The sequence below is a fragment of the Phocaeicola acetigenes genome, assembly GCF_027529745.1.
In the GTDB taxonomy this organism is placed as follows: Bacteria; Bacteroidota; Bacteroidia; order Bacteroidales; family Bacteroidaceae; genus Phocaeicola; species Phocaeicola acetigenes.
Window position 1 is genome coordinate 1 of the sequence record NZ_JAPZVM010000004.1, and the last position, 57671, is coordinate 57671.

Genomic DNA, 57671 nt, shown 5'->3' on the forward strand with positions numbered 1-57671 from the left:
TACTCCCCGCTTCATTACGGCAGAATATTCTGCAACATTATCTTCGACTGCAACCTTTCCAATTATAAAGTTCAAGGGCTTTTGCGATTCATCCAAATCAATAGTAGCATCCTGCCAAACTTCCTCTGTCATTCCGCTACCCACGAATGAGGAGGTTTTATTCCCCTCATTCGCTATCACATAAAGAGTACCGGTTCCTTCCAAAGGGAGTTTCAGGTCTGTTCCTGTCGGCTGTACCGAACCAGAAGAGCCCAATTCTCCATTCTCAAAATAAAAGTACTTTATATTATCTACATTGTAAGATGCCGGAAAATCCATGGAAACTCTCGACAGCTTACCTCCGGATTTAGTTATTACTGTATCTTCATTGCTGCATGCAGCCAAAACTAACAACAATGTCGAAACGACATACCACAATTTATATCTCATCATTCGTCAATTCATTTATAAATATATTCTACAGGTGACTTCTTACATCTGATAGTTCTGGATTTCACATTGTTCTGAGTCGAAGTTTTAAACCAGTTACCTCTCATGTCCACAAACCAGCCTTCCATCATCCATGCTGTTGAAGTTCCATTATTAACAGCAAAAATGAAATCATCCGAACTGATTTTTCCGGTACCAGCCTCCCATTGGTGTCCCCAACCGAAGAGCACCACATGCTTGCTGTTATCGCTTGCAAAAGCTTCTTCGCAGAAATCATAGAACCCCACTTTTCCGTATACTACATCATCAATGCTGACAGAACGGTTACCGTGATTATAATTCAGTCTGAAACTGTCAACACCACTCATATTATTATTATAAACAGCCGGTTCGTATCCAAGCTTAGCATCATCCGAATTAACCAGTCTTCTGAAATCATTATCCGAGGGCATCTCATATCCTGAAGGAACCATTTGCTTGCCCTGTGTATTGATATTTACCGATACACTCGACTTGAATCCTGAATATTCAAATTTTCCGTCAGACAATGTAAGAGGCAATCCTTCCAAGTTTCCTCCCTGATACTGGTCACCCATCACAGCTTTAAGTTCTTCCAATGAACAATCTTTCAGATAATCAAGCAGGCTGCCCTCCTTTACCGGATCTGCATTAACCAATATCTGGTCATTAAAGTCGTTAGCAGTACCTTTAAGGTTATACTTACACCACCAGTTTCCTGCAACTTCCACTACCGGAAGTCCATAATTTAAACGACTTATCGTATAAGTTTCCATATCAGAACCATCCTCGTTACTAAGTTTCAGTGTAACGACCTGCTTTCTTCCGTCCGCTTTTGGATCGTTGGGTTTCCATCCTCCCAACAGTCTCAAAGTATCACTTCCTGCTTCCGTTTCTTTTAATATGGCCCACTGGTCTTCACCTGCTCCAAACTCCAGTTCCGCTTTCATACCTTTCGGCAAGATAAGACGTGCATACTCACCATCAATATAGCGGTCAAAATCATAAGATGTATCCTCCAAAAATGAAAGAGCACCAGTCATCTGCACAGGATTGGGTTCGAAAACCAATACAATACGTCCCTTCATCACTCCGTTACTATCCAATGATTCCAAGTAAGAATATTGCAAAGGCATTCCGATTCTTTTCAGCCTGCTTGTCACATTCACCATAGTCAACTTATCTAACGCCACATTACCGCGCGTTGCATTCTGTGCCACAGACACTTCAACCAAATCAAGACTTCCCTCTGCTCTTACAGTCATTCCTTCTTCAGTATTTATTGCCAAAGAAAGAGTCTTATCGCTATATGGAATAAATACAGTATCGCCTTTTTCATTTACTCTTGCACCATCCAAATGTGAACTTTCCACATTTACTTTTGCCAATGTAATCACAGACGATTCATTATTCTGACCGCTCTCCCAGTCATTTTCTGCAACCTGTATGTTCAGTTTTGCCCCACTTCCATACACTTTCAGTGTATACAAGCTGTTTCTTTTTATCTTTTCAGGCAACTTTTCTTTCAGTTCCATCATACGGCCATCTACTGTCACTTCCATCACCACTTCCGGAGTTCCAGTCTGCTGTTCATGCAGATACATTAACCGGTTCTTACTATCAGTCAGAGCAGCATCAGCAAAATCCATCACAAAATCTGTCAATTGCAGGTCTTCCGGAGTTTCAGTTTCATGAGGGAAGAGAAAACTTCTGTCAGCAGCACCTTTTACAGTAATACGTTTTACCGAAACTCCGGAAACCTGCATCTTCAGATCCAACCGGGCTACACAGCGTTGCATTACAATCGGCTCCCAATGATACGAGTCCATATCAATGCCTCCCAACATAACCGGATCTAAAGTACTATCCAACTGACCAGTCATCACCATATTTTTGAACTCTGTTTCAGTTACTCCCAAATTAGGAATCACTTCTTTGGGAGCATTGGCTATAAAATAACATTTCTTAGCCTTTGTTCCGATTACTACACTAAACTTACCATTCTGGTCTACCTGAATGTTCTCACGAACCATTACAATTACTCCATCAGCATCAAATGCTACCGCAGTCACTTTTCCGGCAAAATAAGAAGTTTCACCTCCTTCTTCAGAAGCTCTGCTTTCCAACAGTTGACCGGATACCACTCCATTGTTTGCTTTCTCGGAAAATAATTCATTATTATTGCAAGACTGCATAATTCCCAAAAGAAATATTGCAGCTATTACATTCTTTATATAAACCAATCTTATCACTTTCTAAACAATTTAAACATTAATACTTGTTTGGATTACTTGAACTATTCAAATAGCTTTTTGAGTCAATAGGCATCTGATACAAATTATTGACATAAAAATTATTCATCAAGCTTTCTGCCCAAGGGCCATAAGTAAACGAACTGCTGTGCCCGTATCCCATCACATGTCCTAATTCATGAAACATGATACTGCATGCATAAGTACTGGAGTAATGATCGAACCAGGCAGACTGATAAGCTCCAAATGTGGTTCCTCCTCCTAATCCTCCCACACCATTACCTGGATAAACCAATCCAACCTGCAAAGTGCGCTGTTGTCTCATCTGCTGCAAGACTCTCTCTACTTCGATAGGATTCTTATTATCGTCATAGAGTTTATCTTTATTTTCCTCCAAAATCTGTTCGTGCTCAGGCATGTCTATCATATAAGTAAAATTGAGGAACAAGGCAATTGACTCCCTAATATGTACCGGACGTATCCCCATCCAGTTACCTACAGGTCCACCGTCGGGTCTGTCAGGATCACCTCCGTAAAGTCCCCAATATATTGTCCAACCATGCTGGATTTTTTCTATTTTTTTCCAAAATTCCTCAGGAGACTCTATTTTAAACTGTGCCTTTTTCAACTGTGCGACAGAAAGTTTCTGTACATTTATCAAACGTCCGCTTTCTCCTTTACATACAGTCGGCTTTTTCAACATAGGAACATCCACATATGCATCTCCAAAAGCAGGGATAGTATCCAAATAAGCAAAATCCATCCATTCATTACTTACTTCCGGAATCAGGGCCTTCACAGTTACATGTCCCAAATCACGCGGAGAATAAAAACGCATATGAAACTGTCCTTCATCTGTCACAGACAATTGTAAAGGATTGGATGTATTAAACGAACGCTGAGACTTATCTGTATACACACCTTTCTTTTCATCGTCCTGAAGAATCTTTTTATGATTGCCATGCTTGTATGCAACTGAAGATATAAACATGGTCCCTCTATTATCTTCCGGATGATTTACGTCCGTATTAACAGTTGTAATCTGATTAGGAAGCACCTTTATTCCACTAAATCCATATGTCTGCGAGACGGTTCCTCCTGTATACGTCCGGCTCTCCATTCCTATTTCTCCATTCAGTGCACTTCCTTCAACAGTTGGCATAAACAGATACTCTTTTCCATCCAGCAGGTTCAGATCATTCAGTACCCGATTGCTCTCTCCAGAAAACTGCTTGTTGGCCGTCATCGAAGTATAAAATCTCGGAGTTTCTACATCTGCCACATTTTTAGTCACAGAATATTCTATATACATATTCTCGAAGTCAAAATCAAACTTCACCTTACCAACAATTCGATGTTGCGTAACAGTTTCCTCACTCAATATGGTTTCCTGTTTACCGCCTTCCGATTCAACTATAGTAACATCAAAAGGAGTGTCCGAATAGAAATACTCACAGTCCAATGGTTTGCTTAGGTCTTCCGGAAAGCTCAGCCACACATCATTCACATCTGTGACCTTATTTACTGTTGCTCCATCACTTTCTTTATCACCTTTTACTCCCAACACCAACAATCGGTAGCTTCCTTCATGCAATCCTTCCGCAACGATCTCAGATGTTTCCGGCTTATATTTAGATTTGATATCAGTCACTACTTTACCATTTTCATCTACTATATAATAGTCCAGAAAATCATAAACGGCCTTGGTTGCGGTTTCGCCACTCCGTGTGGCTGCATTACCAAAACCAGCAGAATAAAGCCTGAAAACAGCTTCATTCCCTCTACTATTACCAATATCCCCGTTATTCTCGAACTGTTCCGTACATGAAATACTTGCAAACATTATGCAAGCCAAGAATAGCCCTTTTTTAATCATAAAAATTCAAATAAAAATCTTTTGTGTTTATACCAATTAAAAATACCTATTGCAGTGTCTGCTTCAATCAAGACACTATTCCTAGAACAACTAAAAAATCAAAATGTTCATGCCTCATTTCATAAGTCTCATCAAATATGCTGCCAGCTGACACAAATATTTTTGAAATCCCATTGATAATCAAAGTTTCAGCAACTCTTCACTTACTTTTAAATAAATCTATTTTAACTAATGCAACAAATAATAACTAAAATCAGAAATAATCTTATAAACGCACACAGAATTCCTCTCAATTCCTTACAATCGCGCAAATACAAAATTAATAAAACAGCAGTATAATAACAGACTTAAAAAGCCAGAAAATACAATTTTCCACCTTATTTATAATAAATAGAGCCTTATTATTTCAAAAGTATTACGTATTTCATCTCTCCAAGAATATGCCTCTCAAAAGTCTGTTATCTGCAAAACGGTCACTTTACCATATGAGCACTTTTTCTGTGTATCATTTTTTATTCATATTTTTGCCTTCGATATAAAAATAACCAAAACATAAAGCACAAATATGAAAGTACTGATTCTTTGCACAGGAAACAGTTGCCGCAGCCAGATGGCACATGGATTCCTACAATCTTTCGATAAAAACATTGAAGTTTATTCCGGTGGAACAGAACCTGCTACACAAGTCAATGCAAAAGCCATAGAAGTTATGAAAGAGGCAGGAATAGATATCAGCTCACACAAACCGACACATGTAAATACATACCTCAACCAAGAATGGGATTATGTGATTACAGTCTGTGGAGGTGCAAACGAAAACTGCCCTGCACTCATCGGCAAAGTAGGAAAACGACTTCATATTGGTTTCGACGATCCTTCGCACGCTACCGGAACAGCAGAACTCATTGATTCGGAATTTCACCGTGTCCGTGATGAAATAAAAGATGCTTTCTTCCGTTTTTATCTTACAGAAATCAAGAAAGAAAAATTATCAGAATAATCTTGGATCAGTAATTGCCAACAATAGAAAAAAACACGGAGACTATCTCAAATTGAAATAGTCTCCGTATCATTAAAAACACAATCTATATTTATCTCCGATATTTATTCTTTTACATTAATCACTTCCTGCAAACGGATATCCTTGCAAGAACGGCCAATCATCAAACGGAAATCACCCGGCTCTACCACCCGGTTCATCGATTTGTCCAACATAGAAAGATCGTGTTCATTTACAATAAACGATACCGTTTTTTCTTCTCCCGGATTCAATTCTATAGCTGCATAATGAATCAGACGGGTTATCGGTTGGGTAACCGAAGCAACTTTGTCTTTCAAATAAAGTTGAGGTACTTCATAACCTTTGTATTTTCCGACATTACGGATTGTAAATGAAACATTATAAGTATGTTTACCAGAAGGCTGTACTTTCAGATTATTGTATTCGAATTCAGTATAGCTCAATCCATAACCGAAGGGGAACAAAGGCTCACCTGTCAGATTCAGATAATCATCGCTTCTTCCGGTAGGTTTATGGCTATAGTTCAACGGCAATTGAGCCTCATCTATCGGATAAGTAATCGGCAGTTTTCCGGAAGGATTGGCATCCCCCATCAAGACATCAGCTACTGCAGCACCACCAGCTTCACCCGGATACCAGGCATTCAGCACTGCCGGTACTTTATCCAACCACTCGGACATCACTACAGCACTACCACCAACCAGCACTACCACAACCGGTTTTCCGGTAGCAGCCACACGCTTGATAAGTTCTTCCTGACGTCCCGGCAAAGTCAGATAGCCACGGTCGCGGAATTCACCTTCCTCGATACCAACCACAACAACAGCTACATCAGCCGAAGCTGCAGCACGCACTGCTTTTTCAATGGAAGCATCTTCATTCTGTACTCCTACATTCCATACCAAACGGATACGGGCGTTACGGGTATTTTCATAGAAACGGACTTTTACTGCATATTCTTTTCCTTTTTCCAAACGGAAAGGAACAACTTCGGTACGGAAAGACGCCTTTTCGGGACGGTCGATTACCTTTTTACCATCAATCCACAACTGATATCCATCATTTCCTTCCAGACCAATCTGATAATCTCCTGAAACCGGCGATTTCAGTTTTCCGTTCCATTCTACCGAGAACCAGTCTACTGCCAGACAAGAATCCGGAGCAAAGAGCGTCCACGAAAACTGCACAGCCTTATCATTCCGTTTCAAAGCAGGAGTTCCCTCCCAACGGATATTCTTGAAATAAGAAGCAGCCAATCCTGAAGTTCCGTCTTCTAGAGAAAGGCAGTTTTCCGGGATAGTCAGCCATTGCGGATTCATACGCTTACAGCCCTCTTCATAGATTACCTCCGTTTTACCGGCCAGTTCTTTTTTCAATCCTTCTACAATGCTGATTTTATTTACACCAGGACCGCTATATCCACCTAAACGAGCCTCTGCAGCATCCTGACCAATGACAGCAATACGCTTCAAGTCGCGCGACAAAGGCAACAGCTGGTTTTCATTTTTCAGCAATACCATCGAACGGGCAGCAGCCTCCTGAGCCAAGGCACGATGCTCTGCACAGGCATTCCAGCGGTCGGCTTCCGATTCATCCATATACGGATTTTCAAACAATCCCAAACGGAATTTAGCCTTCAAGACCTGACGTACCGCTCTATTCAAAGCCTCTTCCGTTATCAACCCTTTACGACATGCTTCCAAAAAAGGTTCATGCTCTTCATAAGTAGTCTGGAAAATAACATCAAGTCCATTGTTCACAGCCGTAGCTCCAGCTTCTTCCCAATTATTAATAGTATGGTGCAGTTTATGAATAATACCTACCGCATCGGCATCAGCAATAGTAAAACCGTCGAAGCCCCACTCTTTACGGAGCTTATCGATAGTAAGCCAGGAATTAGCCGTACAAGGTGTACCATCTATCATATTATATGCAGTCATTACCGACTGGGAACCACCCTGCTGGAAACAAGCCTTAAACGGTACCAGATGAGTTTCTTCCAGGAAACGTTCCGTATAATGAATCGGGTTACTGTCACGTCCACCGTCACCGGAATTGACTGCAAAATGTTTCGGAGTAGTAATCACACCCATTCGTTCGAAATTCTTCACGAAACTGACTCCCATATCAGCCGAGAGACAAGGATCTTCGCCATAAGTCTCTTCTACACGTCCCCAGCGTACATCTGTAGCCAGATTGACCACCGGAGAAAGAATCTGTCGGATTCCGCGGCTTTTTGTTTCACGGGCAATGGCGGTAGACACCCGGCTGACCAGCGTAGTATCGAATGTCGCAGCCAAGGCGATAGATTGCGGGAATGCAGTTGCTCCTCCACGCACCAGTCCATGTAAAGCTTCATCGAAAATAATGGCAGGAATACCCAAGCGAGTTTCTTCTACAAAATAGCGCTGAATACGGTTCACTTTTTTTACGGTTTCGGCCGCTGTCATCTTCGGATTGTATTGAAGCATCTGGCGCATTTGCGGATCGGACGATCCGACAGTAGCTACCTGGAACCCGAAAATACCATCTTTAAAACGTTCTTTTCCGGCATCCAAATCTCCGGGCATCATGTAAATTTGCCAGAACTTTTCTTCCACTGTCATTCGCTTCAGCAAATCCTCTACACGCTCTTCTACAGAGAGCTTTGGATTCTTATAAGGCAGGTCTTCTGCCTGCATGGTTATTGTACAACCCCACAATATCCCACATGCTAAAAATATAGCCTTTTTCATAGTAAATCTATATAAATTTGTTATAATTCCGAGCACAAATATAACAAAATATTTTGAATTACAAGGGTTTACAAAACAATACATCACGAGGCTCTTTATTTCTCTTTAAATCTTTTATTCCTAAAATAATAGAAAACTCATATCAAATATCAGAATTTATACACCCATTTCTTCCCTAAATTCAGACAATAGAAACCCATGTGCTTATTAAGCCTCTATCATTGCAGTCACTTCATCCACATCTGGAATTTCTCTATTATTGGTTAGGGCATAAAGATAAAACATCATTTCCGGTTGTATTTATAACCAATAAATTCGCTTTGTGTTTTAATTGATAATTATTGTCCATAACCGAGGAATTTGAAAAAAGTGTATATTGTCCTTTTTCAATACCATATGCATCATGTATGTGTCCAAACAAGTGAAATTTCGGTTTAATCTCCATCAATCGCTTTAACAGCAAGACAGACCCATAATGTACACCGTCTGAATAGTCAAGAATACCATAAGGAGGCTGGTGTGTAACGAGAATATCTATGTTGTTGGGAATAAGGTTTATATATTTGTCCTCTTCACCCGTTATAGCATATTCAGTAAATGTAGGAACTCCATATATTTTTACGCCCTCTATGTCTATTCCTTTATTGCAAAGAATAAAACAATTGTTATCCAACCCACTAATCTCCGCATCCATAAGACAATCATCGTGATTTCCGGGTACAAAGATTTTATAGCGGTAAGGCAAATCGAGAAACCAGTTTAAAAAGTCTATAACTTCTTCTTCGGTTCCTATCATACCCACATCACCACTATGTATTATTATATCGGCTACAGGCAAACCGGTCAATAATTTATGTTTGCCATGAGTATCTGAAATATGAAGTAGTTTCATTTGATAAAAATTTCAATATCTTTTATAGTTGTTGTCTCTTCAATTATAGGGCAGTTGGTTTTTAAGCCAAAGATACCATAGCACGAATATAACCGGAGTATGGCAAGCCACGATTTTAATACTCGCCAGTACTTACATGTAAAAACTGCACTCACTACCTGAAAGTAGTGTATTTTTTTCGGGCAATGAGTGCAGTTTTTACATGTAAGGAGTATCAGTCTTTCCAATTGACCCGATTTTCGTAACGGTCGAACTCCAAAGGTTCTTCTATTCCCAACTTTTTCAACGTTTGCAAAATGAATTCCTGCTCCTTAGGAGGAAGGGCACGTTTTCCTTTTTTGCGGTCGAAATAGGGATTATACCCAAAATACGCTGTCAGCACAGACATGAATTTACGATACTGGGCAGGATACATTTTTTCTTTCATACCTTTAAAACCGAATGCATAACGCACAGGCTCTGCATTGCGATAATAGACACACGACTGATTTTTGCTACAGCGAAGAGGACTGATAAGGTAGAAAACAGCTTCTTTTTCCATCAGTGGCTGATACACAAGTTGATGCAGACAAGATGCCGCACAAGGACAGTCCGCGTGCAGACAAGCCGCATAATGAGACGGCATGTCTTTGCAAAGTTCACTTTCTTTCATTGTTTTTTCGATTTAAGGTTTATTTTCTTCAAGGCTTCTGCTCCTGATTTCAGGTTTATTTACTCCCTTAACCGAAAGCAGTTACCCGTTTCTTTCAATATAAACGCAAGAGAGGAAGTCTATTGCCCCTATCTTACTTACAAAATACTGTCAGACCGGCAATATTTTATTGTTCCTCTTGTTTCCTTTTCTTCCAAAGCTGCCAGCTATTAATAAGATTCTGCCACAATACATAACTACCGGGAGCAATAGCTGATGCCGGGTTGAGATAAGTATAAGCCATCCAAATAGCCAATACTGTATTTTTCTGTCCCAATGCCTGTCCCCCGCTAATACGCTCCTGATAGCGGCCTCCTATCCACTTTCCGACAGCAAACTGCAATACACAAACCACTAAGATAAGGGTAGCTATCAATATTTCTTCCGAGACAGCCACATCTCCCTCTACCACCGAACGGGTGGTCTGTGCCATGACAATAGTAAGTGCTACCGCCCACAGATAAAATGCCATGTCTTTCAAGCCTACCAGAAAACGATGCACCGAAGGAAGAAAATGCCGCAGCAGCAAAGCGAGAAAGAAAGGGAAAAGCAACAAGGGAAATACTTTACCTAGCAAATAAAGAAATGCAGTCATAAACTCGACTGTCGACGGCTCCACCAAAGGAAAAACAAGTGGAACAAAAACAGCCGCCAGCAAATTGGAAGCTAACGTATACGTCGTCAGTGCGGCTGCATTTCCTCCTAACTTGCCGGTCACCACTGCAGCTGCTGTAGCCGTAGGGCAAATCAGACAAACCAACATTCCTTCTAACGCTACACGCCAGGCTTCATCCAATGTACAGGTATACAACACCCCGGCTACTACAGCAGCCGAAACCAACTGACACAAAAGCAACCATCCATGCCAGCCTCTAGGAGTCAGCTCTTTCACCTCTACTTTACAAAAGGTAAGCAACAACTGAGAAAATATCAGAAAAGGAGTCAGGAAACTCACTGCAACTTTTACTACAGGCTTCGTAGGAGCCAGAAAATCCAATTCGGAAAAACAGAAATATCCAATCACTCCGGCAAGCATCGCCAGCGGCAGTGTCCAGTTTTTTATAAATCTCAACATGACAAAATGTTCATTTTATCGGCAAAAATACGTAAAAGCCAACAAAGCCATAGTATTTTTATTGGTTTTTATAGACATTATCGCTTATAAAAAGTATTTCTTCCCTCTTTAACGCCCAAAGTCTGTAAAAATTCTATTAACTTTGTCCCCTAATATGAGGAATAACATAGTTTACACAGTATATATCATCTGCATTTTCCTATGGATTGTTATTCCGGAAAATGCGATGCATGCCGCGTCCCCTAAAAAATTTACCGTGGTAATCGATGCCGGACACGGAGGACATGACCCCGGGGCCATAGGAAAGCGGGGAAAAGAAAAGAACATCAACCTCAGTGTGGCACTTAAACTCGGGAAACTGATTCAGAACAATCATTCGGATACTAAAGTGGTATACACCAGAAGCTCTGATGTATTCGTACCGCTTCACCGCCGGGCTGAGATTGCAAACGAAGCAAAGGCCGATCTTTTCATTTCAATCCATACCAACTCGATTGCTTCCCGAAGCAGCAGAGTAAGTGGAACGGAAACCTATACATTGGGATTGCACCGTACACAGGAAAATCTGGAAGTGGCACAAAAGGAAAATGCCGTTATCCTTATCGAGGATGACTATCAGAAACAATATGCAGGATTCAACCCTAATTCTTCCGAGAGTTACATCATCTTCGAATTTCTGCAAGACAAAAATATGGCTCAAAGTGTCAACTTCGCACAGCTGATTCAGCAACAGTTCCGACACAAAGCACGCAGAATAGACAAAGGAGTGCATCAGGCCGGTTTTCTGGTTCTTCGGGAAACATCTATGCCCAGTGTGTTGATTGAATTAGGTTATATCACCAATCCAAACGAAGAGGCTTACCTGCTGTCAAGCAACGGATCGAGCATGCTGGCACAGAGTATTTATCAAGCTTTTGTCAACTACAAAGCAAACAAGAAGACTTCTTCTCCGGGAGTTCTCACTTCTTCTCAACCGGTAGAAGTAGAAGAGGATATCGTAATTGAAGAACCCACAGCTGCCGATACCCAACCGGTGCAAACTGCCCAAACGGCCCAGCCAAAAGAAATTTCTCAAAGTTCTAAGAGCAATACCTCCAGTAAGCCGGTATTCAAGATACAAATCTTGACATCAGACAAGGTGTTGCCTAAGAACAGCAGACAATTTAAAGGCTTATCTCCCGTAGACCGATATAAAGAAAAAGGTATCTACAAATATACGTACGGCGAAAGTACCGACTACAACAAGATACTACGTCTGAAACGCAGCAAAGTAGATGCAAAGTTTAAAGATGCATTTATCATCGCGTTCAAAGACGGAGAAAAAATGAATATAAATCAAGCTATTAGAGAATTTAAAAAGAACAAATAAAACTAGAACAATACAACAAGATGAAAAAAGAAGTAAAAATCGGCTTGGCAGGTATCGCTTCCCTGCTTATTCTTTTCTTTGGCTTCAACTATCTGAAAGGAATCAACACATTCAAGCCAGAAAGTTACTATTATGTAGAATTTTCCGACATTAATGGATTGGCAAAATCCAGTCCGGTATTTGCCAATGGATTTAAAATCGGTATTGTACGCGACATTGAATATAATTTCCAGAATCCCGGCCATGTGGTTGTAGGAGTAGAATTGGACGAAGCGATGAAAATCCCAACAGGTAGCCACGCAGAATTGGTCACCGAAATGCTGGGTACAGTCAAGATGAACTTGCATTTCAATCTTGACAGTCAAACCTATTATACAGAAAAAGATACTCTTCCCGGAGTAGCCAACACTGGAATTTTAGGAGAAGCAGAAAAGACACTGCTTCCACAGATGAAGCAGATGATGCCGAAACTCGACTCGATCTTAGTTTCTCTAAACAAATTGTTAGGCGATCCGGCTTTGGAGAACACTCTGCACAATGCAGAGCAGCTGACCGCTTCACTTAACGCAACCAGCCGCCAATTAAACACTCTGATGAAGACCGATGTACCAGAGTTGACAAATAACGTAACTGAAATTACCCAAAACCTGAAAGTTATTACCAATAACCTGAAGGACGTAAACTATGCATCTACTTTCATGAAAGTAGACTCTACACTGAACAATGTACGCTTGCTGACAGATAAATTAAACCGTAAAGACAACTCTTTAGGATTACTGATGAACGACTCAGCATTGTATTATAATTTAAATGCCAGCACAGCAAATGCAGCAGCGTTATTAGAAGATTTAAAGGCACATCCTAAACGTTACGTACACTTTTCATTGTTTGGAAAAAAAGATAAATAACAAAGCTTATATAGATTATATCTAAATAATCACCCACTTATACATCCTATTACACTATCTTAATAAATCACTAATTAACAATGTATTAAACAGTGGGTGATTATTTATCTGACATTTCCAATATTAAGTAAAATTCTAATTTACAAAGCATTGGAGATATGCAAGAGCTTTCATTTAAAAAACATCATCCATACTTTAATAACCCATTGAACTCCAATAGAATATAATTAAAAGCAAAAAAGCAAAGAAAAATGTATTTGTTTTTCTAAAATTTCATTCCGACATTTGCAGCTGTAGAAGATTTGCTTTATTAATAACGACGTAAATATGATTGAAAACAATCAGGCTATTGTATTGTGGCAACGTTGCTTAAACTTTATTAAGGACAACGTTAATCCGACAGCCTTTAAAACTTGGTTTGAGCCTATTGTCCCCTTGAAATACGAGGACAAAGCTTTGACAATCGGCGTTCCCAGCCCTTTCTTTTATGAATATCTGGAAGAAAAATATGTGGGGTTGCTCCGTACCGCTATCTATAAAGAAATAGGTGAAGGTACTGAGTTGATGTATTCTATACTTACAGATAAGACCAACCATATTACCATCAACATAGAAGGAACAAAACGTTCACAGGCTTTACCTGCACAGGCTCCTATCCATAACGGTAATAAAGCACCTAATCCTTTACAAGCTCCAGCTGTACAGGATTTAGATCCACATCTAAACCCGAACTACAACTTCGAGAACTTCATCAAAGGAAACAGTAATGAGTTTTCACGCACTGTAGCTGAAACAGTAGCACAGAACCCTGCACGTACATTCAACCCGTTGTTTTTGTACGGACCGTCAGGTGTGGGAAAAACCCATTTGATCAATGCCATTGGTACTCGTATCAAAGAACTGTATCCGGAAAAACGTGTACTGTACGTATCTGCACACTTGTTTCAGGTTCAGTATACAGACTCCGTACGTACCAACCACTTCAACGATTTCATCAGTTTCTATCAAACTATTGATGTACTGATTATTGATGATATTCAGGAGTTTGCAGGAGTTACCAAAACACAGAATACATTCTTCCACATTTTCAACCATCTGCACCAGAACGGCAAGCAGTTGATTCTTACTTCCGACCGTGCTCCTGTTATGTTGCAGGGTATGGAAGACCGTCTGCTTACCCGTTTTAAATGGGGACTTGTAGCCGAATTGGAAAAACCGGATGTAGAATTGCGTAAAAACATTTTGCGCAATAAGATTCGTCGTGACGGTTTGACTATTCCTGAATCTGTAATTTGCTATATCGCGGAAAACGTAAACGAAAGTGTACGTGAACTGGAAGGTATTGTAAACTCATTGCTGGCTCAGTCTATCCTGTTCAAGCGTGAAATCGACTTAGATTTGGCACAACGCATCGTACGGAAAGCAGTACGCTGTGCAGAAGTAAAACCGCTCAGTGTAGAAGACATCATCGAAAAGGTATGCAGTCATTACAACGTCGATGCATCTACTATCCATACCAAGACTCGCAAGCGTGAAGTAGTACAAGTACGTCAGGTAGCCATGTATTTAGCAAAGAAGCATACAGATACTTCTTCTTCTAAGATTGGAAAACTGATTGGAAATAAAGACCACGCAACAGTGCTCCATGCTTGTAAAATCGTAAAAGATCAGGTAGAAGTAGACAAGGCTTTCAAAGCTGAAATAGAAAAAATTGAAGCTGGTCTTAGACAGAAATAACAAATCCCTTGATAAGAAAACATCGGGAAGGTGAAGGAACTCATCGAGACATCGACAAAGGTTCCGATACCTTCTTTCTTATCCGTAACCTCCCCTTCTTCTTATTCTTCTAAAAAGAATCCCATCTGCAAATTCTCACAAAAAAGGCCCATACACCATGATGCATGAGCCTTGAAATATTGCTTATTTTTCGAATCCTTGTTCCTTGAGAGTTCTTCTCAGTGTTTCCGACATCAGTTCATTGTCTGATTTCTTATAGCGGATATCCGTAAATATCTGAGCCAAAGTTTCTGTATGATTAATCTCCACGAAATGCTTATTTTCAGGCAACGATTCTTTATATGCATAAATCTCATCTATCATCTCCGGAGTATAATCATGATAAGTTTCCTCGTGCACAATACCGGTAAGCGGTAAGCGGTCGGGCTGTTCAGGACACTCATCCGGATAGCCCACAGTAATAGTCGCAACCGGCATAACGAGCTCAGGCAATTCCAACACTTTCACAATCTGATCAGGATTATAAATGGTAGTTCCCAAATAACAAATTCCTAAACCATTTTCCTCTGCCAATGTACAAAAATTTTGAGTAACCAGCAACGCATCCGTAGCTGCATTCAGAAAAGAAATAGGATTGTCATAACCAGGTTCCGCCTTACGCTGACGACACCATTTGCTAAAACGGTTGAAGTCTGCACAGAAGGTCAGCACAACCGGAGCCGAAGTCACCATTGGCTGATTAAAATGAGCCGGAGCCAACTTCACTTTCATTTCCTGATCACGAGTCACCACCACACTATACAACTGCATATTCCCCATAGTAGAAGCCCGGAAAGATTCCTCCAGCAAGCTATTCAGCAGTTCGGCCGGAATATCCTTAGACTGATACTTACGTATTGTACGTCTGTTTTTTATCGATTCCATAATTATCATTCATTATATCATTTTCTACAAAGATAGTAATTTATCTGAGTTTTTCCATCAGCATTTTCAAAAGTTTAATAATAAGGATATTTTCTATATAGTGATTCAAAATGGAAAACTTTTCAAAATATTCATTTTTACATATAACTAATAATCAGAATATTAATATTTCATTTTGGAAAACCATGAGACCTGTTAATAACTTCTTCTCATTTTATTTTGCCAATTAGAAAAACATCTTTAGCTTTGCAGCGGTTTGTTATTAATAAGCAAAATCTCTACACTAACTTTAAACCTAAATTAAAAACATAAGTAATAACAGACTAAATTCATTATATAAAGTGGAAAAGCAAACTTACAGCTACGATGAAGCCTATGAAGCCTCATTGCAGTATTTCAAAGGAGACGAACTGGCAGCTCGCGTATGGGTAAACAAGTACGCAGTGAAAGACTCCTTTGGAAACATTTACGAAAAATCACCGGAGGATATGCATTGGCGTTTGGCCAATGAAATAGCTCGAATAGAAGCTAAATATCCTAATGCACTCAGCCCGAAAGAGCTCTTCGATCTATTTGATCAATTCAAGTACATCGTTCCTCAAGGCAGTCCGATGACTGGTATTGGAAACGATTTTCAGGTAGCATCTTTGTCAAATTGTTTTGTAATCGGATTAGATGGATCAGCCGATTCATACGGAGCAATTATTCGCATTGATGAGGAGCAAGTTCAGTTAATGAAACGCCGTGGCGGTGTAGGTCATGACCTTTCACACATCCGTCCGAAAGGTTCACCGGTAAAAAACTCTGCATTGACTTCTACCGGTCTTGTTCCGTTCATGGAACGCTACTCCAACTCTACCCGTGAAGTAGCACAAGACGGACGTCGAGGTGCCCTCATGTTAAGTGTATCCATTAAGCATCCCGATTCCGAATCATTCATCGATGCCAAGATGACAGAAGGAAAAGTTACCGGGGCTAACGTTTCTGTAAAATTGGATGATGAATTTATGCAAGCTGCGGTAGAAAACCGTATGTATACCCAGCAGTATCCTATCAATTCAGAGAATCCACAGGTTACAAAAGAAATCAATGCATCTGAATTGTGGAAAAAGATTGTACACAATGCCTGGAAGTCTGCAGAACCGGGTGTATTGTTCTGGGATACTATCATCCGTGAATCTGTACCCGACTGTTATGCCGACTTAGGATTCCGTACTGTTTCCACCAATCCATGTGGTGAAATTCCTTTGTGCCCATACGACTCTTGTCGTCTGCTGGCTATCAACTTATACTCTTACGTAGTCAATCCGTTTACTCCGGAGGCTTACTTTGATTTCGACTTGTTCAAGAAGCATGTTGCATTGGCACAGCGTATCATGGACGATATCATCGATCTGGAGCTGGAAAAGATTGAACGTATCATGGAAAAAATTGATTCAGACCCTGAAAGTGATGAAGTGAAAGGTTCTGAACGCCACTTGTGGGAAAAGATTTACCGTAAATCCGGATTGGGACGTCGTACAGGTGTAGGTATCACAGCCGAAGGAGATATGCTGGCTGCAATGGGCTTACGCTACGGAACGGAAGAAGCAACCGAATTCTCAGAAAATGTACATAAGATTGTAGCACTTGAAGCTTACCGCTCTTCTGTAAACATGGCAAAAGAACGTGGAGCCTTCGAAATCTATGACGCAAAACGAGAAGAAAACAACCCGTTCATCAATCGTCTGAAAGAAGCAGATCCGGCATTGTACGAAGAAATGAGACAGTATGGCCGACGCAATATTGCCTGTCTGACTATTGCCCCGACCGGAACTACCAGTCTGATGACTCAGACTACTTCCGGTATTGAGCCGGTATTTATGCCTGTCTACAAACGCCGCCGTAAGGTAAATCCGAACGATGAAAACGTACGTATCGATTTCGTAGACGAAACAGGAGACGCATTCGAAGAATACATCGTATTCCACCATAAATTCCTGACATGGATGAAGGTAAACGGATACGATCCAGACAAACGTTATACTCAAGAAGAAATCGACGACCTGGTTGCAAAATCACCTTATTATAAGGCTACTTCCAATGATGTAGACTGGCTGATGAAGGTGAAGATGCAGGGACGTATCCAGAAATGGGTTGACCACTCTATCAGTGTAACTATCAATCTTCCTAACAACGTAGACGAAGATCTGGTAAACCGTCTGTATGTAGAAGCTTGGCGTTCTGGCTGTAAAGGATGTACTGTATACCGCGACGGTTCGCGTGCCGGTGTGCTGATTTCAACCAAGAAAAAAGAAAATAAAGAAGAAGAGTGCCACTGCAAACCACCTCAGGTAGTAGAAACACGTCCGCGTGTACTTGAAGCGGATGTAGTACGCTTCCAGAATAACAAAGAGAAGTGGGTTGCTTTTGTAGGTTTGCTCGACGGACGTCCTTACGAAATCTTTACCGGTTTGCAGGATGATGAAGAAGGTATCTTGTTGCCTAAATCGGTGACTACCGGACGTATCATCAAGAACTACGACGAAGAAGGCAACAAGCGTTACGACTTCCAGTTCGAAAACAAACGCGGATATAAGATGACGATTGAAGGTTTGTCTGAAAAGTTCAACAAAGAATACTGGAACTATGCCAAACTGATTTCGGGAGTTCTCCGTTACCGTATGCCGATTGAACAGGTTATCAAACTGGTTGGTTCTCTACAATTGGACAGCGAAAATATCAACACATGGAAGAACGGTGTAGAACGTGCTTTGAAAAAATACGTTCAAGACGGAACCGAAGCACGTGGAGTAAAATGTCCGAACTGTGGAAATGAAACGCTGGTTTATCAGGAAGGATGTCTGATTTGCAAGACTTGCGGTTCATCACGTTGCGGATAATCCCAGAAGCCGAATCACTTTAATGATACAAAAAGGAGTTAAGTCAGAGTTTTACATACACAGAAGTTTATCTGCTGACTTAACTCCTTTATTTATTAGTCTCTTTTAGATAGAAAAGAATCCATCTCATCTATTTTTACTGATATGTACATTCACTTAAAAGGTCTCAAACTCTATGCCTTTCATGGTGTTCTCCCACAGGAAAACCGTGTAGGTGCCGAATACACTGTCAACCTCCGTTTAAAAACCGACTTCAGCCGGGCCGCACAAACCGACTGTCTGGAAGGAACAATAAATTATGCTGAAGTATTTGAAGCGGTAAAGCAGGAGATGCAAATCTCTTCACAGTTGCTGGAACATGTAGCCTATCGCATAGCCAACCGCCTGCTGCATGATTTTCCTGCCATAGAAGAAGTAGATGTCGAACTTTACAAGCAAAACCCACCTATGGGAGCGGACTGCGAACAAGTAGGAATCAGTCTTTCTCTGTCCGCCGACAATACACAAATCAGATAAGTTATAATTCCGGAAAAGTATGTTTCCTGATGTATTTCCAGTACTCACTTGAAAGTACTGGAGTTTTTTCCAAGAATGAGTACAGTACTCACTAATAAGGAGTGAACTTACTACCTGTAAGGAGTAATGAGTACTCGCATCAAGACAGTATACAATAAAAAATCAGCCAACCCATATTCATAAACAGGTTGGCTGATTTCATATATTCTCTTTGGATTCCCCAATGTTCCCGACTACGAATTCATCAGGATTCCGATTGTTCAGGTTTACTTATGTGTCTTCACAATCTGCGTAGGAGCCTGTTCAGCATTACGCTTTTCGGTCTGCTCTACCACATTACGAGCCAATTCAATGAATGCCTGTCCGGTTACGGAATTTTCATCCAAAGCTACCGGTGTTCCTTTATCCCCATTTTCACAGATACTCTGTACAATAGGAATCTGTCCCAACAAAGGTACATTCAGTTCCTCGGCCAATCGCTTGGTTCCTTCTTTTCCAAACAGATAATATTTATTTTCCGGCAATTCAGCAGGAGTAAACCAAGCCATGTTTTCTACCAGTCCCAGAATAGGCACATTAACCTTGTCGTTCATATACATATTGATACCCTTGCGCGCATCGGCCAAAGCCACCTGCTGAGGTGTGCTGACAATTACCGCTCCGGTAATAGCAAGCGTCTGAAGCAAAGTCAGATGAATATCACTGGTACCCGGAGGAGTATCAAGTATAAAATAATCCAACTCTCCCCATTTTGCATCACCTACCAACTGTTTCAAGGCATTGCTTGCCATACCGCCACGCCACAAAGTAGCCTGATCGGGATCGACAAAGAAACCAATAGAAAGCAATTCGATACTATATTTTTCTATCGGTACAATCAGGTCGCGACCATCTACAGTCTCTGCATACGGACGGGCATCTTCTACCTGGAACATTTTAGGAACGGAAGGACCAAAAATATCCGCATCGAGCAAACCCACTTTATATCCCAATTTGGCAAGAGCTACCGCCAGATTGGCTGCTATTGTCGACTTACCTACTCCTCCTTTACCGGAAGATACAGCAATCACATTCTTTACCTGCGGAAGCATTTTGCCCGGCTCCGGACGCGCCGCCTGCTTACTTTCCGTAGCAATAGTCACTTCTACTTCCTTCGATACATACGTGTGAATAGCAGTTTCGGCAGCACGGACTACCGATTTCATGAAAGGATCTGTCGGCTTTTCAAAAATCAGTGAAAAGCTGACTTTCATCCCGTCGATACGTAAGTTATCGGCTACCATTTCAGCCTCAACTATATTTTTACCGTTTCCCGGATAACGCACTGTAGCCAGTGCATCAAGAATCAATTTCGGATAAAGAGTCATAATATCGTTTATTTACTTGTTTTCAGTCCACTACGCTTACTACGGTTGTAGCTGCGATAATCATCCAGCTCTATTTCCACATCAGGCTCTCTCAACTCCCCTTCCTGCGGCAGGCGGAACTTGATGTACTTGATGTTCAGTCCGCGGTCCAACCACTGCTGTTCGTAATAAGTACGTATACTCAAGATATCATCGGCCAGTCCGGAATGATACAAGTCGTCCGTCATAAATTCTACCGGCAAATGATTCTCTTCAATCATATATTTGGTATAGGTAAACATGAAGTTACTGTCTGTTTTCAGATGTACCAGTCCGTCCGGTTGCAGGAACTTCCGGTAGCGGTTCATAAAATATGTAGAAGTCAGACGTTTGGTAGCTTTCTTCATTTGCGGATCCGAGAATGTCAACCAAATCTCGCTCACTTCACCCGGAGCAAAAAAACGATCGATAATCTCAATGTTTGTCCGTAAAAAAGCAGCATTCTTCAATCCTTCGTTCAAAGCCTCAGTAGCTCCTGTCCACATGCGTGCGCCTTTGATGTCTACCCCGATAAAGTTCTTATCAGTATAACGGCGAGCCAGCCCTACCGTATATTCTCCACGTCCACATCCCAGTTCCAGAACTATAGGATTGTCATTTTTGAAAAAATCACGGTTCCAGTTGCCTTTCATTTCAAACGGCACATTATCCACTACAGAATATGGATATTCAAACACGTGCGGATATTCCGCCATATCTGCAAACTTTGCTAATTTACCTTTTCCCATTCGTTTTCTTTATTCATTCTGCATACAAAGGTACGGCTTTTAGTCGGATTTACCGTAAATGAAGAAGAACAAAAATAATCTTCAAAAATTATCTTGAAAAAGAAAAGAAAGAAATAACTTTGCTACAGACACAAATCAACTATTCATTTTTATGGGAAGTAAAAAATATCAGACAGGATTCGCATTAAGCGGAGGATTTATCAAAGGGATTGCACACTTGGGAATACTTCAAGCTTTATTCGAGAACAAAATCCGCCCGGACATACTCTCCGGAACCAGTGCAGGAGCCATTGTCAGCGCCTTTATTGCAGACGGTAAACAGCCTTTTGAAATTCTCCAATTATTTTCGCAACGCACCTTTACGGATCTGGCTAAAATCAGACCCAGTAAAGACAGTCTGATGAAAATGGATTATTTTATTGATTTCCTGAAAAGTAACTTAAAAGCCAAACGGATAGAAGATTTGTCTATTCCAACCATTATTACAGCAACCGATTTCGACAATGGGAAAAGTGTACATTTTACCAAAGGAGAGATAACCAAGCGTATTGCAGCTTCCTGCTGCATTCCTGTTTTATTTCCTCCTATTCCCATTCAGGGTACACATTACGTAGATGGTGGAGTATTTATGAATATTCCTATCAGCCCCATACGCGACCTGTGCGATGAAGTGATTGCCTTAAACGTATACAAACTGATGGCCGATGAGTACAAAAACGATATCATCCACATTGCACTACGGGCATATCACTTTATGTTCCAGTCCAACAGTCTGACAGAACTGGAGCAGGCCGATTGGGTAATAGCCCCCGACGGACTGGAAAAATACGGCAATCACGAATTAGACAGAGCCGAAGAGATATTCAGTGCCGGTTATTTTGCCACATTAGATTTTTTAAAAGAGTACAAAAAATAAACATATAGAAATGGAAAAGATTATTATTTACCAAGTTTTTACCCGACTGTTCGGAAATTCCAAACCAACCTCCGTTTATAACGGCTCGTTACAAGAAAACGGCTGCGGAAAGATGGCGGGCTTCACTAATCAGGCCCTGCAGGAAATAAAAAAATTGGGAACCACACATATATGGTATACCGGCGTCATTGCACATGCTACACAAACTGACTACACAGCTTACGGTATCCCTCGCAATCACCCTTCTATCGTAAAAGGAAAAGCGGGTTCTCCCTATGCCATCAGAGATTATTATGACGTAGACCCCGATTTGGCTGTAAACGTCAATCAACGCATGAAGGAGTTTGAAACCCTGATTGAACGTACACATGCCAACCGTCTGAAAGTCATTATCGATTTTGTGCCGAATCATGTATCCCGTCAATACCAGTCGCTTGCCAAACCCAGAAGAGTGAAAGATCTGGGAGAAACCGATAATCCTAATATAGCTTTCTCTCCCGACAACAATTTCTATTACATCCCCGGACAAAAACTGGAAGGAGAAATAGACCTTCATAATGAAAGTATGGGAGATTACTATGAATCACCCGCCAAAGCTACGGGAAACAACCGTTTCGATGCCTACCCTAACCGGAACGACTGGTACGAAACAGTAAAACTTAACTACGGAACAGATTACATTCACAATACAGGAAATCATTTTTCACCCATTCCAGATACCTGGCATAAGATGAAAGATATTCTTCTGTTCTGGGCAGGAAAAGGAATTGACGGCTTCCGCTGCGACATGGCAGAAATGGTTCCGTGCGAGTTCTGGGGATGGGCAATTCCGGAAGTAAAAGCCCAATATCCGAACCTGATATTTATTGCCGAAGTCTACAATCCGAACGAATACCGCAACTATCTGTTCAACGGAAAATTCGATTATCTGTACGATAAGGTAGGATTGTACGACACACTGAGAGGCATCACTTGTGGGTACAGCTCTGCTACTGCTATTACCTCATGCTGGCAAAGTGTGAACGACATTCAAAGCCACATGCTCAACTTCCTTGAAAATCACGACGAACAGCGCATTGCTTCCGACTTCTTTGCCGGCAATCCGTTCAAGGCGCTTCCGGCTCTTATTGTATCGGCTTGCATGAATACGAATCCAATGATGATCTATTTCGGACAGGAACTGGGAGAACCGGGTATGGACGAGGAAGGATTTAGCGGAAGAGACGGACGAACTACCATCTTCGACTATTGGAGTGTAAACAGTTTGTACCGCTGGAGCAACAACGGACGCTACAATACCCATCTGCTTAGTCCAAAAGAGAAAGAACTGCGCAAGTTCTATAGCCGCCTGCTTAACCTCTGTAATCAGGAAGCAGCACTTCGCGAAGGTACTTTCTTCGATTTGATGTACGTAAATCAGGGAGGATGGCAGATGAACGAGCACAGACAGTATGCTTTTCTCCGTAAACAGGAGAATGAGGTATTGCTCATTGCAGTCAACTTCGACGAAACTCCGGCACAGGTTTCCATCAATCTTCCGGCACATGCATTTGAGTATCTGAACATGCCTGAATACGAAAGCATTACTGCTACCAATTTGCTCGACAGCCAGAAGGAAACCATTTCGTTTACAGCAAATAAACCGGTTGCCATTACACTGCCTGCATACGGTGGCAAAATTTTGAAAATAAAAATCGGCAAATAAGCCTCCACAGAGATTCTGATTCTTTTAGAAAAACTTTATAAAAAAGCCTGCAGTACAAAATACTGCAGGCTTTTCCTTTCTTTTACCATATGTAACTTTTCTCATATATTTACATCCAGAAAAATATCCCTATGCTAAAAGATTAAAAATAAGAATCTTCGTTTTTTACCAAGAATTTAAAATATAAAAAACAACTCAGCTATTGAGGACAATAACTGAGTTATTCTTTTATTATTTATAAAATGTATCAAACAATAATACTAATTAATTCGACCTGTTCCATGGCACATATAACAACGTCCAGAACCTCTACAAGTCGGACATTGATAATAACCACCTCCATTAGGATTATACACTACACCACTATTTTTACATTTTTGGCAGAACGCGCTTCCATGACATTCCGGACATACTGTAGATGTATGTTTAGAAGGTAACTCTTGATAGCCACCATTTGAATTGGAGCCAGAGTTATTTCCACCCGTGTCAGGTATATAAGTAGGTGAATTATTACCATATACCTGATCGAATATACGATTATACTCTTCCTTACTGATGGCTTTATTATAAGTTTTACCATTAATAGTCACATAACTATATCCCGGTACAACCGTCATCCTACCACCAGTATCAACATTGATTATTCGCCCTGTCATCTGTGGAAAGGTACCCCACAATTGTGTCACCATCTTAACTTCAGGCTGAAATTTTACACTGCGAAATTCCAACCCGTCTGTAGATACTCCCGTCATTTCATAGAACGTCAGTATACCATTCTGCATAACATGACAAAGTCTATCACCATCAGCCTCATCAATATAAAAATCTATATGAAGCAAATCAACTGTATTACCCTTCTGATAGTAAAAATTCCGTCCATTAGGAAAGGCTGTCGATCCACCTCCTTGGGCATACACATACTGTGTTCCGAAGGTTAAAAGACACAATAAAAAAAGGAATGAAAATAATGTTTTCATAACGTTTTATCTATTTATTCTTATAATGCACAAATATATTGTTTTTTTACAAGTCTTGTACAACATACCTCTCTTTTGTCAAATTCTTTCAATTAAGTATAAACATTCCATCCATTTTTTTATTATGCAGATATTACTCTGCATGTTTCTTCAAATTGGGCAAGAAGCAAGCAACGAATCCCAATAGCGGCGTAAAGGCTACTACCTTATACACATATTCTATACCATACACATCGGCAAAGTTGCCTAACACAGCCGATGCAATACCTGCCACTCCAAAGGCAAAGCCGAAGAAAATACCCGAAATAAGTCCCAGCTTATATGGAAGCAGTTCCTGTGCATAGACCAATATGGCAGGAAAGGCAGAAGACAGAATAAAACCAATAAGAAAACTAAGAACCACTGTAACCGGAAGTCCTACATACGGCATCAGCATACTGAAAGGAGCCACTCCCAAAATAGACCCCCAAATCACGTATTTACGACCAATCTTATCACCCAGCGGACCACCTACCAATGTACCGGCAGCTGTTGCAAAGAGGAAGATAAACAGATAAAGTTGTGAATCCTGTACCGATACACCAAATTTATGAATCAGATAAAAAGTATAATAACTGCTCAAACTGGCCATATAGATATACTTGGAAAATATCAGCACAATAATAATTGCAATGGCAAAGATGGTCTTCTTCAATGAATAAGGCATCTCATGATGTACTCCCCGATTCTGTTTCCGCCGTTCATCCCATTCTTTCAATTTCGAACGGTACCAACGACAGATAGGCCACATAATAGCCATTCCTACCAAAGCCAGCAAAGCAATAAAGACCACATTCTGTCTGCCATAAGGAGCAATAACCAAAGCTGCCAGCAACGGACCAAATGAACCACCCAGATTGCCTCCTACCTGGAACAAAGACTGAGCAAGTCCCCGTTTACCGCCTGAAGCCAGATAAGTAAGCCGCGATGCTTCAGGATGAAAAATGGAAGAACCGATTCCTATCAACCCTACCGCCAGCAGAACCATCCAGAAATGATGCACCCATGCCAGCAACAGCAAGCCGATAAAAGTAAAAGTCATACCAGCTGGAAGAGACCACACTTTCTGATGGCGGTCTGTAATCAAACCTACAACTGGCTGAAATACAGAAGCTGCTATCTGATAGACCAGGGTAATCAAACCTACCTGAGTAAAATTTAATACCAGTTCATCCTTTATCAGCGGATAAACCGCCATGATGACTGACTGCAACATATCGTTTGTGCAATGCGACAAACTAAGTGCAAATAAAATACCGAAAGCAATGCTCCCGGTATTCTTATTGATTGTTGATTCACAACTCATCGTTTCAATAATCCTATTTTCAAATTCAGTTTAAAATAATACACCCCGTTTTCACGTTCCAGATAGCCATATTTGTCTTTTTCTGTAGAACCTTTTTCCAGGCGTGTATTGTAGAACAGGAAGTCGGCAAAAGTCTGACGGAAAGCACGCTGGTAGCAAATCACCTGTCCATCTCCTGTCACCAGCAGAAAACCTGCAATGGCAGAATCTGTTCCGTTGTACAACTTGGCAGGACGCATGCCGGCAGCCAATGCCAGCAGCAATTCTTTCACCTTATATTCATAAAATCCGTGCTTATTGATGAGTTCATCCTTAATCTTCAGCGGATTCAGTTTTTTCACTTCTTCGGTCAATTCCGATACCTTTGTAATACCGTCGAGCCACATGAGTCGGGTCATCTCAGCCAACAGACGTCCCATATGAAGATCAATCATCGAAAGATTGCTTCTGAAAATCTTATCGGCCACATCGTTATACTTCAGATTTCCTCCCAAACGTTCAATCATCAGCATACGGCTGATTACATCATCTTCCTCGCCTTCTGCATTGATTTTATTTACAGTAGGTACGGCAAATTTTACACCTGTCTGTTCGAATTTGAAATTAGCCGAACGTCCGCCATCCAACAGAGGAATCATCATTCCCAGACGTGAACGAACACAGAATCCGGTAAGAGGAGCCTCCGTACTATAAAAGGCCACACTAAAGTCAGTACGATCGTCTGTCTTTGCTTCCAGGTCGAACAAAGCAATCTCATCCAAAAACTCTTCTACCCCATCGGCAGAAGTCACTTCATCTTCTCTGCTTTGACGTACGCTGTCCAGCACCAATGCAGCTACCGTATCAAAATCTTCACGTGGAATACGCTTATCCATATTCTCTCCTACAATATGAATCGTATCCTTCTCCACAATATAACGGCGTGTGCCATCGTGTTCTTCACGCTGTACCATTGCTACCGGTATACGGAGCGATTCATTCCGTTTTCCTTCCGGAGTTCCGGCATATACATATCCGTCTGCGAGCAGGCGAAAAAATGCATACAGTTCGCCCCACTCTCTTTTTGTTGCTTCAAATGCCATAATCTACAGTTCTTTTCCTGTTGCAAAGGTACAAAAAGCAGTGTGTAATGTCAAAAGGAAAACAGAGTTTTCGGTTTCTGTTATTTACAGAACAACATTCTACCGTTTTTTTTCACACCACTGACGGATGTATGCATAACTGTCTTGCGAATTGATTTGATTCGAACAAATATGTCCGTTTCTTTTAGCCTCATCCAAGATGGTTACTACTTCTTCCAACCGTCCCCGATGCAATAATGTCATCAAATAGAAGAGTCGGTCTCGATCCATAATTCGGGCTTCATCCGGGACAAAAAATTCAGCTTCAGGGTTTTTCTCCAGAAAGGACTGTATTTTCTGAAAAGCATCACCAAACACACGATACCAAACTCCCTTCAGAGTCTCTTCATCTACACAACGCCAGTCACTAGTCACGGCTTCATAACTAGCCAACTCCTGTGCTTGCAGAGCCAAAACTCCTGTCCCCCTCAGACTCATTGTCATCCGTACTTCTGATATTCCTAATATCTGCCACCACAAATCATCTACATACAAAGGTTTGACCTCCAAACGTACTCTATTAAAATGTGTAGGACCAAGACAAAAGAAATATCCGGAAAGCACTATATAATTTATATACGAACTCTGTCGGAAACCATATTCTCGCCCCACATTTTTTCGGATGGAAGCATTCCATTTTTCAAAATCTGCTTTTTTCATCATATCCCATGAGTTTATCTGCAATATTTCGGATAAGTAAAAAGCAGTGTTCCTCATTGTCAATATACCTCCGAACAGGCAATTCAACAATAGAACACTGCTTTCCAATTTATCAATTAAATGCTTATTTCAGGATGATTTCCTTAATAATAGGCCAACAAGTATGTTGTCCGGTGACCTGAATCTTCACGGCTTTGACAGGTTCATCATTCAGTTGTACTTTGGCCTGTCCGTATTCATCGAATGTACCGACTGTTACAAAATTTGTTCCGTCTGTACTGGTCATCAAATCAGCCTTTGTAATATAATCTTTCGAATCACCTGTAATAACCTCAATCTCTTTGACAGGAGTAACCTCTGTCAGCAACACTGTAAAATAATGTTCTTTACCAACTGTACTTCCTCCCCAAAAGAAAGAATTGTTTCTTCCATCGAAGGCATATTCCGGATGATAAGGCATATTGACAGGAATATTAGTATCAATATGTGCTGCACGGATCAGTGCCGGTTTTTCTTCTGTAGGTACAAACTCTTTTTCATTCAGAGCATCGTCTTCATAAAAGTTGATACCCAGTTTTTCCATTACCGGATAGTAGGATGTAATACGCTGATAGAAACTGTCCCAGTTTCGCTGCTCTTTCGGACTCCACAACACTTCGGCCAATGCAGACAATCGTGGATACAACATCCATTCTACACGAGACTGTGTAGCAACACGTTCGGTCCACAATGCACCTTGTCCTCCTTTAATCAGAGCTTCCTGTTCCTTGGTTACACCCGGAAGTACAGGATCCCACTCATACGACTTACGTACAGAGTTTCCGGCATATCCCCAGTCCAGATAACAACCATGCTGCGGACACATAATGACCGGGATATGGCGTTCCAACGCTTCTTTCTGCTGTTTCTCTCCAGTATCTCTCCAAACGGTAAGTACATCATCGGACGTAGCAGCATGACGTTCGTTGATTTCATCCCATCCTACCATAATCTTACCTTTAGAACGAACCAATTCACTCATCTTGCGAGTAAAATAGTCTTGCAGTTCACCGGGTTGCTTCATTCCTTCTTTTTTGTATAGCGCCATACACTTCGGGCATTTTTCCCACACGTGAGTAGGCACTTCATCACCTCCCAGGTGAATATATTTTGATGGGAATATCTCGATTAAGGTATTGACTACCTCTTCGGCAAACGCATAAGAAGCCGGATTTCCTACACAAATCATATTTTCATTTCCCCGCTTACGTTCGTTCACCGGCATCTCTTCAGGATAGGCCTCAAATGAACCCCCATTACAGGAAAATTGAGGCATCGCAGCCAACAATGCGGTGCTATGACCGGGCAAATCGACTTCGGGCATAATCTCAACACCATATAAGGCAGCATAACGAACCACCTCTTTTAAATCGTCTTTCGTATAGAATTTACCAGACAGTTCAGGATAATCGGCATAAAAGGTTCCTTTTTCAGTAAGTTCTGGATATTTATCCATAGCAAGACGCCATGCATTATTATCGGTCAGATGCAAATGCAGAGTATTCAACTTAAAGAAAGCCATTTGGCTGATTGTCTTTTTCAATTCATCCACCGTCCAGAAATGGCGGCTACAATCGAGCATCAAACCACGATAACTGAAACGAGGCTGGTCTTGAATGGTCAAAGCTGGTAACTCATTGTTTTCTGCAGTCAACAGCAGCTGATAAAGCGTAGTCAGTGCACGTGCAACACCTTGTTCAGTACCAGCTTGTAAGATTACAGCATCTGCCGTAACCTTCAACACATAAGCTTCTCCCAAAAGTTCCGTCGACTTTTCAATACGAACAGATGATTTCGAATTGTCGCTCCACTGTAATACACAACCGGCATGATTCTTAAAATCCTGCATAAACTGTTCGGCTACAGTTTTCCACTCTTCCGATGTACAAATAGTCTGAAGTGAATTCAACGGTAAAGATCCACGCTGAAACTCCACAGATTGTACTTGAGGAATCAGATTCACACTACCGGGCACAGGCTTTTCTGTACAGCTCACATTGAAAAGAAGAGAGCCACACATCAAAGGAAGTAAAAAATGCTTTTTCAGTTTCATGATAATGATGTTCTTAATATTTTATGCAAAATACGTAAAAATGTTTATATCTGCAAAAAACAATTGATAAGCAAATATATTTTATTGAGAAAATCTTTACTCTTTCCTGAAACAGTATAGCCATATTGTCAATAAATTTAATATATAAGAACAATATTGTTAAATCATGTTATACAGCATCTTTTTCTATTAGTTAAGTTTGCCGATTCAATAAAAAGCTATACCTTTGCAATGTGTTTTTCATAGTATTAGATTTAAGGTTAACAAAAGGTTGGAGTACAGCGGTACTCCTTTTTTTATGCCCATACTCAATTTACCCCAAACTCATAGTAATCAATACTGCTAAAAACATCATTTCACTTATTCTATATCCATTTATCAATACTAAATTCTTTCCATCAAGCTATATACAAAAATTAATTTTATATTTGTATATAATTTGATTTATATCTTTAACCTTACATTTTTCAGACATGAAATATACTAATAACCCTTTACCTCCCATTATAGAAAAAATACCTCATCTGATACGCCATGAAAAACTCTATCGAACGATCCATAAACAACTAATGAAAAAATGGTTTCGGTATTTTGTACTGTTTTTCATCATAGGCTCTATTTTTTCTGTTATCTACAGTTCTTTTGACGAGTCTCTGCCATACCGCTCATGGCTTTATACTTTCAACTATTTGGCTTCTTTAATCTTTACAATAGAATACGGATTACGGATTGCAGCTGCTCCTGTACAATATATTCAGTATAAACGTGCATGGATGGCCAGGCTGCATTACCTGTTTTCTTTTTACGGAATAATCGACTTTGTGGCTATATTACCATTCGTCATTATATATTTTTACAATGACTCTCCTCACCTTCATTTGGTAGTTTTAGCCTATATATTAATTATTTTCAAGCTAATACGTTATTCCCGCTCTTTCCAAATGATAGGCAGTGTACTTAATCAGGTAAAAGATGAATTGATTACTTCCTATACGGCTTGTGGCATCATGCTGGGATTTTCCGGCATATTAATGTATTATATCGAACGAAATGCACAGCCCCAAGCTTTCGAAAACATAGGCGATGGATTCTGGTGGGCTATCGTTGCCTTTACTACCGTGGGCTATGGAGACATTTATCCGGTTACTCCACTGGGACGATTACTCAGCAGTATCATCAGTCTTATTGGTATCGCTATGATTGCTATCCCTACCGGTATCATCAGTTCCGCCTTCATGAATATGTTACTGGAGAAAAAGAACAAAGAAAAGAATGAATAAACAGCACAGGAGTTGTATTATGAAGCATCATCCGACCTTTCACCGATTTTTATCCGTAAAAACTCTTCTGTATACAGGTATTGCTTTCTGTATCTGCCTCATCGGATGTCTGTATTACTGCAACTATCTCGTCAAACAAGCAGCAGAGCATAAGATATACAACACTACCACAGAAATACCGTATCGGAATACAGCTCTTTTGTTAGGCACTTCTCCCAAACTGAGAAACGGAGAAGATAATCTCTATTTTCTTTATCGTATACAGGCCACTGCAGATTTGTATAAAGCCGGAAAAATCAGCTATATCCTAATTAGTGGAGACAACAGCCGTAGCAATTACAACGAACCCGAAAGTATGAAACAGGCACTTATCCGGTTAGGAATACCTTCAAAAGTGATTTATCTGGATTATGCTGGATTACGGACACTGGACTCCGTAGTACGTGCCAAGAAGATATTTGGTCAGAACTCCATTACTATTATCAGCCAGAAATTCCATAATGAACGAGCCATTTTCATCGCTCAAGCGTACGGAATAGATGCCATCGGCTATAACGCTCAAAATGTTTCCCGACTATTCGGGTTGAAAACTCGATTACGCGAATACTTTGCCCGTGTAAAAATGTGTATAGATATCCTTACCCACAAACAGCCCCGTTTTTTAGGAGAAAAGATAGAAATTCCTGTGGTCCCTTAATCATTCGACTATAAACATAAACTCTGTCTTCATACAGATAGTACACATCTCCATATAAATGATTAACTTTGGCCCATACTCACTAAAAATATAAAAATGGAACTGAACGAACACAACAAGCAGGAGTATCCTCCTATGCATACATGCGAACATATAGTAAACCGCACAATGGTCAATCTTTTCGGATGTGGACGGGCTGTCTCAGCGCATATCGAAAGAAAAAAGAGCAAATTGGATTTCGCGTTGCCACAGGCTCCTTCCGAAGAAGAAATTGCATGTATAGAACGCACCGTAAACGAAGTGATCGCCCGTCATCTACCAGTAACTACCGAATTTATTACACAGGCAGAAGCATTGGGACGTTTCGACTTGAAGCGCCTGCCCGAAGGAGCTTCCGAAACTGTACGAATCGTCCATGTGGGAGATTACGATGAATGTCTCTGCATCGGTCTGCATGTAGAAAATACATCAGAAATCGGTACATTTCATATCATCAGTTCAGATTATAAAGAGGGAATTTTCCGAATGCGCTTTAAACTAATATAATTTTATGAGTAAAAGAAAAAACAATTCAACCGGTTCTCTACAAGGTTTTATCTTGCTGATAGTTCTTATTGGAGGAGCACTGTTCTTTTATCAGTATCAGCAAAAGCTTCCTGCAGCAGAAACATGGAAGCAACGTGCCGAGCAGACAATAGAAAAAGTAAAGGAAGCGGTTCCGAATGTTCCTGTCGAACAACTCAAAAACAAGGGACAATCTGGAGAAAAAACAATAGCTTCGCACCTTGAAATACCGGTCAGTCTGAAAAAACGGAACGAAATAAAACTGCAACGTACAGCATTTACCATTTCGTACAATAATTTCTACAAGACACCTAACTGGGTAGCGTGGGAACTGACACGCCAGGAAACTACAGGAGAGGAGGAAAGAAAAAATAAATTTCTTCCCGACCCCGATTTGCCGGAACCACGTGTAGAACATGCCGATTATACCAATTCCGGATACGACCGAGGACATATGGCACCAGCTGCTGATATGAAATGGAGCAAACAGGCCATGCAGGAGTCTTTCTACATGAGCAACATCTGCCCGCAAAACAGAAAACTGAACCGCGACGACTGGGGAGACCTGGAAGAAGCTTGCCGGCAATGGGCAAAGAAATACGGTACAGTGTACATCGCCTGCGGTCCTATTTACGACAAAGCCAAACCCGAACGTATCGGACGAAACAAGGTAGCTGTGCCCAACCGCTTCTTTAAGGTTGTTCTGATATACAATCGGAAGAATCCTATCGCTATGGGCTTCCTGTTCGAAAACAAAGCTGACCATAAGAAACTGGACAAGTACCTGGTTACGGTAGATTCCATAGAAAAAATTACAGGACTTGACTTCTTTTCACGACTGCCCGATGATATTGAGCAAAAGATAGAATCCATTTTACCGGTACTCCCCTGAATTACTCTCAAATACTTTCGATAATAGCAGTAACACCACTTGCAGGTTTACCTGTTGCATATACAGACATATACAACAGGTAAACCTTTCCATAACCCCCTCTCACAGTCCGACAATATCTTGAACCGCTTGTTACCAGCATTATTCTTCCAAGGGCTCAAATGGTTCTTCTTGAAACACTCCATTTTCATCTCTGATATAAGCTGTACCGTATGGAGCATGAAGTAACGGAATTATATCAGGGTCGTACTGGCAGATAGTATTCAGTTTATAGATTCCACTATTTTCGGCCTTTTGCATATATTCGTCACTCTCATCACCTGCTGTAAACCGCCACCCACTATCATATCCTTCAAATGGACTGTCTTCTTCTGGTTTCTCACGATACATATATCCGACAGGCAAGCCATCTACTGTGATTCTGTCAGTAGCTATACACCCATCAGAAGTTTCCCAGTTTTTAAGAAGAACCTCGTTTTCTCGCCCATTTATAAAAAATTGCTTTTCCTTTTTCATTTTATTACCACATTTTTACTGGTAACAAGGAAATATATAACCCATTATCTGCTATCCAATAATGCCAAAATGCACAAGAGCATGCAAGATACCATCTTCATCTACATCGTCTGTAATAAAGTCAGCGCACTCCTTTACCCGACTCGATGCACCGCCCATTGCGATACCTATACCGGCAGCCTTAAGCATGGGAATATCATTTCCTCCATCTCCAAAAGCCATACTCTCATCCAAAGAAAAGCCTAAACAAGCTGCCACATCAGCCATTCCGGATGCCTTGTTTACACCAGTCGCATTTACATCTGCAAAATATGGATTCCAGCGCGAAACAGCCAATCCCGGAAGTTGATTCATTATTTCCTTTTCAACTTCTTCTCCACAGTAAATACAAAGCTGACAACACGTACAAGCATCAAATTCGCTCACAATATCTACAACCTGAGGTACAGGATGATTCGTCAGTTCGGAAAGAGCAATCACTGTATCATTCACATAATTCACAAGTATCCCTTTTTCCACTTCCAAAGCCAATGGGAAACCATACTGTTCGGCAAGATGAAGGACTGTATGAAAGTCTTCCCGACCAATGGGATAAGAAATGATCTCAGTACCATCGCGAAGCACACACCGAGAACCATTCAACGAAACGACGGCATCATAGGGAATCGCCTCCAGTTCCAGCAAGTCGGTAGCTCCCCTACCTGTCGCTATAATAATTTTCATCCCTTTCTCATGTACTTTAGTCAGCGCATCGATTGTCGTCTGAGGTATCTTATGCGTCTTGAAACTGATTAAAGTTCCATCTACATCCAGAAAAATTGCCTTCACTTTCATTTTCTCAATCATATTACTTTATTTCGGAAAGAGTCTTTCTATGCTTCTATTTTTAGATCATACAAAAAATAAAGCGAAGAATCATGTATTTCAATACAAAATTCTTCGCTTTATAAGGAGAAGCCGCACCCGAGGCGTGACGAAACTCCGAAAAACAGGATTTGAGTGCCCTCTTCCTTTGTAATCCACCGGCATAAATGCTACCCGAAGGCGTGGCCCGCCATTGGAAGATGAAGCTTGTCTCGGCATTTCTTATAAATTTGATGAGTTTCCCGATTCTGCAAGTACGGCTTCATTTTTGTATTACAAATATATTATATTTTTTTGGTTCTACAAAATTTTACCCGAATTAATAGCAGAACATTTTAATTTTTAATCTGCGGAATATGTATCGGAAAAACCTTTTCTTCCATTCAGCTTCCGCCTAAGAAAACATCATAATGACAGCTTTTCAAAAGACATCAGCGACAAAAAAAGCCATATAGTCATAAAAAAAAGAGATGTTTAAAAATAAACATCTCTTTTCTATACTTTTTAATACCGTATACCGCATTAAGCAGCTTTTGCCTTAGCAACAACAGCTTTGAATGCTTCTGGATGGTTCATAGCTAAGTCAGCCAAAACCTTACGGTTGATTTCGATACCTGCTTTGTGCAATGCACCCATCAACTTAGAGTAAGACATACCTTCCAGACGAGCAGCTGCGTTGATACGCTGAATCCACAATGCACGGAAGTTACGTTTTTTGTTCTTACGGTCGCGGTATGCATAAGTCAAACCTTTTTCCCAAGTGTTCTTAGCAACGGTCCAAACGTTTTTTCTTGCACCAAAGTAACCTCTGGTTAAACCTAAAATTTTCTTTCTTCTTGCTCTTGAAGCAACGTGATTTACTGATCTTGGCATAGTTTTAATTCTTTTTTGAATGATAGCGCCGATATTTTACAACCGGACTTGAGGCTAATGCATTCGGTTAATAATTTTAATGATACGTGTACGCTTTTGAAGATTACTTCATGCAAAGCAGTTCTTTCACCTGAGTCAAGTTGGCATTGTGTACCAATCCTGAGTGAACAAGGTTTCTTTTCTGCTTCTTAGTTTTCTTAGTCAAAATGTGACTGTGAAAAGCGTGCTTTCTCTTGATTTTACCTGTTCCGGTAAGAGCGAATCTTTTTTTAGCACCGGAGTTAGTCTTTACCTTTGGCATCTTGTTAAAATTTTAATTATTATTATTAACGGTGGCAACGTACTATACCGGCACGTTACGCACTCTCTCTTTCATTTGTCTGAGACAACTTATCCGTTCTTTTTAGGAGCACCCGGTTTCTTAGGAGCCAATGAGATAGTCATTCTCTTTCCTTCCAAAAGCGGCATCTGTTCTACCTTTGCATATTCTTCCAGGTCGTTTGCAAAGCGAAGCAACAATACTTCACCCTGTTCTTTGAACAGAATAGAACGTCCTTTGAAGAACACATAAGCCTTTACCTTATCTCCATCCTGCAAGAAACCAATGGCATGCTTCAGTTTGAAGTTGTAATCGTGTTCGTCGGTCTGAGGTCCGAAACGGATTTCCTTCACGTTCACCTTCACCTGCTTTGCCTTCTGTTCCTTTGCACGTTTCTTCAACTGGTAAAGGAATTTAGAATAATCTATAATTCTACAAACTGGAGGAACAGCGTTGGGTGAAATTTCTACTAAGTCAGCTTCATGCTCTTCTGCCATTTTCAAAGCTTGAGCGATTGGATAAACTGCTGATTCAATATCGTCGCCCACAATGCGGACTTCTTTGGCGCGAATCTGTTCATTGATTCGGTGTTGCCCTTTTAAAGTGTCATTCTTCATTAAAAATACTTTTCTTCCTTGTTTGTCTTTTGTTTTAATTATATATTATTCTTTGTTCCGTTTACAGGAGAAAGATGTCCTTCTCCTGCAAACGGTTGCAAAGTTACCATTTATTTATCATATTATGAACTTCTTCCGCAATATTTTTTGCAAATTCTTCGATTTTCATCGTTCCTTTGTCTCCTTCACCCTGTTTACGTACGGCTACTTCACCATTTTCGGCTTCTTTTTCACCTACAATCAGCATGTAAGGAATACGTTTCATTTCATTATCGCGGATCTTACGTCCAATCTTTTCGTTACGATCGTCTACAATAGCGCGGATATCGTTCTTCTTCAGTTCCAGACGAACCTGGTTAGCATAATCGTTGAACTTTTCAGAGATAGGCAGGATAGCTACCTGATCCGGAGTCAGCCACAACGGGAATTTACCGGCAGTATGTTCAATCAGCACAGCCACAAAGCGTTCCATAGATCCAAACGGTGCACGGTGAATCATTACCGGACGATGTTTCTGATTGTCTGAACCCATATATTCCAACTGGAAGCGTTCAGGCAAGTTGTAGTCTACCTGAATAGTACCCAACTGCCAGCGACGGCCAATGGCATCCTTCACCATGAAGTCCAATTTAGGACCATAGAATGCAGCTTCACCGTATTCTACTTTCGCCTTCAAGCCTTTTTCTTCGCATGCTTCTACAATAGCACGTTCAGCTCTTTCCCAGTTTTCATCGCTACCGATGTATTTTTCACGATTTTCTTTGTCACGCAAGGAAATCTGAGCTTCGAAGTTTTCCAATCCCATTGAAGTAAATACAATGGAAATAATATCCATCACACGCAAGAACTCATCCTTCACCTGATCCGGACGGCAGAAGATATGTGCATCGTCCTGAGTAAAGCTACGTACACGAGTCAATCCGTGCAACTCACCACTCTGTTCGTAACGGCATACTGTACCGAATTCTGCAATACGCAAAGGCAGATCACGGTAAGAACGCGGAGTGTTCTTATAAATCATACAGTGATGCGGACAGTTCATCGGTTTCAGGAAGTATTCTTCACCTTCTTCCGGAGTATGGATAGGCTGGAATGCATCCTTACCGTATTTAGCATAGTGACCAGAAGTTACGTACAGCAATTTGTTTCCGATAGGCGGACACATTACTTCCTGATAATCGTAACGAGCCTGAATGCGGCGCAGGAAATCCTGCAGACGGATACGCAGCGCAGTACCTTTCGGCAACCACATCGGAAGTCCCTTACCTACTGTATCCGAGAACATGAACAAATCCATTTCCTTACCAATCTTACGGTGGTCACGTTTCTTTGCTTCTTCCAGCATAGCCAGATACTCATCGAGCATCTTCTTTTTCGGGAAGGTGATACCGTAGATACGAGTCATCTGCTTACGGTCTTCCTGTCCTCTCCAATATGCTCCGGCAACCGACAACAGTTTGATAGCTTTGATAGGAGCAGTAGAAGGCAAGTGCGGACCACGGCAAAGGTCTGTAAATGCACCCTGTGTATATGTAGTGATATGTCCGTCTTCCAGTTCAGAAATCAACTCACATTTGTAAGTTTCTCCTCTTTCACTGAACATTTTCAATGCATCTTCCTTAGCTATATTCTGACGAACCAATACTTCTTTCTTGGCAGCCAGTTCAGCCATTTTCTTTTCGATAGCAGCCAAATCGCCTTCTTTAATCACAGCTTCTCCCGGATCTACATCATAATAGAATCCGTTTTCGATAGCCGGACCTATACCGAACTGAATACCCGGGTAAAGCTCCTGCAATGCTTCTGCCAGCAAATGCGCACTGGTGTGCCAAAATGCGTGCTTACCTTGTTCATCTTCCCATTTATAGAGAACGAATTCAGCATCTTCGTTAATAGGTCTTGTCAAGTCGATAGTCTCACCATTTACCGCACAAGCCAACACATCTTGTGCCAGACGTGAACTGATACTTTCTGCAATCTGCAGACCAGTTACTCCTTCGTTATATTCACGAACCGAGCCGTCAGGAAAAGTTATCTTAATCATAATCTTTATGTATTAATATTCTATATACTTTTTGTAGCTTGCAAATTTAAATAAAACTTTTGGTAATACGCTATTTTTTTCAATAAATGATGCATCCTATAAAGAAACCCATTTTCGAGAAAGTCACCCATCTTTCTTACAAAAAAAATGAAAAAGCCTTCCACACAAGTGCAACCGAAAATCATCTGCTAATCTTCTCCGTGTCTGCGCTTCATGTAAAAGGCACCATCCATTAAACTTCATTGGAATAAATCCAAAAGAAAAATCCGTAGAACCCATCAATCTTCCTCTTCGCACTTTAAAACCATACCTATAAAACTATCCAGGAATTTCTCCAGCTTAAGATATAGCAACAGATGTATATTTAGAGCAATCCCTTTCTCCCATGAATCAGTCCATTTCCCGTAGTAGCATTCCAGGATAAAAATCACTGCCCGAAATAACTTCAAATGATGTACCAGTTATAGAAGAATCATAATTTTCTTCAAATTCGGCCATATAACGATTATCCCATATCTTCCCCTTAATTGGTTTTAAGACTCCTTTTCTGGAATATGATGTTTTCCCATTCTCATCGATTGAAATTTCGAGAACCTCAAATTTAGAATTCTCCGTTATCCCTTCTTTCAGGCCTATATAAGAAACAAACGGATCAGTGGAAACCAAAGGAGAGAAAACCTTAAATTCGTCGAATTGCTTTTGCAATTCCGATATAGACAAGTCAATTGCCCGTGTACATACTTTTTTAAACATATCTGATTCATATTCCACACCGGCCAGACTCGTATCCCCACTGTATATAGTAGCACATCCAAGATATCTTATCTTAAACGCAGATAGATTTTTCTTAAACGAATGATATTTTTCTAGAGAGTCACTTGCTCCTGGCTCAAACCAAAACTGTGAATAAAAAAAGTTCGCAATATCTTTATTCCAATCAAGTCTGAAAAGATAGGATGTCACATAAACTTTAAAGCCAACGACCAAATCATTAATCCTCAAGGCAACAGGATACAAGGTGCGCGCTGCAGTTGTAGCCACCACTCCTCCGACTCCGGGAATCAACAAAGAGGCAAATAAACCTGCTGTAGTTGCTATTCCCTGTAAATTCCGCTGGGTAGTTTTATCCGCATAACGAATATCATTCACAAGTATATAAGTATACGAAATCAGTTCCTCACCGGCATCCTCCAATAACGCCATTCTCCGCACAGAGTTTAATGCTATATCAATATCAAAGACACTGGCATCATAAATCCCTCTCTCCTTCACCAAAGACAAATCAAATCCTTTTGTCCGGCTACTATAATTAAACCATTTCTCAACAAGTCTACCGCCTATTTTATTTCGGTTAAGCATATTCCATATTGCGTCCTTATATGCACCTTCAAGTTCTTCTTTTGTGAGTTCCTCTATGACAGGAGCATTCATAACCGTAAACTTCAAATTATGATTATTATATCTTTCCGGTATAGGAATCTCTTTGAAAGCACGAACAATCTCATCTGAAAAACGTTGTTCAGGATGATTCAATAAAATAGAATATAAAGAGCTCCTACGGTATCTGCTGTAGTCTTGAGCACACGTGTTACTTTGACAGAAACACACACATATAACCGCCCCAATAAAAACTCTAAACACCATTTTCATAATCTAAAATCTAACAAAAGCCCTACCTACACAATCTTCACCCAATTTCGTTCTGGATTTCAAATTAAACTTCCAGGAATTCTTTTTCCGGTCGAACTGAAACACATATACTTTTCCATCATCAGTAACGGTAGAAGTGTACACTCCATTGAGGAATGCAGAGCCACCCGCATCAAGCAACTTATTGTTTATTGTTTTGTAAAATATACTGTTATCATCCATTGTATTTTCCACATCTTCATCCCAGTCAAGAACCACATTATTTCCAATCCAGAAATTGATGAAAGCTTCGAGCTCCTCAACCGACGGAATGTACCAGTTTTCTCCAAGGTTGTTACACCACTCAAAAACCGGAAAACAAGACAATACATTTTTTTCATGAGCAAATGACACGACTTTTCTGGTGTTAGAAAGTCCATCCTTTCTATTGGCCAAGGAGGGTAATTGCTTCGCATACTTCATATGATTACACCATGGCCCGTCTACGCCTCTGAAAACTTTTACATACATCGCCTTCCCATGCTGTCCAGATTCATCAACTTCGTAAATAATAGCTTTATGACCATCTATTTCTATTACCTCACCCACATCATAATACGTCTGAGCATGCAGATTTAATAAATTAGCGTACACCGCCATCAATAAAGCCAAATACTTTTTCATCACTGATCAGAATTTATGTATGGCACGAGATCCGAGATACCGTCCATGTTTTTTGGAGCCCTCAAATATTTTTGCATCAGGAGTACCGAACGGAGAAGTCTGAAAAAAACCACCCATGCAAACCTTACCCTTGTTTGCCTCTGTAGAAGTCAAAAGGGTATAGGGCATTTTTCCACCCATCGGCAAGTCCACGTTTCCATACAGACTGTCACCACCATTATCAGTAATAATCCTGTCAAACGCCTTCATATTAGATTCACTATATTTACCTACAGAACCATTCATTGCCGCAATAATCAACTCCATTTCTTCGCGAGCCGGTGCATACCATCCTTCACCTTTGTTTCTACACCACTGAAAAAAAGGAAACATCTCCCAGGTTTGGCCATTTTCGGTAATATACCTTTCAATAACAGCCATATTTTTTTCTCCATCATCCTCATAGAATGCATCTGTGAGAAACTTGGCTTTTTTGTTCAGGTACCACTTTCCACCAAATCTATCCAATGACATTATTATACCATGCAGACCTTTATCGTCCACTCTCACTACAATACCTTTAAGGCCTCCCTCATTATAGATGTCACCAATTTTATACTGCGCCTTCATTGCAGCGCAGGAAAAGAATACAATTAAAAAAATAACAACTTGTTTCATCTTATTTTTATTTTATGTCTATTAATAACTCTTTTACCATGAAAACTTAATGCCATTTATACACAATCCGAGCCCGCTTTTCAATTGTCAGTGAACAAACAGCCCCACAAAACGTCATAAATCAATTTCTTCTTCATTACCGTCAAGGAGAAGACCGGCAACCATAGTACAGCCCAACAAAAGCATCTTCTCTTCCAATGAATGTATAACTTACACCATAAAATTACCCCGATAAAAATCAACTTTAAAATAGAATTTTCATAAAGTGTGTACAAAAGGCGCCAAACATGTACCAAACTAGAGAAATTTACAACTATCATGCACAAAAAAAGCGAGTTCCTTTTTCAGGAACTCGCTTTTTTGTGCATGACTTTATTATTGCTCTTCTACAGTCGTAAAGCGCTTAATTACATTATAAGCCGCAAAGATACCCAGTTCGCCAGCCTTACTCAAATCCTGAATACCTTGTCGGTTGTTACCCAGGAAAATATTGGTCAGCCCCCTGTTGTAGTACGCATCAGAGAAACGGCTATCCAGCTCAATAGCTTTATTATAGTCTACCAATGCTCCGCGGTAATCTTTCATAGATACCAGGATATTGGCCCGGTTATAATATGCATATACAAAGTCGGGAGCCAGACTGATGACCTTATCCAGGTCGTCCCGAATCACAGCATAGTCGATACCACGTACCTGAGGCTGTTTATCATTCAAACCTTCTATCTCATAGCCTACATCACGTTTGCGGAACTCTATCTGTTTGTAGTGTACCACTGCACGAGTAAAATAGGCCGGGAAGAAAGTAGAATCACGTTCTATAGCATCATCCAGATCTTTCAATGCACTGTCAAAATCCTGCACCAGATAGAAATCCAGTGCACGTCTATAATAATGAAGCGCATTATCCGGTTCGTTCATAATCGCAGCCGATTCCTCGTCGATAGCAGCAAAATGCTGTTTTACCTGCTGTTCTGTCAGAGAAGCCTCGTTGTTGGTTATCAGCAAACGCTGCGGAAGCACATGGCGGTTGTTCAAGTCGTCGATATACTTCGAGAAGTTTACCTGACGTTTCACCTCTTCCTGACGCTCGTAATAGCTCAACACATACATCGGCTGTGGCAGAATCGTGATATTCTTATCCTGCACACGTCCACGGTAGTCGGTCTTGTACTTGGATTCCTCTTCTTCGTTATCGGCCACAATAATCTTACGATAGTTGTTCATGTTTTTATCCGACTTCTTACGAGTCTTGTCGGCCGATGCCGTCTGTGTTTTCTTCACCCCATTCTGCGCATCCAGCTGAGCTTTCAGCACCTTAAACTCATCGGCTTCTGCCCGATGCAGTTCACCCATCTTACGCAACACCTGAGCACGATACTGATAACCGGCCAGGAAATTGGGATATTCATCCAATACTGCAGAAAAATCGTTTACAGCCCCTTGATAATCACCGGTCTTATCACGCAACAATCCCCGGTTGAATGTAGCCATCATATTATCCGGCTCCACCGACAGCACAAAATCGAAATCTTCAATTGCACGGTTGTCATCTCCCACCTGCGCACGAAGCAATCCACGGTTATAATGCCCGATAAAATTATCACGGTCAATATCCAGTGCGATATCGTAATCCTTCATGGCTCCGCGCAAATTGTTCTGATGATAACGAGCCAAGGCACGATTAATATAAAGCCCTGCATTGCGGACAGACAGTCGGATAGCTTCCGTCAAGTCCGATTCGGCATCCTGATACTTGGAACGCTGCAAAAACAACATACCTCGAGAAGCCCATGTATCCGGATTATACCGGTCCATTTCAATGGCTTTATCGGCATCGGTCATCGCCAACAACGTATCCTTCTGTTTCAAGGAAACCTCTGTACGCATCAAATAAGCATCGGTGTAACGGGGAGAAATACGAATTAAGGTATCCAAATCGGCCCTTGCCTGTGCATAATCCGATTCGCGCATCCGGCATAATGCCAGATTGTGCCACAGGCTGATATTTTCAGGTTCCAGTTTCAAAGCTCTCTCATAATCTTGTATAGCCCCCTTATAATTTTTCTGACGGATACGCGATATTCCCCGAATCTGATAAGCATTGACCACAAACGGATTACGGTCTATTGCTTCCGAACAGTCGGCTTCTGCCCCCTGAAAATCGTCGAGATTCATTTTGGCAAGCCCTCTGTAAAAATAAGGTTCCGCCAGATAAGGCTTCGCACTGATTACCTGGTTAAAATACTGGATAGAAAGGACATAGTCCTCAAAATAGAGAGCATTCCGCCCGATAGTCATCACTCTGTCCGTATTGATTTGGGCAGAGAGTGATAAAGGGAGGAATGCGCATACTATATATAAAAGTTTTTTTATCATTTGATTGTCTTCACCTTGTAAGCACAACGTGCTTTGCCTTTCAGCATATTGCTCAGCTTTCCTTTAATCATTTGTTTACGCAATGCCGACAGATGGTCGATAAACATAGTTCCGTCCAAATGGTCGAACTCATGCTGCATGACACGTGCCAGATAACCTTCCACCCACTCGTCGTGTGGTGTCATATTTTCATCCAGATAAGTGACATGGATTTTATCAGGGCGTTTCACACTTTCATGAATACCCGGCAAACTCAGACAGCCTTCTTCCATAGACACCATTTCTCCGTCTGTTTCAAGGATATGCGGATTGATATAAGTACGTTTGAATCCCTTAAATTCGGGCATATCATCAGAAAGCACATCCAAGTCGACCACTACCACACGGATAGGAAGCCCGATTTGAGGAGCAGCCAATCCTACTCCATCTGCACGTTCCATCGTTTCAAACATGTTTGCTATCAACTCTTTCAGGTTTGGATAGTCTGGTGTAATATCTTCAGCCTCCTGACGCAATACAGGCTGGCCATATACATAAATAGGTAAAATCATTGTTTTATGTTTTAATTTAAAATTTTTTCGATTCCAGATAAGACTGAAGAATAATAGTTGCACTGATTTCGTCGACCAAAGCCTTATTCTGACGGTCTTTCTTTTTCAGTCCACCGACCAGCATGGCCTGATGTGCCAATACAGAGGTAAACCGTTCGTCTACCAGTTCTACCGGCATATCGGGACATTTTTTCTTCAACTGATTGATAAACGGAATTATATTCTTCATATTTTCCGAATCTTCATTGTTCATCTGCTTAGGATGCCCCACAATGATGCGTTCTACCGGTTCCTGAGCCATGTATTTCAATAAGAAATCCATCAGCTGATGAGTAGGAACAGTTGTCAGCCCGCTTGCAATAATCTGCATGGGGTCTGTCACGGCTATGCCTGTGCGTTTTCGTCCGTAATCTATTGCTATTATTCTGCTCATATGCCGACAAAAATACAAATTATTTCCTATCCGTTTTTATATGAAACTTAAATTAACGCGCAGAAACATTCCCAATATTGCCTGTAAGACTATAAAATTGATTATTTCCCGATCGATTTCCAGAACTTCACAAAGTCTTTATACAAGCCATAGCATACCAATCTGTCTTCTGCCTGCAAGGTATAGTCTTCCGGGAAAGCATTGTCGACCTCTTTTTCCAATACAGAGATACCCAGGCTGTTTTTCACCATTTTTCCACGAACCAAAGCAAGCAGCTTCAGATTAAAGTCTTCATCCTCTTTCAAGTCGTTGACCTGACATCCGACCAGTTTACGAGGTATGCCAAACTTAAACACAAAATGTTCCTCGTCTATCTGAAAAGATTCTACTTCTATATTCAGTTCAAGCAGACGCACAAGCATGCATGCAGCATCCTTTTCCGGAGTCAATACCCGGTCTATGGAAAAAGCTTCCAGCACCGACTTGTGTATATCATCCAGCGCACGGGCATAAATATGTTTCACCTTATTTTTCTTCAGCAAAGAAACCACACGGACCGAAGCACCGAAGTTCTCTCCGATAGCCACAATTACTACGTCCACGGTCTGCAAAGGTAATACGGTCAAGGCAGCCTCATCCGTGGCATCTACCACATACGCTGTAGCCACCTTATCTTTCATCCGGTCTACATTCTGTGCATCCTGGTCTACACCAATCACTTCGTGTCCCAGCGAAGTCAGTTCTTCCGCCAAAACCGAACCATAATTTCCAAGACCTATTACAATGTATTTCATATCTTAGTTTATTATTAAATCGTCTTTCGGATATTTATAATTTTTCTTTGCCTCCTGCTTCACCAGTCCCAAGAGCAACGTAAAGGCTCCTACTCTTCCCACAAACATCAGGAAAATAATAACGCCTTTTCCCATCGGGCTTAGCAAAGGAGTCAGATCGAGCGAAGATCCTACTGTGCTTAAAGCCGATACACACTCAAACACGATTGCCATCACAGAAGCTTCAGGTTCTATCAGGGTCATGGCAAACACTGCAACAAAAGCTACTATCAGATACAAGCTCAACACCGCATGCGAGCGACGGACAGATTCTGAAGAAAGTTCTCTGTGAAAAATAGCAACCCGCTCCGAACCTCGAATTACAGCCCACAAATTAAGCAGAATCACAGCAAACACATTTATTTTCACACCACCGGCAGTAGACTGTGTTCCTCCACCTATCATCATCAGCAGAATCATAAACAGTACAGTCTGGGTAGAAAGAGTGGTAAGTCCTACACTGCAGAATCCGGCAGTACGCGGACAAACCGCATTGAAGAAAGCATGTACCCATTTATCCAATATCGGCATACCGGCAAAAGCATGATTCCATTCGTAGACCAGAATCACAAGTGTACCCACAACCAACAGAACAGTTGTCATAATCAATACAATCTTGGTATTTAAATTGTACAAATGTACCTGCTTGGGGAAACGTGACGAACGACCGAATAACTTCCATTTCCAATAACGCAAATAATACATCACCGTTCTGCACAAATTTACCAAAATAGGAAACCCGATTCCGCCTAATATAATAAGGAAAGAAACAGTAATAAACAGCAGATTATGATTCTGCATAACCAGAGAGTTTCCCAAATTTCCGGGCAATGTAGAAAAACCGGCATTGCAGAAAGCAGAAATGGAATGAAAAGCAGCAAAATAAAGTTCTTCATCGAGTGTCATCCCCATTGTATTGTGAATACTCAACCAAATCAACGCCATTCCCACCCCTTCTATCATCAAGGTAAATCCTAATATATATAATAAGGTAGATAAAAGAGAATTCAACGAATTGGAGCTGATCATATCTCTTACTGCAAGCTGATTATAAAGCGAAGTATTTCCCATAAAGAACATGGCAAAAAAACTGGTCAGTGTCATCACCCCAAGTCCGCCAATCTGAATAAGCAGAATAATAATGATTTGACCGCCCAATGTAAAGGTAGAAGAAACATCTACCGTCACAAGTCCCGTCACACAAGTGGCACTGGTAGCTGTAAAGAGAGCATCCAGCCAGGATATACCGTGATACGTACATCGGGGAAGCATCAAAAGACCGGAACCGATCAAGATAAGTACCAGAAAACTGACAGCCAGTATCAAAGACGGATTGGTACGCCTTCCCAAAAGACGAACCAGACTGCTGGACAAATAAAACAGGGACAGAAAGAAGAGTATGGCCATACGGTAGTAAGGATGATGAAAAAACATCCACACTCCATATACCCCCTCCGTCTGATCCGGACGATGAAACACAACCGGAAGCAAAGTCAGATAAAGCAGCGCAAACAGCACCCATGCCCATCCCGTAAATTTAGATTTTCCTTCTTCCTGACGGAAAACAATCTGCACGGTTGTACTAATCAGAAAAATACCCCATACAGTCTTATAAATACCTTGAAGCCAATTTTCTTCAGCTTCCGAAATCCGGAACCCATGTTCATAGACTATAGAGGCCAAAAACACCAAGGCTGACAGATAAGTAACACCCATTACCCACCCCATCAGCCTGTGTACGCTTGGCCATGCCAAACTTTTATGTTCCCAAGACGGTTTATTCCAATAACTCATATCCGTACTTTTAGTCAAAGCAACGCAAAGTTATCGAAAAACAGAATAAAACAAAGAAATATCCTTTTGTTTTATCCATTTATCCATTTTCCTTTACCTATATCAAAAACAGGACTCGTCAAGGCTTTGTGCTAAAAGAGTTTTAGCTCTTCCTCACTCAGCTCTCCAAACCATTTGGAAAGCCTTGCCCGGGCCTTGCTCTTTACTTCCGGAGTCACATTAGACCATACAGTATGCAATACCCATAGCAAAGCAGTCAGGTCATCAGTATACCCTACGAGTGGAGCCAAATCGGGTACCACATCCAGCGGAAGAATAAAATAGCCCAACACACCGTATATTTTGGCCTTGTCTGCCCAGGATACATCTTTACCGGTGGCTACATAATATAATAATAGTACGGCATAGACTACTTTTGCACCCGCTTTATGAGCTACCGAAGAGATCTTATTCCACAGCTTAGATTCGGAATAATTCTGTTGATACGAACGATAATCTTCCAATTTTTCCATAATTACTACTTTTTAAGACCAGTGTTTTATTCTGTCTGCTACAAAAATAACCAGAAACAATACAAAATTGTTTACAAATAAAGAAAAAAACATGTGACCTATTCTCTTAAAAAACGTGACTTGTATCGACAGGTAACGATACTTGTATCATCGGCCATCGTGACTTGTATCGTAAGCCTTCGATACAAGTCACGTTTTTGTGAAGCAATAAAATCTTCCAGAAAACTTCATTCACTCACTCCCCCGCAACAAGAAGAAGTTTTCCTCGAAAAAGAAAAAAGCGTTGTATAAGAACATATTTTTACTTACATTTGGCGAATTAATCAAAAATGTAAGCTAATATGAGTGATAAACAGAAAAGATTCATTTTACCGGAAAACGAAATTCCCAAATACTGGTACAATATTCAGGCAGACATGAAAAACAAACCCATGCCGCCTCTGAATCCTGCTACCAAAGAACCTCTGAAACCAGAAGATCTCTACCCTATATTTGCAAAAGAACTCTGTCATCAGGAATTGAACCAGACCGATGCATGGATTGAAATACCCGAAGAAGTACGCGAAATGTATAAGTATTATCGCAGTACTCCACTGGTACGTGCTTACGGACTGGAAAAAGCATTGGGTACACCGGCACATATTTATTTCAAGAATGAAAGTGTAAGTCCCATCGGTTCTCATAAGCTCAACTCAGCCCTGGCTCAGGCTTATTATTGCAAACAGGAAGGTGTGAGCAACATTACAACAGAAACCGGAGCCGGACAGTGGGGAGCAGCGCTTTCGTATGCTGCCAAAGTCTTCGGACTGGAAGCTGCCGTATATCAGGTAAAAATCAGCTACGAGCAGAAACCGTACCGCCGCAGCATTATGCAGACATTCGGTGCACAGGTTACTCCGTCGCCTTCCATGTCTACCCGCGCCGGAAAGGACATCCTTACCAAGTATCCCAATCATCAGGGTTCACTGGGTACAGCTATTTCCGAGGCCATCGAACTGGCACGTACCACACCCAACTGTAAATATACTTTAGGTTCGGTACTGAGCCACGTTACCCTGCATCAGACTATCATTGGTCTGGAAGCTGAAAAACAGATGGAAATGGCAGGCGAATATCCGGATGTAATTATAGGCTGTTTTGGAGGTGGCTCGAACTTCGGCGGTATCTGTTTCCCATTCATGCGCCATACCATACTTGAAGGAAAACAGACACGCTATGTAGCAGCAGAGCCGGCATCCTGCCCGAAACTGACACGAGGAAAATTCCGCTATGACTTCGGCGACGAAGCCGGATACACACCTCTTCTGCCTATGTTTACGTTAGGACATAATTTTGCCCCAGCCAATATTCACGCCGGTGGCTTGCGCTATCATGGAGCTGGTGTCATCGTTTCGCAATTATTGAAAGATAAATTGATGGAAGCAGTCGACATTCCACAATTGGAAACCTTCGAAGCAGGCTGTCTGTTTGCACGTGCCGAAGGTATCATTCCGGCACCGGAATCATGTCATGCCATTGCAGCTGCTATCCGCGAAGCAAACCAGTGTAAGGAAACAGGAGAAGAGAAAGTCATTCTATTCAACTTGTCGGGACACGGACTGATAGATATGACTGCATACGACCAATATTTATCCGGTAACCTGGTAAACTATACACTGACCGATCAGGATATCGCCAAAAGTTTGGGAGAAGATAGTGCAGAATAAATAATCTTCACCGACTTTTTTCTCAAGAAAAGTAAAGTATAGAGTGCATTTTACCCTCTTAAAAGCCACATTTAGGGGTAAAATGCACTTTTTTTTGCTTTTTATCGATATTTTTTCTCCCAAACGCTTGCAGATTTAAAAATAATCCGTACCTTTGCACCCGTGATTGAGAAACACGCTCGACACAACAAAAGGATGGCCCGTTCGTCTATCGGTTAGGACGCAAGATTTTCATTCTTGAAAGGGGGGTTCGATTCCCCCACGGGCTACCAAAACATAAGCGACCTTTACAGGTGCAACAAAAGGATGGCCCGTTCGTCTATCGGTTAGGACGCAAGATTTTCATTCTTGAAAGGGGGGTTCGATTCCCCCACGGGCTACGAAGTCTGAACAGTGATGTTCAGACTTTTTTTGTTATATATATTTCTCCCAAAAAGAACAAATCTTTTTTACCGGATTCAGAAAAACCGGATGAATATTAAAAAATAATCACGCAAACCCGTACCCGATTCTTCCTCTCGGTTGTCATATATATAGAAAGTCAAGCATGCACGACCTAACTTAAGTAAAACAACCGACACGAGAAAGTATGAAACAACTTAAAATACACAAATGGATACGGAGTATCTTTTGCATAGTACTCTTTTTATCATGGATTCCGCTTTTACAGGCACAGGAAAAACGATTGATTGATTTGGAACTGAATGAAGTGCCACTGTCAAAAGCCTTGCAACAATTGGAACGTGAAGGAGGAAAAAACATTTTATTTGTCAATGATGAGGTAGAGACTTATCGGGTTACAGCGCATATCCAAAAGCAGACATTGGCAGAAGCCATCCGATTGGTTCTGACTGGCAAACCTTTCACTTACCTGGAACGACAAGATTATTTCGTAATACAACGTACAAATAAAAAACAGAAAGTAGAGCATATCCGTGGAAAAGTTGTCAATGAACAAGGGATACCCATTCCGTATGCCAATGTATTGGTCTTGCAAGCAAGCGATTCTACCTTTGTAAACGGCTGTGTAACAGAAAACGATGGAACATTTCTTCTGCCGAACCCGTATACCGATCACTACGTACTGCGGGTAACGTATGTGGGCTATCAAACCATAACGGCTCCTTGTAAGGCTGAAAATCTTCTATACATGGAACCTCAAGAATATCAACTCAAAGAAATTACCATAACCGCTACCCGCCCGCTTGTAGAAAAGAAAAACGGAGCTTATCTGACTCATATCAAAGATACGCCGTTTTCGCTAATGGGGTCGGCAGCAGACATGCTCGGACATCTGCCCTTCGTGACAGAATCTGACGGAAATTTTTCAGTAATCGGACGAGGTATACCGGAGATTTATATCAATGGAAGAAAAGTACGTGATAATTCCGAACTGTCGCGCTTACAGGCAAACGAAATTCTTTCGGCAGAAATCATTACCACACCAGGAGCACGTTATGCATCAGCCGTCAAGGCAGTCATCCGAATCCGGACCATCCGGCAGCGGGGACAAGGACTCAGCGGTAGTTTTTATGCTGATTACAGCCAAGGGCATGCAGGAAAAGGAAACGAAGGTATTACCGTGAATTACCGGACCGGCGGACTTGACATCTTTGCCAATACTTATTTTCGGGAATCAGGCGCGTACAGTACTCAACAAGCGATTACACAAATGCAAGCTTCTTCTGCCTGGGAAAGCCACTCGAATCAAATGTCGACCGGACGCGAGAATTATTTCAATGGGGAAATCGGATTAAATTACGAACCGGATGAACACCAATCTTTAGGCGTAAGGTATGCACCCGAACAACACATCGGAGAATACCGGAACTCCTTCATCAGCTCAACCGAAATGTATCGGGACGGAGTATTAGTAGATCAACTGGAAACGGAGGCACAAAATACCGGTAAAAAGGGGTTGGAACATTCGATCAATGCCTATTATACCGGAACTTTCGGGAAATGGAATATCGACTTTAATGCTGATTTCTACCAAGGCAGGCATCGAAACAGGCAACTTGTCTGCAACAACGGAGAAAATGATGCAGCCTCAACCAATCAAATCAAAAACCGGCTGTATGCTACCAAGCTAATCGCTACAACAACTTTATGGAAAGGAAATCTGTCTTTTGGTACGGAAGAAATATGGACCGACCGTTGGGATCGTTTCGAACAAAATGGGTTCTCTGCGAATGCCGACGACCACATCCGTCAGGACATCGCTTCTGTCTTCGCTGATTATGTACTGGAACTGGGTGCATTCAGCCTGCAGGCCGGATTACGATATGAATATCAGAAGACACATTACTACGAGGCTGGCATTTTGCAACCGACACAAAGCCCTCATTACCATCATTTCCTGCCTATGGCTTCTGTCTTCTATCAAAAAGGAGACTGGAATGCCGGTCTAAGCTTCAAGCTACTAAAATTAAGCCCAGGTTATAGCATGTTATCGAGTGCTGTTTCTTATATCAACAAATACCAATACAGCAACGGAAATCCGAATCTTGTTCCACAGATACATCGGGGATTTTCCTTGAATGCCGGTTGGAAATGGATTAATCTCGATTTATATTACGACCATACATTAGATATGTATACCTCCTACTTAAAACCGTACGACGATGTCAATCATCCCGGAGTATCCCTCATGACAAAGGCCAGTATTCCCCACACCTATGCATATGGAGGAGCAATCTCCGCTACCCCAAAAATCGGTTTTTGGCAACCTAACATCAGCACCGATATCTTTTGGTTTCACTCCAATGCACGTTCATTAGGCATTGAACAACTTTGGAGCGAACCTCTGTTCAGTTTCCGGCTTGACAATAGTTTTCTGTTGCCACAAGGTTGGTTCATCAATCTTACCGGAAGTATCAGTACACGGGCAAAGCAGAGTTATGCCATTTTCAAACGGAATGGTTATGTAGATTTACGTATCTCCAAAACATTCTGTTCCGACCAAAACCTGCAAGTATCTATAGTAGGATATGACATTTTCCGCACACGCCTGGGAAAACGTTTCGATATGTATGGCGACCGTACATTCATACAAGAAGACAGTTACGCCGACAGCCAGCGAATCGGAGTGCGTATCAGTTATAAGTTCAATGCAACCAAGAATAAGTACAAAGGCTCTGGTGCCGGACAAAGCGAGAAGGAGAGATTATAGGCTACAAGTGTACGAATTACAACTTCAAAATTTTACCTTTGCAGCCAGTCAGAAAATAGATGTGAATGATTTGGAAAAAGAATACCGACAATAAGACAACGGCCTTCGAGAGCCTGTTCCGGCAACAATATCCGCCTTTAGTGCGGCATGCCACACAACTTTTAAATGACCCAGAAGAAGCAAAAGATGTGGTGGAAGAAGCCATGGAACAAGCGTGGAAACGGTGGGATACATTGGCCGAAACACAGCGTACATCATGGCTTTTTACCACAGTCCGCCATCTGGCAATCAACCGCCTCAAGCACCGGCAAGTAAAAACCGATCATGCCGAAGGTATTCGGGAAGCAACGGTGTTCGACCTGCAGACCCAATACTGGGAACATGAATATCAGCTTCGCCAGGCTGAATCCGTAGTGGAAGCCCTGGGCGAGCCTACACGGACAATTGTACGCCTTTGCTATTTCGAACAAAATACCTACCGGGAAACAGCTGAACAGCTGGGTATCAGTCCGGACACAGTCAAAAAACATATTTCCAAAGCATTACGCACCTTACGTGAAGTTTTGGGCAAGAAATAAGAGAAACAATGAACGACGAAGAAAAAAACATGTATAATGATGAAGACCTCCGTCTGCTTCAGCTATTGGGTGAAGCAGCAGGTGAGCAGCCTTCGGAAGAAGAGACCGAAAAGGCTTGGAAACAATTCCAGCAGCGTCATCAGCGACGTCAGAACAACCGATACATGTGGACAAGCATAGCAGCAGCTGTGCTTTGCCTCATTGCATTGAGTCTGCCTTTCGTCTGGAAACAAATCAATGCCCACTCTATTGAACTTTACGCTGCCCTTGATGTGCCCTCCGAAACAACGATTGTCGAGGCGGGAGATTCCTTGATTCTTTCTACACCACCGGAACAGACAACCGAAGTCCGACTTTCCGACGGCACACGAATCGTATTGGGAGCCAATTCCCGTTTGAAGTACCCTCGTACTTTTGCCATGCATCTGCCGCGTAAAGTCCGTCTGAGTGGTGAGGCACGCTTCGAAGTAGCACACGATGCGGACCGTCCTTTCTCGGTACAGTCTGGAGAAATGCATACCGAAGTACTAGGTACCGTTTTTGACGTGAACGCATATCCCGGAAGCCATGCTCAAGTTATTCTCTACGAGGGCCGTGTTCGTATCGGACATAAACACAAACAGCTTGATATTCATCCCGGACAACAGGCTGTTTTGGAAGAAAATAAACACCTGAAAGTAACGAATGTAGACCTAAAACAGGCAGGTAGTTGGACCGAAGGACTTTTCGATTACAACAATATGACATTGGAAGAAGTCATGAAGCATATCGGTACGTGGTACAACGTCAGCATCATAGCACAATCAGACCCATTCCTCAAACGTCGCATTCATTTCCGCTTTCCGCGTAAGGTTTCGCTCCACGAAGTCGTCACCGCCCTGAACGATCTGGGGATAGCACGTATCACTGTCAACCGCCAAGCCTTGCAGGTAGAGAAACCTTAATCTACCTGCATCATTGCCCCGAATCGAAAGGAAAATATGCAATCACTATCTTTTTCAGAAGACAGGAGGCGGCTCGGCATTACCTGAGTACAAAAGCAAGCCTTTTGCTTTGGCACTGCGCTCGTCTTTCGCTATCTTTGTGTCAAAAAGAAAAATACACATGAACTACGCATTATTGGAAAATTTATATCTACAACATACCGGACATAAACCGGATTGCATTGAACCACTGGCCGGAGCAGGTTCCAACCGCCAATATTTCCGCTTGCTGGGTAATCCTACCCTTATCGGAGTATGTGGTACTTCTGTAGAAGAGAACCATGCCTTTCTTTATATGTCGCACCATTTCGCAGAAAAAGGACTTCCAGTCCCTCGTGTTTATGCCGTATCGGAAGACGAAAACTGCTACCTCCAAGACGATTTGGGAAATACATTGCTGTTCGATGTAATTGCACAAGGCAGAGAAAGCGGAAACTTCGGAGCAGAAGAGAGAGAACTACTGAAACAGACCATTCACCTGCTTCCCCGTTTTCAGTTTGAAGGAGCACAGGACATGGATTTCAGCATTTGCTATCCGCAACCGGAATTCAACCGCCGCAGTGTGCTATGGGATTTAAACTACTTTAAATACTGCTTTCTGAAAGCCACACAAGTGGATTTTCAGGAAAACCGTCTTGAAGATGATTTCGAACGCCTGGCCGACCGTCTCCTGAAACAGGAATATTCTACTTTCATGTACCGCGACTTCCAAAGCCGCAATGTAATGATAAAAGACGGACAGCCTTATTTTATCGATTTCCAGGGAGGAAGAAAAGGACCTTTCTACTACGATGTGGCCTCTTTCCTATGGCAGGCAAAAGCCAGATATCCGAAAGAACTACGCCAGGAACTGATTACAGAGTATTTCCATACGTTGCAAAACTATATAAGCATCGAAAAAGAAAACTTCCTTGCCGAATTGCGCCAGTTTGTACTCTTCCGCACTTTGCAAGTATTGGGAGCTTACGGATTCAGAGGATACTTCGAACAGAAGCCTCACTTTCTGCAAAGCATTCCTTATGCCATCGAAAACCTCCGCCAACTGCTTTCCGAAGGCTTCGAGGAGTATCCATACTTGTGCGAAATACTGAAGAATCTCACCGAACTCAAACAGTTTGCTTACGAACGGAATAAACAGAAACTTACGGTACGTGTCATGAGCTTTTCTTACCGTAAAGGCATCCCCGAAGATCCGAGTGGAAACGGAGGAGGATATGTATTCGACTGCCGTGCCGTTCACAATCCGGGCAGATACGAGCAATACAAGTCGCTTACAGGACTGGATGAACCGGTAATCCGTTTTCTGGAAGAAGACGGAGAAATCACCACCTTCCTGCAGCATGTCGATGCATTGGTCGACCAGCATGTTCATCGCTATCTGGAGCGAGGCTTCACCCACCTCAGCATCTGCTTTGGATGCACAGGCGGACAACATCGGTCGGTATATTCTGCCCAACACGTGGCCGAACACCTGCACCGGAAATTCGGAATACGAATTGAACTGATTCACCGTGAACAACAAATTAGACAACTTTTAGAACCCCGCCCATAATGAAAGCCATGATTTTCGCAGCCGGACTTGGAAGCCGGCTCAAACCCCTGACCGACCACATGCCCAAAGCCTTGGTGCCGGTAGCAGGCAAACCGATGCTGGAGCACGTCATTTTAAAGCTAAAAGCATCGGGATGTACGGAAATAGTCATCAACATCCACCATTTTGGAGAACAGATTATCGATTTCCTGCAGGCAAACCAGAATTTCGGCCTCACTATTCACCTCAGCGACGAACGCGACTGCCTGCTAGATACGGGGGGAGGAATTTTAAAGGCTTCTTCTTTCTTTACCGGAGAAGAACCCTTCCTGGTACACAATGTAGATATCCTTTCGGATACCGATCTGAAAGCATTGTACGAATATCATCTTCACAGCGGCAACCAGGCTACCCTGCTTGCCAGTCGCCGACAAACTACACGCTACCTGCTTTTCGACGAGAACAAAAATCTTTGCGGATGGGTAAACAAGAGTACAGGGCAAACCAAACCCGAAGGATTTACAGTGAATCCAGACAAACACCATGAATATGCCTTCAGCGGAATCCATGTATTCTCCCCTTCTCTCTTTCCCTATATGCAGCAAGGATGGCAAGGTAAATTCTCCATCATGGATTTCTACCTGCAAGCATGCCGGAATACACGCATTGGAGGATACCTGAGCGAACACCTCCATCTGATAGATATCGGAAAACCGGAAACATTGGTACAGGCGGAAGATTTTCTGGCCAAACTATAAAAAAACAGATTCCACACTTTTGACAATACAATAATTTATATTACCAAAAGTGTGGAATCTATTTTTTAAATATGATTATCTTCCTTAGAAAACAAATCCCATTCTAAAACCATGAAACTTGTATTTTCCGGAAAATCCATCTCCTAAATTCACCTTCTGCATATTAAAAACGTAACCAGCCAATAAATGTTCAGAGATATGCATACCTACATTCACCTCCATGGCCAAACCTCCCTCTTCTAACCAAAAGTCATGACCATATCCCATTCTCACTCCCAAATATCCGGCAAAATCTTCATAAAAATAAGGCGTTTTTGCACGAAGTCCAATCAATCCCTGTAAAATACTCGGACCAAGACCTTCATTATTTACAGTTTGTCCTACATAGTTTACTCCAATCAGATCAATTCCAACATAACGATGCACATTATACTGATAACGGACACCTCCAGTAAAACCGACTTTACCATCAACATCTGCCATTTTTCCAACGCTCAAATCAATTCCCAATTGATTTCTCTTCATATCAGAGC

The 57671-nt window shown here is 41.5% G+C and carries 49 protein-coding genes and 2 tRNA genes (1 of these 51 running past the window's edge); 20 read left to right on the forward strand and 31 right to left on the reverse strand.

Going from position 1 to position 57671, the window contains the following annotated elements; all coding sequences use genetic code 11:
• The 3 genes from O6P32_RS06400 to O6P32_RS06410 all read right to left on the reverse strand — a co-directional run.
• On the reverse strand, positions 1–432 hold a 432-nt coding region (locus O6P32_RS06400; RefSeq protein ID WP_269877525.1), incomplete at its 3' end, for a hypothetical protein.
• Positions 433–440: 8 nt separating this feature from the next.
• Positions 441–2642, reverse strand: a complete 2202-nt coding sequence (locus tag O6P32_RS06405) for a hypothetical protein (protein WP_269877527.1) — start codon at positions 2640–2642, stop codon at positions 441–443.
• A 76-nt stretch (positions 2643–2718) separates the two neighbouring features.
• On the reverse strand, positions 2719–4554 hold the full coding sequence (locus O6P32_RS06410; RefSeq protein ID WP_269877529.1) for a hypothetical protein: 1836 nt from the start codon (positions 4552–4554) through the stop codon (positions 2719–2721).
• A gap of 586 nt (positions 4555–5140) precedes the next feature.
• Between O6P32_RS06410 and O6P32_RS06415 the strand changes: the two genes are divergently transcribed.
• The gene (locus O6P32_RS06415) at positions 5141–5575 is read left to right on the forward strand and encodes an arsenate reductase ArsC (RefSeq protein ID WP_269877530.1); all 435 of its coding nucleotides are present in this window, start codon (positions 5141–5143) and stop codon (positions 5573–5575) included.
• A gap of 104 nt (positions 5576–5679) precedes the next feature.
• Here the strand turns inward: O6P32_RS06415 and O6P32_RS06420 are convergent, their stop codons facing one another.
• From O6P32_RS06420 to O6P32_RS06435, 4 genes are all read right to left on the reverse strand, one after another.
• Positions 5680–8331 carry a glycoside hydrolase family 3 C-terminal domain-containing protein gene (locus O6P32_RS06420; protein ID WP_269877531.1) on the reverse strand — a complete coding sequence of 884 codons (2652 nt, stop codon included), beginning with the start codon at positions 8329–8331 and terminating at the stop codon, positions 5680–5682.
• 256 nt (positions 8332–8587) lie between these two features.
• The gene (locus O6P32_RS06425) at positions 8588–9223 is read right to left on the reverse strand and encodes a metallophosphoesterase family protein (protein ID WP_269877533.1); all 636 of its coding nucleotides are present in this window, start codon (positions 9221–9223) and stop codon (positions 8588–8590) included.
• Positions 9224–9437: 214 nt separating this feature from the next.
• Entirely contained in the window at positions 9438–9875 is a 438-nt protein-coding gene (locus tag O6P32_RS06430; protein WP_269877534.1) for a DUF6078 family protein, read from the reverse strand.
• Between the two features lie 166 nt (positions 9876–10041).
• Complete coding sequence (locus tag O6P32_RS06435) at positions 10042–10989, reverse strand: bile acid:sodium symporter (protein WP_269877535.1); 948 nt, start codon at positions 10987–10989, stop codon at positions 10042–10044.
• 226 nt (positions 10990–11215) lie between these two features.
• Between O6P32_RS06435 and O6P32_RS06440 the strand changes: the two genes are divergently transcribed.
• The 3 genes from O6P32_RS06440 to dnaA all read left to right on the forward strand — a co-directional run bounded on the left by O6P32_RS06440 (position 11216) and on the right by dnaA (position 15003).
• Positions 11216–12358 (forward strand): N-acetylmuramoyl-L-alanine amidase family protein, encoded by a 1143-nt coding sequence (locus O6P32_RS06440; protein ID WP_408636049.1) that lies wholly within the window; start codon positions 11216–11218, stop codon positions 12356–12358.
• Between the two features lie 20 nt (positions 12359–12378).
• Entirely contained in the window at positions 12379–13266 is an 888-nt protein-coding gene (locus O6P32_RS06445; protein WP_178266604.1) for an MlaD family protein, read from the forward strand.
• 327 nt (positions 13267–13593) lie between these two features.
• Positions 13594–15003: a chromosomal replication initiator protein DnaA gene (gene dnaA / locus O6P32_RS06450; protein WP_178266605.1), complete on the forward strand. Its 1410-nt coding sequence runs from the start codon at positions 13594–13596 to the stop codon at positions 15001–15003.
• A 183-nt stretch (positions 15004–15186) separates the two neighbouring features.
• Here dnaA and O6P32_RS06455 read toward each other — a convergent pair whose 3' ends face one another.
• A complete protein-coding gene (locus O6P32_RS06455) occupies positions 15187–15927 on the reverse strand; it encodes an NADPH-dependent oxidoreductase (protein ID WP_269877546.1) in 741 nt (246 codons plus the stop codon).
• A gap of 341 nt (positions 15928–16268) precedes the next feature.
• On the opposite strand from O6P32_RS06455, the gene O6P32_RS06460 reads away from it, so the two are divergent.
• Both O6P32_RS06460 and folB read left to right on the forward strand, forming a co-directional pair.
• Complete coding sequence (locus O6P32_RS06460) at positions 16269–18809, forward strand: adenosylcobalamin-dependent ribonucleoside-diphosphate reductase (protein WP_178266607.1); 2541 nt, start codon at positions 16269–16271, stop codon at positions 18807–18809.
• A gap of 144 nt (positions 18810–18953) precedes the next feature.
• Complete coding sequence (gene folB, locus O6P32_RS06465; protein ID WP_269877548.1) at positions 18954–19325, forward strand: dihydroneopterin aldolase; 372 nt, start codon at positions 18954–18956, stop codon at positions 19323–19325.
• Positions 19326–19591: 266 nt separating this feature from the next.
• Here folB and O6P32_RS06470 read toward each other — a convergent pair whose 3' ends face one another.
• Together O6P32_RS06470 and trmB are read right to left on the reverse strand one after the other, a co-directional pair.
• Complete coding sequence (locus tag O6P32_RS06470; protein ID WP_269877549.1) at positions 19592–20692, reverse strand: Mrp/NBP35 family ATP-binding protein; 1101 nt, start codon at positions 20690–20692, stop codon at positions 19592–19594.
• An 8-nt stretch (positions 20693–20700) separates the two neighbouring features.
• Complete coding sequence (gene trmB / locus O6P32_RS06475) at positions 20701–21459, reverse strand: tRNA (guanosine(46)-N7)-methyltransferase TrmB (protein ID WP_178266610.1); 759 nt, start codon at positions 21457–21459, stop codon at positions 20701–20703.
• A gap of 151 nt (positions 21460–21610) precedes the next feature.
• Here trmB and O6P32_RS06480 point away from each other — a divergent pair, with 151 nt between their 5' ends.
• The gene (locus O6P32_RS06480) at positions 21611–22375 is read left to right on the forward strand and encodes a patatin-like phospholipase family protein (RefSeq protein WP_178266611.1); all 765 of its coding nucleotides are present in this window, start codon (positions 21611–21613) and stop codon (positions 22373–22375) included.
• Positions 22376–22385: 10 nt separating this feature from the next.
• Positions 22386–24080, forward strand: coding sequence for an alpha-amylase family glycosyl hydrolase (locus tag O6P32_RS06485; protein ID WP_269877551.1), 1695 nt, complete (start codon positions 22386–22388; stop codon positions 24078–24080).
• Between the two features lie 260 nt (positions 24081–24340).
• Here O6P32_RS06485 and O6P32_RS06490 read toward each other — a convergent pair whose 3' ends face one another.
• The 5 genes from O6P32_RS06490 to O6P32_RS06510 all read right to left on the reverse strand — a co-directional run bounded on the left by O6P32_RS06490 (position 24341) and on the right by O6P32_RS06510 (position 30275).
• Positions 24341–25057, reverse strand: coding sequence for a hypothetical protein (locus O6P32_RS06490; RefSeq protein WP_269877553.1), 717 nt, complete (start codon positions 25055–25057; stop codon positions 24341–24343).
• A gap of 133 nt (positions 25058–25190) precedes the next feature.
• Positions 25191–26402, reverse strand: coding sequence for an MFS transporter (locus O6P32_RS06495; protein ID WP_269877555.1), 1212 nt, complete (start codon positions 26400–26402; stop codon positions 25191–25193).
• A complete protein-coding gene (locus O6P32_RS06500; RefSeq protein WP_178266614.1) occupies positions 26399–27484 on the reverse strand; it encodes an HpaII family restriction endonuclease in 1086 nt (361 codons plus the stop codon). Before O6P32_RS06500 ends, O6P32_RS06495 begins: the two co-directional genes overlap by 4 nt.
• Positions 27485–27583: 99 nt before the next feature.
• On the reverse strand, positions 27584–28186 hold the full coding sequence (locus O6P32_RS06505) for a hypothetical protein (RefSeq protein WP_269877556.1): 603 nt from the start codon (positions 28184–28186) through the stop codon (positions 27584–27586).
• A 121-nt stretch (positions 28187–28307) separates the two neighbouring features.
• Positions 28308–30275, reverse strand: a complete 1968-nt coding sequence (locus O6P32_RS06510) for a glycoside hydrolase family 20 protein (RefSeq protein WP_269877557.1) — start codon at positions 30273–30275, stop codon at positions 28308–28310.
• Between the two features lie 569 nt (positions 30276–30844).
• Between O6P32_RS06510 and O6P32_RS06515 the strand changes: the two genes are divergently transcribed.
• The 4 genes from O6P32_RS06515 (at position 30845) to O6P32_RS06530 (ending at position 33708) form a co-directional block, all read left to right on the forward strand.
• A complete protein-coding gene (locus tag O6P32_RS06515; RefSeq protein ID WP_269877558.1) occupies positions 30845–31555 on the forward strand; it encodes an ion transporter in 711 nt (236 codons plus the stop codon).
• A 19-nt stretch (positions 31556–31574) separates the two neighbouring features.
• A complete protein-coding gene (locus tag O6P32_RS06520) occupies positions 31575–32252 on the forward strand; it encodes a SanA/YdcF family protein (protein ID WP_408636053.1) in 678 nt (225 codons plus the stop codon).
• A gap of 96 nt (positions 32253–32348) precedes the next feature.
• A complete protein-coding gene (locus O6P32_RS06525) occupies positions 32349–32798 on the forward strand; it encodes an alanyl-tRNA editing protein (RefSeq protein ID WP_269877563.1) in 450 nt (149 codons plus the stop codon).
• Positions 32799–32802: 4 nt separating this feature from the next.
• On the forward strand, positions 32803–33708 hold the full coding sequence (locus tag O6P32_RS06530; protein ID WP_178266619.1) for a DNA/RNA non-specific endonuclease: 906 nt from the start codon (positions 32803–32805) through the stop codon (positions 33706–33708).
• A gap of 141 nt (positions 33709–33849) precedes the next feature.
• Here O6P32_RS06530 and O6P32_RS06535 read toward each other — a convergent pair whose 3' ends face one another.
• From O6P32_RS06535 to O6P32_RS06605, 15 genes are all read right to left on the reverse strand, one after another.
• On the reverse strand, positions 33850–34224 hold the full coding sequence (locus O6P32_RS06535) for a DUF2185 domain-containing protein (protein ID WP_269877565.1): 375 nt from the start codon (positions 34222–34224) through the stop codon (positions 33850–33852).
• A gap of 51 nt (positions 34225–34275) precedes the next feature.
• Positions 34276–35058 (reverse strand): Cof-type HAD-IIB family hydrolase, encoded by a 783-nt coding sequence (locus O6P32_RS06540; RefSeq protein ID WP_269877765.1) that lies wholly within the window; start codon positions 35056–35058, stop codon positions 34276–34278.
• A gap of 552 nt (positions 35059–35610) precedes the next feature.
• Positions 35611–35961 carry a 50S ribosomal protein L20 gene (gene rplT / locus O6P32_RS06545; RefSeq protein WP_007560377.1) on the reverse strand — a complete coding sequence of 117 codons (351 nt, stop codon included), beginning with the start codon at positions 35959–35961 and terminating at the stop codon, positions 35611–35613.
• Positions 35962–36064: 103 nt separating this feature from the next.
• Entirely contained in the window at positions 36065–36262 is a 198-nt protein-coding gene (gene rpmI / locus O6P32_RS06550) for a 50S ribosomal protein L35 (protein WP_178266621.1), read from the reverse strand.
• Between the two features lie 89 nt (positions 36263–36351).
• Positions 36352–36897 (reverse strand): translation initiation factor IF-3, encoded by a 546-nt coding sequence (infC, locus tag O6P32_RS06555; RefSeq protein WP_178266622.1) that lies wholly within the window; start codon positions 36895–36897, stop codon positions 36352–36354.
• Positions 36898–37000: 103 nt separating this feature from the next.
• On the reverse strand, positions 37001–38941 hold the full coding sequence (gene thrS / locus O6P32_RS06560; protein WP_269877570.1) for a threonine--tRNA ligase: 1941 nt from the start codon (positions 38939–38941) through the stop codon (positions 37001–37003).
• Positions 38942–39331: 390 nt separating this feature from the next.
• Positions 39332–40474, reverse strand: a complete 1143-nt coding sequence (locus tag O6P32_RS06565; RefSeq protein WP_269877571.1) for a hypothetical protein — start codon at positions 40472–40474, stop codon at positions 39332–39334.
• A 120-nt stretch (positions 40475–40594) separates the two neighbouring features.
• Positions 40595–41254, reverse strand: a complete 660-nt coding sequence (locus O6P32_RS06570; protein WP_269877572.1) for a hypothetical protein — start codon at positions 41252–41254, stop codon at positions 40595–40597.
• Between the two features lie 6 nt (positions 41255–41260).
• Entirely contained in the window at positions 41261–41911 is a 651-nt protein-coding gene (locus tag O6P32_RS06575; protein ID WP_269877574.1) for a hypothetical protein, read from the reverse strand.
• A gap of 375 nt (positions 41912–42286) precedes the next feature.
• Positions 42287–44287 (reverse strand): tetratricopeptide repeat protein, encoded by a 2001-nt coding sequence (locus tag O6P32_RS06580; RefSeq protein WP_269877575.1) that lies wholly within the window; start codon positions 44285–44287, stop codon positions 42287–42289.
• Positions 44284–44838 (reverse strand): peptide deformylase, encoded by a 555-nt coding sequence (gene def, locus O6P32_RS06585; protein WP_178266625.1) that lies wholly within the window; start codon positions 44836–44838, stop codon positions 44284–44286. The genes O6P32_RS06580 and def overlap by 4 nt, the downstream gene beginning before the upstream one ends.
• 16 nt (positions 44839–44854) lie before the next feature.
• A complete protein-coding gene (gene ruvX / locus O6P32_RS06590) occupies positions 44855–45271 on the reverse strand; it encodes a Holliday junction resolvase RuvX (RefSeq protein ID WP_269877576.1) in 417 nt (138 codons plus the stop codon).
• A gap of 101 nt (positions 45272–45372) precedes the next feature.
• Positions 45373–46065: a potassium channel family protein gene (locus O6P32_RS06595; protein ID WP_178266627.1), complete on the reverse strand. Its 693-nt coding sequence runs from the start codon at positions 46063–46065 to the stop codon at positions 45373–45375.
• Between the two features lie 3 nt (positions 46066–46068).
• Positions 46069–47898, reverse strand: coding sequence for a TrkH family potassium uptake protein (locus O6P32_RS06600; protein ID WP_408636050.1), 1830 nt, complete (start codon positions 47896–47898; stop codon positions 46069–46071).
• A gap of 131 nt (positions 47899–48029) precedes the next feature.
• Positions 48030–48410, reverse strand: a complete 381-nt coding sequence (locus O6P32_RS06605; RefSeq protein ID WP_178266629.1) for a YkvA family protein — start codon at positions 48408–48410, stop codon at positions 48030–48032.
• 341 nt (positions 48411–48751) lie between these two features.
• On the opposite strand from O6P32_RS06605, the gene O6P32_RS06610 reads away from it, so the two are divergent.
• From O6P32_RS06610 to O6P32_RS06645, 8 genes are all read left to right on the forward strand, one after another.
• On the forward strand, positions 48752–50116 hold the full coding sequence (locus O6P32_RS06610) for a TrpB-like pyridoxal phosphate-dependent enzyme (RefSeq protein WP_178266630.1): 1365 nt from the start codon (positions 48752–48754) through the stop codon (positions 50114–50116).
• A 197-nt stretch (positions 50117–50313) separates the two neighbouring features.
• Positions 50314–50388: transfer RNA gene (locus O6P32_RS06615), tRNA-Glu, on the forward strand.
• A 36-nt stretch (positions 50389–50424) separates the two neighbouring features.
• Positions 50425–50496: transfer RNA gene (locus O6P32_RS06620), tRNA-Glu, on the forward strand.
• 209 nt (positions 50497–50705) lie between these two features.
• On the forward strand, positions 50706–53288 hold the full coding sequence (locus O6P32_RS06625; RefSeq protein ID WP_269877578.1) for an outer membrane beta-barrel family protein: 2583 nt from the start codon (positions 50706–50708) through the stop codon (positions 53286–53288).
• A gap of 65 nt (positions 53289–53353) precedes the next feature.
• Positions 53354–53866, forward strand: a complete 513-nt coding sequence (locus O6P32_RS06630) for an RNA polymerase sigma-70 factor (RefSeq protein WP_269877579.1) — start codon at positions 53354–53356, stop codon at positions 53864–53866.
• Between the two features lie 8 nt (positions 53867–53874).
• Entirely contained in the window at positions 53875–54810 is a 936-nt protein-coding gene (locus O6P32_RS06635; RefSeq protein WP_269877580.1) for a FecR family protein, read from the forward strand.
• Positions 54811–54970: 160 nt separating this feature from the next.
• Entirely contained in the window at positions 54971–56401 is a 1431-nt protein-coding gene (locus tag O6P32_RS06640) for a RapZ C-terminal domain-containing protein (RefSeq protein ID WP_269877582.1), read from the forward strand.
• Positions 56401–57138 carry a nucleotidyltransferase family protein gene (locus O6P32_RS06645; RefSeq protein ID WP_269877584.1) on the forward strand — a complete coding sequence of 246 codons (738 nt, stop codon included), beginning with the start codon at positions 56401–56403 and terminating at the stop codon, positions 57136–57138. The genes O6P32_RS06640 and O6P32_RS06645 overlap by 1 nt, the downstream gene beginning before the upstream one ends.
• Positions 57139–57222: 84 nt before the next feature.
• Here the strand turns inward: O6P32_RS06645 and O6P32_RS06650 are convergent, their stop codons facing one another.
• Positions 57223–57671, reverse strand: the 3' portion of a protein-coding gene (locus tag O6P32_RS06650; protein WP_178265481.1) for a hypothetical protein. It continues 82 nt past the right edge of the window; only the last 449 of its 531 coding nucleotides appear in the window; the start codon falls outside the window, past its right edge; the stop codon is at positions 57223–57225.

Bases quoted from the DNA above. Each gene is read 5' to 3' on its own strand.
- O6P32_RS06405 (WP_269877527.1), bottom strand. From the start codon at position 2,642: ATGCAGTCTTGCAATAATAATGAATTATTTTCCGAGAAAGCAAACAAT.
- O6P32_RS06415 (WP_269877530.1), top strand. From the start codon at position 5,141: ATGAAAGTACTGATTCTTTGCACAGGAAACAGTTGCCGCAGCCAGATG.
- O6P32_RS06420 (WP_269877531.1), bottom strand. From the start codon at position 8,331: ATGAAAAAGGCTATATTTTTAGCATGTGGGATATTGTGGGGTTGTACA.
- O6P32_RS06425 (WP_269877533.1), bottom strand. From the start codon at position 9,223: ATGAAACTACTTCATATTTCAGATACTCATGGCAAACATAAATTATTG.
- O6P32_RS06430 (WP_269877534.1), bottom strand. From the start codon at position 9,875: ATGAAAGAAAGTGAACTTTGCAAAGACATGCCGTCTCATTATGCGGCT.
- O6P32_RS06435 (WP_269877535.1), bottom strand. From the start codon at position 10,989: ATGTTGAGATTTATAAAAAACTGGACACTGCCGCTGGCGATGCTTGCC.
- O6P32_RS06440 (WP_408636049.1), top strand. From the start codon at position 11,216: ATGCATGCCGCGTCCCCTAAAAAATTTACCGTGGTAATCGATGCCGGA.
- O6P32_RS06445 (WP_178266604.1), top strand. From the start codon at position 12,379: ATGAAAAAAGAAGTAAAAATCGGCTTGGCAGGTATCGCTTCCCTGCTT.
- dnaA (WP_178266605.1), top strand. From the start codon at position 13,594: ATGATTGAAAACAATCAGGCTATTGTATTGTGGCAACGTTGCTTAAAC.
- O6P32_RS06455 (WP_269877546.1), bottom strand. From the start codon at position 15,927: ATGGAATCGATAAAAAACAGACGTACAATACGTAAGTATCAGTCTAAG.
- folB (WP_269877548.1), top strand. From the start codon at position 18,954: ATGTACATTCACTTAAAAGGTCTCAAACTCTATGCCTTTCATGGTGTT.
- O6P32_RS06470 (WP_269877549.1), bottom strand. From the start codon at position 20,692: ATGACTCTTTATCCGAAATTGATTCTTGATGCACTGGCTACAGTGCGT.
- trmB (WP_178266610.1), bottom strand. From the start codon at position 21,459: ATGGGAAAAGGTAAATTAGCAAAGTTTGCAGATATGGCGGAATATCCG.
- O6P32_RS06480 (WP_178266611.1), top strand. From the start codon at position 21,611: ATGGGAAGTAAAAAATATCAGACAGGATTCGCATTAAGCGGAGGATTT.
- O6P32_RS06485 (WP_269877551.1), top strand. From the start codon at position 22,386: ATGGAAAAGATTATTATTTACCAAGTTTTTACCCGACTGTTCGGAAAT.
- O6P32_RS06490 (WP_269877553.1), bottom strand. From the start codon at position 25,057: ATGAAAACATTATTTTCATTCCTTTTTTTATTGTGTCTTTTAACCTTC.
- O6P32_RS06495 (WP_269877555.1), bottom strand. From the start codon at position 26,402: ATGAGTTGTGAATCAACAATCAATAAGAATACCGGGAGCATTGCTTTC.
- O6P32_RS06500 (WP_178266614.1), bottom strand. From the start codon at position 27,484: ATGGCATTTGAAGCAACAAAAAGAGAGTGGGGCGAACTGTATGCATTT.
- O6P32_RS06505 (WP_269877556.1), bottom strand. From the start codon at position 28,186: ATGATGAAAAAAGCAGATTTTGAAAAATGGAATGCTTCCATCCGAAAA.
- O6P32_RS06510 (WP_269877557.1), bottom strand. From the start codon at position 30,275: ATGAAACTGAAAAAGCATTTTTTACTTCCTTTGATGTGTGGCTCTCTT.
- O6P32_RS06515 (WP_269877558.1), top strand. From the start codon at position 30,845: ATGAAAAAATGGTTTCGGTATTTTGTACTGTTTTTCATCATAGGCTCT.
- O6P32_RS06520 (WP_408636053.1), top strand. From the start codon at position 31,575: ATGAAGCATCATCCGACCTTTCACCGATTTTTATCCGTAAAAACTCTT.
- O6P32_RS06525 (WP_269877563.1), top strand. From the start codon at position 32,349: ATGGAACTGAACGAACACAACAAGCAGGAGTATCCTCCTATGCATACA.
- O6P32_RS06530 (WP_178266619.1), top strand. From the start codon at position 32,803: ATGAGTAAAAGAAAAAACAATTCAACCGGTTCTCTACAAGGTTTTATC.
- O6P32_RS06535 (WP_269877565.1), bottom strand. From the start codon at position 34,224: ATGAAAAAGGAAAAGCAATTTTTTATAAATGGGCGAGAAAACGAGGTT.
- O6P32_RS06540 (WP_269877765.1), bottom strand. From the start codon at position 35,058: ATGAAAGTGAAGGCAATTTTTCTGGATGTAGATGGAACTTTAATCAGT.
- rplT (WP_007560377.1), bottom strand. From the start codon at position 35,961: ATGCCAAGATCAGTAAATCACGTTGCTTCAAGAGCAAGAAGAAAGAAA.
- rpmI (WP_178266621.1), bottom strand. From the start codon at position 36,262: ATGCCAAAGGTAAAGACTAACTCCGGTGCTAAAAAAAGATTCGCTCTT.
- infC (WP_178266622.1), bottom strand. From the start codon at position 36,897: ATGAAGAATGACACTTTAAAAGGGCAACACCGAATCAATGAACAGATT.
- thrS (WP_269877570.1), bottom strand. From the start codon at position 38,941: ATGATTAAGATAACTTTTCCTGACGGCTCGGTTCGTGAATATAACGAA.
- O6P32_RS06570 (WP_269877572.1), bottom strand. From the start codon at position 41,254: ATGAAAAAGTATTTGGCTTTATTGATGGCGGTGTACGCTAATTTATTA.
- O6P32_RS06575 (WP_269877574.1), bottom strand. From the start codon at position 41,911: ATGAAACAAGTTGTTATTTTTTTAATTGTATTCTTTTCCTGCGCTGCA.
- O6P32_RS06580 (WP_269877575.1), bottom strand. From the start codon at position 44,287: ATGATAAAAAAACTTTTATATATAGTATGCGCATTCCTCCCTTTATCA.
- def (WP_178266625.1), bottom strand. From the start codon at position 44,838: ATGATTTTACCTATTTATGTATATGGCCAGCCTGTATTGCGTCAGGAG.
- ruvX (WP_269877576.1), bottom strand. From the start codon at position 45,271: ATGAGCAGAATAATAGCAATAGATTACGGACGAAAACGCACAGGCATA.
- O6P32_RS06595 (WP_178266627.1), bottom strand. From the start codon at position 46,065: ATGAAATACATTGTAATAGGTCTTGGAAATTATGGTTCGGTTTTGGCG.
- O6P32_RS06600 (WP_408636050.1), bottom strand. From the start codon at position 47,898: ATGAGTTATTGGAATAAACCGTCTTGGGAACATAAAAGTTTGGCATGG.
- O6P32_RS06605 (WP_178266629.1), bottom strand. From the start codon at position 48,410: ATGGAAAAATTGGAAGATTATCGTTCGTATCAACAGAATTATTCCGAA.
- O6P32_RS06610 (WP_178266630.1), top strand. From the start codon at position 48,752: ATGAGTGATAAACAGAAAAGATTCATTTTACCGGAAAACGAAATTCCC.
- O6P32_RS06625 (WP_269877578.1), top strand. From the start codon at position 50,706: ATGAAACAACTTAAAATACACAAATGGATACGGAGTATCTTTTGCATA.
- O6P32_RS06630 (WP_269877579.1), top strand. From the start codon at position 53,354: ATGATTTGGAAAAAGAATACCGACAATAAGACAACGGCCTTCGAGAGC.
- O6P32_RS06635 (WP_269877580.1), top strand. From the start codon at position 53,875: ATGAACGACGAAGAAAAAAACATGTATAATGATGAAGACCTCCGTCTG.
- O6P32_RS06640 (WP_269877582.1), top strand. From the start codon at position 54,971: ATGAACTACGCATTATTGGAAAATTTATATCTACAACATACCGGACAT.
- O6P32_RS06645 (WP_269877584.1), top strand. From the start codon at position 56,401: ATGAAAGCCATGATTTTCGCAGCCGGACTTGGAAGCCGGCTCAAACCC.